The sequence below is a fragment of the Pelotomaculum sp. FP genome (genome assembly GCF_004369245.1).
In the GTDB taxonomy this organism is placed as follows: domain Bacteria; phylum Bacillota; class Desulfotomaculia; order Desulfotomaculales; family Pelotomaculaceae; genus Pelotomaculum_C; species Pelotomaculum_C schinkii.
The window spans coordinates 1-48,553 of sequence record NZ_QFGB01000032.1; the positions used below are offsets into that span (position 1 = coordinate 1).

Annotated in this window: 48 protein-coding genes and 2 riboswitches; of the genes, 15 read left to right on the forward strand and 33 right to left on the reverse strand. The window is 45.2% G+C overall.

Annotated elements, in window-relative coordinates; genetic code table 11:
- The first annotated feature begins 176 nt into the window (after positions 1 to 176).
- Entirely contained in the window at positions 177 to 311 is a 135-nt protein-coding gene (locus tag Psfp_RS12875) for a helix-turn-helix domain-containing protein (RefSeq protein WP_205079568.1), read from the forward strand.
- A 5-nt stretch (positions 312 to 316) separates the two neighbouring features.
- On the opposite strand, the gene Psfp_RS12880 is transcribed toward Psfp_RS12875, so the two are convergent.
- The 5 genes from Psfp_RS12880 to Psfp_RS12900 form a co-directional block, all read right to left on the reverse strand.
- Positions 317 to 595: a GNAT family N-acetyltransferase gene (locus tag Psfp_RS12880; protein WP_134218950.1), complete on the reverse strand. Its 279-nt coding sequence runs from the start codon at positions 593 to 595 to the stop codon at positions 317 to 319.
- Between the two features lie 185 nt (positions 596 to 780).
- Positions 781 to 978, reverse strand: a complete 198-nt coding sequence (locus tag Psfp_RS12885; RefSeq protein ID WP_243120633.1) for a hypothetical protein — start codon at positions 976 to 978, stop codon at positions 781 to 783.
- 37 nt (positions 979 to 1,015) lie between these two features.
- A complete protein-coding gene (locus Psfp_RS12890) occupies positions 1,016 to 1,471 on the reverse strand; it encodes a hypothetical protein (protein WP_134218951.1) in 456 nt (151 codons plus the stop codon).
- Positions 1,472 to 2,549: 1,078 nt separating this feature from the next.
- Entirely contained in the window at positions 2,550 to 2,912 is a 363-nt protein-coding gene (locus Psfp_RS12895; RefSeq protein ID WP_134218952.1) for a hypothetical protein, read from the reverse strand.
- Positions 2,913 to 2,975: 63 nt separating this feature from the next.
- A complete protein-coding gene (locus Psfp_RS12900; RefSeq protein ID WP_243120634.1) occupies positions 2,976 to 3,308 on the reverse strand; it encodes a hypothetical protein in 333 nt (110 codons plus the stop codon).
- A gap of 324 nt (positions 3,309 to 3,632) precedes the next feature.
- Between Psfp_RS12900 and Psfp_RS12905 the strand changes: the two genes are divergently transcribed.
- The 3 genes from Psfp_RS12905 to Psfp_RS12915 all read left to right on the forward strand — a co-directional run bounded on the left by Psfp_RS12905 (position 3,633) and on the right by Psfp_RS12915 (position 5,685).
- Positions 3,633 to 3,830, forward strand: a complete 198-nt coding sequence (locus Psfp_RS12905) for a hypothetical protein (protein ID WP_134218954.1) — start codon at positions 3,633 to 3,635, stop codon at positions 3,828 to 3,830.
- Between the two features lie 142 nt (positions 3,831 to 3,972).
- A complete protein-coding gene (locus Psfp_RS12910; protein WP_134218955.1) occupies positions 3,973 to 4,896 on the forward strand; it encodes a hypothetical protein in 924 nt (307 codons plus the stop codon).
- A gap of 435 nt (positions 4,897 to 5,331) precedes the next feature.
- Complete coding sequence (locus Psfp_RS12915) at positions 5,332 to 5,685, forward strand: hypothetical protein (protein ID WP_153189532.1); 354 nt, start codon at positions 5,332 to 5,334, stop codon at positions 5,683 to 5,685.
- Positions 5,686 to 6,349: 664 nt separating this feature from the next.
- On the opposite strand, the gene Psfp_RS12920 is transcribed toward Psfp_RS12915, so the two are convergent.
- Positions 6,350 to 7,514, reverse strand: a protein-coding gene (locus tag Psfp_RS12920) for an IS630 family transposase (protein ID WP_134218990.1) whose coding sequence is annotated in 2 segments (ribosomal slippage) — positions 6,350 to 7,085 and positions 7,084 to 7,514 — 1,167 coding nt in all. Because the reading frame shifts where the segments join, the coding sequence is not laid out codon by codon here.
- A 105-nt stretch (positions 7,515 to 7,619) separates the two neighbouring features.
- Positions 7,620 to 8,528, reverse strand: coding sequence for a DMT family transporter (locus Psfp_RS12925; RefSeq protein WP_134218957.1), 909 nt, complete (start codon positions 8,526 to 8,528; stop codon positions 7,620 to 7,622).
- A gap of 489 nt (positions 8,529 to 9,017) precedes the next feature.
- Here Psfp_RS12925 and Psfp_RS12930 point away from each other — a divergent pair, with 489 nt between their 5' ends.
- Positions 9,018 to 9,485, forward strand: coding sequence for a demethoxyubiquinone hydroxylase family protein (locus tag Psfp_RS12930; RefSeq protein WP_134218958.1), 468 nt, complete (start codon positions 9,018 to 9,020; stop codon positions 9,483 to 9,485).
- Positions 9,486 to 9,561: 76 nt separating this feature from the next.
- Here Psfp_RS12930 and Psfp_RS21730 read toward each other — a convergent pair whose 3' ends face one another.
- Positions 9,562 to 9,711 carry a hypothetical protein gene (locus Psfp_RS21730; protein ID WP_192895421.1) on the reverse strand — a complete coding sequence of 50 codons (150 nt, stop codon included), beginning with the start codon at positions 9,709 to 9,711 and terminating at the stop codon, positions 9,562 to 9,564.
- A gap of 262 nt (positions 9,712 to 9,973) precedes the next feature.
- A complete protein-coding gene (locus tag Psfp_RS12935) occupies positions 9,974 to 11,179 on the reverse strand; it encodes an agmatine deiminase family protein (protein WP_134218959.1) in 1,206 nt (401 codons plus the stop codon).
- Between the two features lie 526 nt (positions 11,180 to 11,705).
- Here Psfp_RS12935 and Psfp_RS12940 point away from each other — a divergent pair.
- Positions 11,706 to 13,277 carry a YifB family Mg chelatase-like AAA ATPase gene (locus tag Psfp_RS12940; RefSeq protein ID WP_134218960.1) on the forward strand — a complete coding sequence of 524 codons (1,572 nt, stop codon included), beginning with the start codon at positions 11,706 to 11,708 and terminating at the stop codon, positions 13,275 to 13,277.
- 77 nt (positions 13,278 to 13,354) lie between these two features.
- The gene (locus Psfp_RS12945) at positions 13,355 to 14,257 is read left to right on the forward strand and encodes a class I SAM-dependent methyltransferase (protein ID WP_134218961.1); all 903 of its coding nucleotides are present in this window, start codon (positions 13,355 to 13,357) and stop codon (positions 14,255 to 14,257) included.
- 28 nt (positions 14,258 to 14,285) lie between these two features.
- Here Psfp_RS12945 and Psfp_RS12950 read toward each other — a convergent pair whose 3' ends face one another.
- The 5 genes from Psfp_RS12950 to Psfp_RS12970 all read right to left on the reverse strand — a co-directional run bounded on the left by Psfp_RS12950 (position 14,286) and on the right by Psfp_RS12970 (position 17,452).
- Positions 14,286 to 14,552, reverse strand: coding sequence for a hypothetical protein (locus Psfp_RS12950; RefSeq protein ID WP_134218962.1), 267 nt, complete (start codon positions 14,550 to 14,552; stop codon positions 14,286 to 14,288).
- A 490-nt stretch (positions 14,553 to 15,042) separates the two neighbouring features.
- Positions 15,043 to 15,450: a LysM domain-containing protein gene (locus Psfp_RS12955; protein WP_134218963.1), complete on the reverse strand. Its 408-nt coding sequence runs from the start codon at positions 15,448 to 15,450 to the stop codon at positions 15,043 to 15,045.
- 224 nt (positions 15,451 to 15,674) lie between these two features.
- On the reverse strand, positions 15,675 to 16,526 hold the full coding sequence (locus tag Psfp_RS12960; RefSeq protein ID WP_134218964.1) for a GGDEF domain-containing protein: 852 nt from the start codon (positions 16,524 to 16,526) through the stop codon (positions 15,675 to 15,677).
- Positions 16,526 to 16,879: a hypothetical protein gene (locus Psfp_RS12965; protein WP_243120635.1), complete on the reverse strand. Its 354-nt coding sequence runs from the start codon at positions 16,877 to 16,879 to the stop codon at positions 16,526 to 16,528. The genes Psfp_RS12960 and Psfp_RS12965 overlap by 1 nt, the downstream gene beginning before the upstream one ends.
- A 21-nt stretch (positions 16,880 to 16,900) precedes the next feature.
- The gene (locus Psfp_RS12970; RefSeq protein ID WP_134218966.1) at positions 16,901 to 17,452 is read right to left on the reverse strand and encodes an HD domain-containing phosphohydrolase; all 552 of its coding nucleotides are present in this window, start codon (positions 17,450 to 17,452) and stop codon (positions 16,901 to 16,903) included.
- Between the two features lie 66 nt (positions 17,453 to 17,518).
- Positions 17,519 to 17,610: riboswitch (cyclic di-GMP riboswitch) on the reverse strand.
- A 148-nt stretch (positions 17,611 to 17,758) separates the two neighbouring features.
- Between Psfp_RS12970 and Psfp_RS12975 the strand changes: the two genes are divergently transcribed.
- From Psfp_RS12975 to Psfp_RS12985, 3 genes are all read left to right on the forward strand, one after another.
- Positions 17,759 to 18,103: a helix-turn-helix transcriptional regulator gene (locus Psfp_RS12975; protein WP_134218967.1), complete on the forward strand. Its 345-nt coding sequence runs from the start codon at positions 17,759 to 17,761 to the stop codon at positions 18,101 to 18,103.
- Between the two features lie 377 nt (positions 18,104 to 18,480).
- The gene (locus Psfp_RS12980) at positions 18,481 to 18,927 is read left to right on the forward strand and encodes a MarR family transcriptional regulator (protein WP_134218968.1); all 447 of its coding nucleotides are present in this window, start codon (positions 18,481 to 18,483) and stop codon (positions 18,925 to 18,927) included.
- Between the two features lie 18 nt (positions 18,928 to 18,945).
- A complete protein-coding gene (locus Psfp_RS12985) occupies positions 18,946 to 20,319 on the forward strand; it encodes an MATE family efflux transporter (RefSeq protein WP_134218969.1) in 1,374 nt (457 codons plus the stop codon).
- Between the two features lie 219 nt (positions 20,320 to 20,538).
- Here Psfp_RS12985 and Psfp_RS12990 read toward each other — a convergent pair whose 3' ends face one another.
- From Psfp_RS12990 to Psfp_RS13015, 6 genes are all read right to left on the reverse strand, one after another.
- The gene (locus Psfp_RS12990) at positions 20,539 to 22,065 is read right to left on the reverse strand and encodes an acyl-CoA dehydrogenase family protein (protein WP_134218970.1); all 1,527 of its coding nucleotides are present in this window, start codon (positions 22,063 to 22,065) and stop codon (positions 20,539 to 20,541) included.
- Positions 22,066 to 22,294: 229 nt separating this feature from the next.
- Positions 22,295 to 23,536: an OFA family MFS transporter gene (locus tag Psfp_RS12995; protein WP_134218971.1), complete on the reverse strand. Its 1,242-nt coding sequence runs from the start codon at positions 23,534 to 23,536 to the stop codon at positions 22,295 to 22,297.
- A 282-nt stretch (positions 23,537 to 23,818) separates the two neighbouring features.
- The gene (locus tag Psfp_RS13000; protein ID WP_134218972.1) at positions 23,819 to 25,435 is read right to left on the reverse strand and encodes a CoA-transferase; all 1,617 of its coding nucleotides are present in this window, start codon (positions 25,433 to 25,435) and stop codon (positions 23,819 to 23,821) included.
- A gap of 713 nt (positions 25,436 to 26,148) precedes the next feature.
- Complete coding sequence (locus tag Psfp_RS13005; RefSeq protein ID WP_134218973.1) at positions 26,149 to 28,287, reverse strand: helix-turn-helix transcriptional regulator; 2,139 nt, start codon at positions 28,285 to 28,287, stop codon at positions 26,149 to 26,151.
- Positions 28,288 to 28,615: 328 nt separating this feature from the next.
- A complete protein-coding gene (locus tag Psfp_RS13010) occupies positions 28,616 to 31,771 on the reverse strand; it encodes an efflux RND transporter permease subunit (RefSeq protein WP_134218974.1) in 3,156 nt (1,051 codons plus the stop codon).
- Positions 31,768 to 32,940, reverse strand: coding sequence for an efflux RND transporter periplasmic adaptor subunit (locus Psfp_RS13015; protein WP_190240522.1), 1,173 nt, complete (start codon positions 32,938 to 32,940; stop codon positions 31,768 to 31,770). Before Psfp_RS13015 ends, Psfp_RS13010 begins: the two co-directional genes overlap by 4 nt.
- A 299-nt stretch (positions 32,941 to 33,239) precedes the next feature.
- Between Psfp_RS13015 and Psfp_RS13020 the strand changes: the two genes are divergently transcribed.
- Positions 33,240 to 34,709, forward strand: coding sequence for a HAMP domain-containing sensor histidine kinase (locus Psfp_RS13020; RefSeq protein WP_134218976.1), 1,470 nt, complete (start codon positions 33,240 to 33,242; stop codon positions 34,707 to 34,709).
- 27 nt (positions 34,710 to 34,736) lie between these two features.
- The gene (locus Psfp_RS13025) at positions 34,737 to 35,432 is read left to right on the forward strand and encodes a response regulator transcription factor (RefSeq protein ID WP_134218977.1); all 696 of its coding nucleotides are present in this window, start codon (positions 34,737 to 34,739) and stop codon (positions 35,430 to 35,432) included.
- Positions 35,433 to 35,483: 51 nt separating this feature from the next.
- On the opposite strand, the gene Psfp_RS13030 is transcribed toward Psfp_RS13025, so the two are convergent.
- Entirely contained in the window at positions 35,484 to 36,575 is a 1,092-nt protein-coding gene (locus tag Psfp_RS13030) for a mechanosensitive ion channel family protein (protein WP_134218978.1), read from the reverse strand.
- A gap of 291 nt (positions 36,576 to 36,866) precedes the next feature.
- Positions 36,867 to 37,021: riboswitch (cyclic di-AMP (ydaO/yuaA leader) on the forward strand.
- A 139-nt stretch (positions 37,022 to 37,160) separates the two neighbouring features.
- Between Psfp_RS13030 and ablA the strand changes: the two genes are divergently transcribed.
- Both ablA and ablB read left to right on the forward strand, forming a co-directional pair.
- The gene (gene ablA / locus Psfp_RS13035; protein WP_134218979.1) at positions 37,161 to 38,459 is read left to right on the forward strand and encodes a lysine 2,3-aminomutase; all 1,299 of its coding nucleotides are present in this window, start codon (positions 37,161 to 37,163) and stop codon (positions 38,457 to 38,459) included.
- Positions 38,434 to 39,324: a putative beta-lysine N-acetyltransferase gene (ablB, locus tag Psfp_RS13040; protein ID WP_134218980.1), complete on the forward strand. Its 891-nt coding sequence runs from the start codon at positions 38,434 to 38,436 to the stop codon at positions 39,322 to 39,324. Before ablA ends, ablB begins: the two co-directional genes overlap by 26 nt.
- Before the next feature lie 58 nt (positions 39,325 to 39,382).
- Here the strand turns inward: ablB and Psfp_RS13045 are convergent, their stop codons facing one another.
- The 12 genes from Psfp_RS13045 to ylxM form a co-directional block, all read right to left on the reverse strand.
- Positions 39,383 to 39,745, reverse strand: coding sequence for a YraN family protein (locus tag Psfp_RS13045; RefSeq protein ID WP_134218981.1), 363 nt, complete (start codon positions 39,743 to 39,745; stop codon positions 39,383 to 39,385).
- 235 nt (positions 39,746 to 39,980) lie between these two features.
- The gene (locus Psfp_RS13050) at positions 39,981 to 40,820 is read right to left on the reverse strand and encodes a ribonuclease HII (RefSeq protein ID WP_243120636.1); all 840 of its coding nucleotides are present in this window, start codon (positions 40,818 to 40,820) and stop codon (positions 39,981 to 39,983) included.
- Positions 40,817 to 41,665, reverse strand: coding sequence for a ribosome biogenesis GTPase YlqF (gene ylqF / locus Psfp_RS13055; RefSeq protein ID WP_134218982.1), 849 nt, complete (start codon positions 41,663 to 41,665; stop codon positions 40,817 to 40,819). The genes Psfp_RS13050 and ylqF overlap by 4 nt, the downstream gene beginning before the upstream one ends.
- Before the next feature lie 20 nt (positions 41,666 to 41,685).
- Entirely contained in the window at positions 41,686 to 42,237 is a 552-nt protein-coding gene (gene lepB, locus Psfp_RS13060) for a signal peptidase I (RefSeq protein WP_243120637.1), read from the reverse strand.
- A gap of 101 nt (positions 42,238 to 42,338) precedes the next feature.
- A complete protein-coding gene (gene rplS, locus Psfp_RS13065) occupies positions 42,339 to 42,680 on the reverse strand; it encodes a 50S ribosomal protein L19 (RefSeq protein WP_134218984.1) in 342 nt (113 codons plus the stop codon).
- Positions 42,681 to 42,870: 190 nt separating this feature from the next.
- The gene (gene trmD, locus Psfp_RS13070; protein WP_134218985.1) at positions 42,871 to 43,626 is read right to left on the reverse strand and encodes a tRNA (guanosine(37)-N1)-methyltransferase TrmD; all 756 of its coding nucleotides are present in this window, start codon (positions 43,624 to 43,626) and stop codon (positions 42,871 to 42,873) included.
- Positions 43,627 to 44,175, reverse strand: a complete 549-nt coding sequence (gene rimM / locus Psfp_RS13075) for a ribosome maturation factor RimM (RefSeq protein ID WP_348981145.1) — start codon at positions 44,173 to 44,175, stop codon at positions 43,627 to 43,629.
- Positions 44,129 to 44,566, reverse strand: a complete 438-nt coding sequence (locus Psfp_RS13080) for a YlqD family protein (RefSeq protein WP_134218986.1) — start codon at positions 44,564 to 44,566, stop codon at positions 44,129 to 44,131. Before Psfp_RS13080 ends, rimM begins: the two co-directional genes overlap by 47 nt.
- A 266-nt stretch (positions 44,567 to 44,832) precedes the next feature.
- The gene (locus Psfp_RS13085) at positions 44,833 to 45,060 is read right to left on the reverse strand and encodes a KH domain-containing protein (RefSeq protein WP_134218987.1); all 228 of its coding nucleotides are present in this window, start codon (positions 45,058 to 45,060) and stop codon (positions 44,833 to 44,835) included.
- A gap of 16 nt (positions 45,061 to 45,076) precedes the next feature.
- Positions 45,077 to 45,343 (reverse strand): 30S ribosomal protein S16, encoded by a 267-nt coding sequence (gene rpsP / locus Psfp_RS13090; RefSeq protein ID WP_134218988.1) that lies wholly within the window; start codon positions 45,341 to 45,343, stop codon positions 45,077 to 45,079.
- Between the two features lie 26 nt (positions 45,344 to 45,369).
- Entirely contained in the window at positions 45,370 to 46,719 is a 1,350-nt protein-coding gene (ffh, locus tag Psfp_RS13095) for a signal recognition particle protein (RefSeq protein WP_134218989.1), read from the reverse strand.
- Positions 46,720 to 46,752: 33 nt separating this feature from the next.
- Positions 46,753 to 47,103 (reverse strand): YlxM family DNA-binding protein, encoded by a 351-nt coding sequence (ylxM, locus tag Psfp_RS13100; RefSeq protein ID WP_134218993.1) that lies wholly within the window; start codon positions 47,101 to 47,103, stop codon positions 46,753 to 46,755.
- Positions 47,104 to 47,310: 207 nt separating this feature from the next.
- Between ylxM and Psfp_RS13105 the strand changes: the two genes are divergently transcribed.
- On the forward strand, positions 47,311 to 48,553 hold a 1,243-nt coding region (locus Psfp_RS13105), incomplete at its 3' end, for an aspartate aminotransferase family protein (protein WP_243120638.1).

A 48,553-nucleotide genomic window follows, 5' to 3' on the forward strand; every position in this document is an offset into this window, starting at 1 on the left:
AAATAATAACCTCCCCAAAGAAACTGCAAATATTTTAGCAGATTGGGGAGGGTTCTGAATCATCTTTTAGATAATCAATGTGCAAAAAAATCCTGCCTGCCAGGACTACTTTACGAGCAAGATTACAACAACAAAACGACCCCTCCCAGAGAGGAAAGGGTCGTGGGACTGGCTGAATGTATAAGCAACAATATACTGTCGCGCTGAAAAAGACGAACGGGCGGATAAACGGCCCTAACGGCGCCGCCGAGTTGCTCGGGATCAACCCCAGCACATTACGGAACAAGATGAAAAAGCTCGGGATAAAGTAGATTTCTTATATATATACCACATCTTCATAATCCTTAGTTTTATCAAATACAGCTTTAACAAAGGAGCAGTGGGGAATTATTTTTTTGTTTTCTTCTCTTGCTAAATCAACCACTCTTTGTATTAATAGTTTGCCAACATTTTGTCCTCTTAGCTCATCTGATACAAAAGTGCTGTCAACGACAATGATGTCTGACACTTTATAAGAGAATTTTATTATTGCTAATGGGTCTTCTTCCTTATCTCCTACATAAAAATTATTACTACCTTTTTTTATATTTACCAAAATGAGACCCCCTTGCAGAGAATCGAAAGCTTTTTGTCTTCAATTTCTTGCTAAATATTTTGGCCAATTTTTTACTTGCTAGATACATTTCGCTTTGTTCTTACACTGCAAAATTGCGCTCTTATGGCATATTTGCATGGATTGCTATAGCAAGATAAACAGGGAGCTCCAGGCAATCAGGTTTTCTATTCCCCATTTAAAAACCGGTACATTTCCTCCACCGAAGTAAAACCCAATTCTTTTGTGGCAATCTTCTGCACCAAACTGCTACCCACATTCCCTTTATGCTTTGCATGGATTATACAAGTACGTTTTATTCCATCGGGACCGAGGCCTTTCCAAACAGCGGTCTTGCCCTCCTTTGCATCCCCAACTTCCGACATATCTTTTCAATGTCATCCCACTTGAACGTATATCCCATTATACTAACAGTACCTTATCCAAATCTAGGACACGGTAAATTCTCTCCCTGTCCCCTTCACACCGGAGAACACGCCTCAAGTACCAATAGTGCTCCCGGCGGCCACCGGATGAACTTAAATAAAACGGCAAGTCATCAAAATAAACTCCTGAGTAATCGATAATATTGTCAATGAAGTCTTCCACAGCTTCCGCTCTTGTAGGACCCACACCATATACTCCGGTTTCCCGGTTGTCTAGGGTATAGTTCTCGCTTTCTTTCCCAGGCTCGTCAAGCCATTCGTATGAAAAAGTCTTGGCCTCGCATAGCTCGTCAAGCAGCACAGTTGAAATAAGGGATACAGGCTGATCGTCCTTTCTTTTGGCATCTGCCAATAAGAATTCTTTTCCTATAGCTGCTTCCCGCCTTAATGCGGTTAATTTGTTTTTTGCCTCATGAACAGAAACGCTTGGCATAAGAGGGTCGCTCCTTCGCATAGTACTTTCCTCCATTATAAAAGAATATAGCCATAATAGCTATATTCTAAGAAGGAAAAATATTTAAATATTTAATAAATAAGAACTAATCTAATCAAGTACTGCTTGGAAAATTATCAATAAAACTACGCTCTCACCAATACCAAAACAGCCAAGAAAATTGCCTATAGAACGATACTCCAACACCCTGACACTATGCAATTTTATAGAAGCCCCCGAGTCGCAAAAGCATTATTTTTTTTGGATTTTAACCAAATTCAATGGTCCTCATGCACACATATTGGCTGGATAGCTACGGCCCCGGATTCAGTCGCGACCGGCCCCGTATCTCCGTTTACTCTCGCCTTATAACCTGAAGGAAGTCCTGTAACAGTTATATAGTGGCTAGCATAAACCGTATAATTATCACAGTAAACTAGCTTTTTAGCTGCCCTGGAGGAAGTGATCCCAGCCCCGTTATAAGTGTTATCGGTTACATCAATGTTCCAGGAGGTCGGCTCTGCTGCTGATTTTAGAAATATTTTTACTGCAATCCTGTTTCCTATAGAAAGGAACTTAAAAGTATACCATGTATCATTAGACAGAACAGAACCAGGCGTAAACGTACCTATTTGCGTAGAACCGGAAAGGTATTTATAGAGAATTATTTTGTTGTTGTAGTAGTCGTACTTGCAGTAATAATAGTAATTTGTTCCAGTATCAGTAAAACGGTTGTATAACCGGAATTCCGTACCGGATGTTTTATAGTTTGTGGCTAAATAAAAGTCTTGAACGTGTATATAATCTGCTGTGCCAGCCGGGAACTGGTAGTCGTCGCCCTAATCAGCAGTACTGCCGGAACTGTTTGTCCCCATCTGAATCCATTTGTCAGTTTTGTTATATGTAACAGTTCCAGAGGTGAAATATCCCGGCCCAGGATTTGTCGGCAGAGTGTTAGAATCCCATTTCTCCAGTCTAAGTTTACCTGTGCTTGTCCTGGTTATGGTCAATTACAGCCTCACCACCTTTCAAAACAGCGGTATAAAAAGAAAAGCCTGGGGTTTGCACCCCCGGCAGTCTATCCGACATAAAAATGGTCAATGTCAAAAACTGGATTATAAGCAGTTCCGATAAAAACAATTGCATCCCTAATCGTAAAATTTGTGTCGTACTCTCCGGGAGTCAGTCCTTGAGCCTTTAACCTGTTTGCAAGGGCATTCCATTGGGTACGGGTAAATGTTCGATCAAGGTCTTTGGGAATAACGAAAATCTTGTTATCAGCCTCAAGCTCTGAGGTCGGGTTTGATACGTAAACCAAAGCTCCCCGGCCAACCTGAGCAGCCATAACCCAGTTCACAGGGTAATTGTCAATATAAGGTCTGAACGGGTTTTCCTCCGAACCGTCGCCGATTATATGACAAGCATAAAAGCATCCTGCCATCTGTTAACCCCCCTCGTTGAAAATAAGAAGAAATTGGAGCCTGGAAAGCCCGTCTCCTAAGTACTAAACAGCTTCGATTGTGGAACTCACGGAAATATCGACGGAAGTGTCGTTCTGCGGAGTTTCGTCGGAGGTTGCTTTAGCTACAGCCCAGAAGATGTAATTGGTTGTCCCGACGACGGTCGAAATGGTCAGAGAGTTGTTATAGGTCACAGCGTCAATCTCAGCTTGGGTCGGAGCGGTATCGGAGTTTTTGAGGATTAGTTTCCACTTGGAAGCAGTCGTGCCAGTCAGGGAAACTGTAGTGTTACCTACTGTTTGGTAAGGAACCGGAGTATTGGCACAGCGGAGAGCCAGTTTGATAGGGGCAGAGACTTCGTTGTTCGTGGCATTCAACGTAATAGAGATTGCAGCAGTACCGTCGCCTTCGAAGACGCGAGTCCCGTCTGTACCTCCAAGAGTTAGGCTTCCTTTGTAGACACCGATGTAAGCGTTAGCCATTTTGTAAAATCCTCCCTTAACATTATGAGGATGTCAAGATTAACACCCCCTCATAACTTAGGAGAGGTATCCAACTCCTTTACAACCTTAAATTTTAATTTACTGCTGTTATCTTAAGTTAAGGATGGTCATTAGTCTTTTATCTTTAACCATTTTGCTGATTAAATTAATTCATTTTATGGTATAATTTTCAAAGAATAACTTGCATTGGAGGTTATAATGACTACGAATATCGGTATCAATGAGGAACGTTATAAAACCATCGTTTCCTGGAGCGTGTCATCTGATTATGAAGATGCAAGAAAAGAATGGACACTACTTAAGAGAGCATCAGAAGATAGTAATTGTGAACTATGTAATAAAGACCTTGAATATCCTGTTTATATTAAAAATATGATTTCTGGAGCAATTACTTGATTTTAATAGCTTTAGCTGTGATAACTGTAATTTAAACAGCAATACTTGCAACAATCAGGAGCTAATTAATTCTCTGATCCCCTCCAAAAAATATCTAATTAAATTAATCGGAGAAAAAATTTACAGCGATGTAGTCAAAGGGATGATGGTAGGGAGTAATCTGGATTTACAGAATTTATATTCTCTTACCATTACCACGCAAAATACAATAAAAATGTTTAAGTGTCATACAACAAATTTGTTCCCTGACAGTAGAAAATGTGATCATTCATGCTCAAATCAGAAGCAATTAGAATGCTCTCAAGCAGAAGCATATTTAGAAGCTTTTAAACAAACTGGTGGTGTTAATTGCAGGGAAATAATTGAAGAATTTTTATTCTGCGAGGCAAAAGAAGAATTATTATACAGGCTTAAAAAAATATTTTCTCCTTATTGCTCCTTGATAACAGATCCTTCAATGCCATTAGGTGAATGTCTTCATTATGATTGTGCAGCAACAATTAATTCTGAATCTTGTCCATTCGCAGAACAACATAAAATTATGATAGATTGGGAAGGTATTAAAGATGAAATTCCTAGTATAATACAATTATTAGCGGAATCTGGCTTGGAATACCATGTCAGAGAGGCTGAAGATTTAGGAGAAGTAATTAAATATTATGGAAACATTCAGACGTTAGTAGCTACATGGGTAAAATATTATAACATTCAGAACTATAAATGGCCTGTTGAACCTTGGCTTCACCCAGTATTAAACTCTCAAGAAGTGACTTCTGAAATGTTAGATTCAATTTCAAAGGTACCCCATAGTACGTTAAAAAGATGGTTTGAATTTATGCTTCCAAAAGCTGCAAATAATCTTATTATTATTGATCAATTATTAAAGCATCCCATTACTACAAAGGAACTGTGCGATATTATTTTAGATGATAGATTTTATAACAATAATGATATTTATAATCACTTAATAATTTATTCTGGAATTCCAATCAATCATTTATTAAAGTCTACAATCAAATTAAAGAAAAAAACCCCTGGGAAGATATTAAGGTTTCTACTGGTTTAAATCTTTTATGGTCTGGACCTGGACAAGTATCTGGAAATAAATATATTCTAGCATGCAGAAAAATGGGTTATGTAGAATTATCTAATCAAATATATACTATTTTCAAAAGTTATGCCCAGAAAAACAATGAAGAAACACTCAAACCATATTATAACATTTGCAAGCTATTACACTTTAGACCACTAATCCTGCATAGCCCAACTGTATATTTTAAGACTAGTCAGTCTAACAGTAATTTAATTGCAATTAAGAATGCTGCTAGGGCTAGATATTGAATTAATGCAATTACTAAAAGAACATGCACTTACTAGTGAAAATATATTGGATATTTGGGCATACCGGGTTGATATGGGTACTGATTACCCCAGACTATGCAATGTTGTAGGGCTTGAAGGTTGAACAGAATTGCGAACTAAATTACTTGAAATACCGTCCTTGGAATTGTTAAAGATTGCAACTAGAATAGATTCCTTGCAAGGAGAATTGGCATCAGTATTATTAAAATACACTAAAAAAGCAATTGACATTATTACTATTGATGATGTCCTTAGTAACAAGGAACAAAATAAATTGAGCAGAATTATCGTTTGCGAAGCAATATTCGCAGCCCTGGAAGGCAATAACGGCTATCTAAAACATGATGTACTTACAAAATTAATTCGTAGCAGAATAAATCAAATACCACACGGCATAAGCTATTTAGTTACATTCCTTGACAAAAACATAAAACTAACACAGTTAATAAGTTTGTTGAATGAGTATACCGGGGATAGACTTACTGGGACGTAGAAAATTAAATATATTATTAAAACTCTCTCGGTAAATTATACCTGAACTAGATTTTTTACAGAACTAGCGTAAAACCAATCCTTTCTTCATAACAGTTAAATTAAAACAAAAAAGCCTCCGGGAGTTTTCTCGGAGGCTCTTTGTTGTATTATTTTTTCCCCATCTTCGTTAAAGGGCTTACCTTTCGATGAGCATTAATAACGTCCGCATTGTCGAGGTTGGTATAATGTCTTACCATAGCTAACGTAAAAACAAGTAATTAATTGGTTAAAATTACCTTACTCTATTTTCGAAAATATTGATAGAACTAGAGGATTTTCCCTTATCATTAGCGAAATATAGGGTAATAACAAACACACAGGATTCTCTTTAAATCTTTAAATGTAGACCGTATAAGAGAATAAATCCTGTGTGTCTGACAAAGTGTCAATGGGAAAAACTCAGTAATGACGCGGTTTTGGCGGAACTGCAGACGCACAGGACTTAAAATCCTGCGGGGATCAAACCCCGTACCGTTCGATTCCGGTCTCGGGCACCAGCGCATTACACACAGCAAGACATAATAACTGTGTTTGATTTTTAAGGGCTAAAAAATCCAGATCACCTGCTGGTGATCTGGATTCTGCTTTTTGGCGCCAAGTGCATCAAGGACCATCCTTATTAATTAAAAGCTTTTGCAGCGTATTACTATTACGCTGTTAACTCTTAACTGTGGATAAAGCCGCTTTAATTTGGTTCTTGCATCATCGGTCGTGAATTGCCAGTCAACACCTTTTTGTTTTTTGTTTCTTGCAGTTTCCCATTCCGACAGTTCAAGGCGGAGGAAATTGATTGACGAAATTCGGCGTTCCAGACACTGTTTGGACATTACGCTCAGTTCGATTTCGGCTATGTTAAGCCAGCTTCCATGCTTTGGCGTGTAATGGATCTCAAGGCGTTTAGCAAGGCTTCTGGCTACATCCGGTGTAAATGCTTCATAAAGCGATGCCGTGGTATGAGTGTTCAAATTATCCATCACTAACCGGATCTTTTTTGCTTTTGGATAATAAACCTCAAGCAGTTCCCGGACCTGGTTTGCCCAGTCAACCCGAGTTCTTCTTTCACAGACCGTTACATGTCTCCAGCCTGCCAATGGTTCTGTGAAGACAAAGATGCTGCAGGTTCCGTTGCGGACATACTCACCGTCCTGACACTCAGGCCTTCCGGCCTTCATCGGGATCGGGGTTCTGTTCTCACCAAGGAGCTGGTACGGCTTTTCGTCCATGCAGACGACCGGATATAGTCTGCAATATTGCTGCTGGTACAGATCCAAAACATCTTCCATACAGGCGACGAAGGCGGCGTTCTGTTCAGGCGGAATACACCAACATTTACGGAGATGTGGTTTTAGTTCGTTTTTTTAAAAGCCGTCCAACGGCCACATAAGAGATGCTGTCAAAGTACTGTAATTCAACCGCTTTATCCGCCAGCAGCCTTAGCGTCCATCTGGATCGTCCCGACGGGGGTGAACTGCAGCTCAATGCGATGATCTTTGCTTCCACTTCACCGGTAATCTTCGGTTCAACGGGCGGCGTTTCGCGTTTCTTTCTGCCGAGCGCAGCCTGCAGCCCATGTTCCGAGTACTGATTTCGAATGGTATGAACGGTTTGCGGGTGAACATGAAACAACGCTGCTATTTCAACTTCGCTCTTTCGCCCGCCCGTGCCGTTCTCATCAGCTGCCAACAGAATATTGGCATGCATGATGGTTTTTGCCGGGGCGGAACCCCTGGAAACGATCTTGAGCAGGGTCTTCCGCTCCTCATCAGAAAGACGGACATGGTATCTTATTTTTGGCAAGGCATACCCCTCCCTCCTGAGAAGAGTATACCACGAAAATGAGTTTCATTATAGTTTAAGATTTAACAAACTACTAGTTTATAACTCACGACTGTTTCACGCGCCAACATCCCGCCTGATTTCTTCAACTTCCGGCTTGCTTAAAATGATCAGAGCCGCCAGCACCATCACCATGCCGGTAAGCGCGTATACCGACAGGGTCTCATGGTAGATTATGTATCCCATTATAGTAGCGCTTACCGGTTCTGAGGAAGATAAGATAGCGGCCCGTCCGGTATCAATATAGTTTAATGCCACGGTGAATAAAATATAGGGGGCTGCCGTACCGATCAGGGCATGTAAAAACAATAGTCCCCCCATAGAAAGCGGCGCCGCCCCGACTAACGTTCCAAGCTGCCCCCAGTCTGTAAAAAATGCCAGTCCCAGGCTTGCACAGATAAAACACCAGGTGTTAATGGTCAGGGAATGGTAGCCTTTGTTAATGGCAATCCTGGCAAAAATGCTTAAAAAAGCATAGCCGATGCCGGATAAAAGACCGATCAGAATACCATAGGCGGAAAAAGTAGCCCCACGATCGAAAATGCCGCAGACCAGTACGCAGCCGCAAAAAGCCAGCAGCAGGGTTTTTATTTTCCAGGGGGTGATTTTTTCCCGAAAGAATACGTAGGCTAAAATGACGACAAAAAACGGCGCTGTGCATAAAAGAATTGCCGCCAGTGATAATGTAAGCTCATTGATGGCGATATTGTAGCATGTGTTAAAGCAGGCCGTGCATAAAAAACCTGCTCCAAAAAAGATCCATATGTCTTTGGGATTGATTTTCAGCAGTCTTTTATCGTATATCAGCAAGCCGGCTGTCAGCATGAGCATAGCGCCAAACATTCGGCATTCGACAATGGTTGTATTATCCAGGCCCATTGCGCTCAAGATTCTGACAAAGGTACCGATTGCCCCCCACATACATCCCGCGATGATTACTAAAAACGGAGCTGTCTTTTTTAACATGTTGTGCCTACCATATGTGCTTTCCTGTATTTTAAGCAAATTTTAAGAATGATAATGAAGCTTATTTGGGGGACAAGCCGTTAAACTGTTTGTGGCGGCTTGTCGCGAAATGGCTCTTCCTACCATTGTATCCAAGTATAATTATACCAGAATAGCAGGTGCTTTTGGCTCGAAAGGTCGAAATATCTTGAAAACAGGCGTTTTTTAGAGAACGGTTGTGTCCAGTAAGCGCTTGATGCGCGTGCTGTTGTTATCTTGATTCAGGAGCGCCAAACACCCACTCCTTAGTCACCCTTTCGTTGTCCTTTAAGTCCTCATCCCGGCCGGATACAGTCGAGGCAATGATAAACACCGCTCATTCACAACCATAATGAACCTTCATGCACAATATTGAAATTTTTTCGCATATCCCTTCGTTTTGACACAATTACCGTTCATATGCATAAATCCCGGCATCCCGGAACATGATAAGCCTGGGAGGTGCATCATATGACAATACAATTGACCCAGAAGGAAAGAACCATGCTTGAGGATCAAAAGGTCCACGAAGAGGTCTGCATCCAGAAATATACCAATTACGCCCAACAGGCCAGTGACCCGCAGCTTATACAGCTTTTCAACCAGTACGCGTCTCAGGAACAGCAGCACTACAATACCATCAATCAACTTCTGCAAGGGCAACAACCCAACACTGCTGCCAATCAAGGCGTACAGCAGCAAGCCCAGCCGATGCAAAACCAAAAACTTGCCGGAATGATAAACCAGGAAGACGCCGCACTCTGCACAGACATGATGATGACCGAAAAATTTGTATCCGGCAGCTACGACACTGGCATTTTTCAAACGGCAAATCCGCAGGTTCGTCAGGCATTGCAGCACATCCAAAGAGAAGAACAGCACCACGGTGCAGGAATATTGAACTATATGCAACAAAACGGAATGAATAAGCCGCAATAAAAGCTATTTCTAAAAAAATACTGTAATCGCCCCGCCTCTGGATTTAACCGATATGGAGCGGGGCTATTCAGTTGTCTTAAAGCGCCGCCACGGTCCCATCCACCATAAACATCTTCACGCCGGGGATGCCGGGGTTTTCCATCTGCACGTCACTTGCAGTGGTAAAGACCAGCACATGGTCGTGTTCTCCGGACGGCTCCAGGAGGGTTGTCCTGAATGTTACCATCTACTGGTACCATGACCCGCTTAAAAAAAACTCCTTTTGACAAGGTAGAAATGTATGGTAATGCGGACGAGCCCGGTCTCAGGCAGTGATATCGCTGTATAGGACCAGTGGATAGCCGTTAATAACGTATTGCTTGCTGATGATGACACGCTTGACCTTGTCTCTGAAAATAACTTTATTTGGTACCATTGTCCATGGAATTTCAGTTGCGATAAAACAACAGTGTTCCATCTCTATCGAATCCACGGCAGGTGATGATAATCTAATTCGCAGGCATATGCTGGGTTATACAGTGGATTCCGCCTCCCCACAGGTTAACACTTTCAGCATTGATACCAATTATATTGCGTCCTGGGAATACACTCTGAAATATCCCCTTAACCTGTTCTTCGGCAGCTTTCAGTTTTTCTGAACGCCCGGGCTTCCAATAAGTCTGCATCAATACCGCTCCGTTTGTGACAGCATAATTCAGATAGCTGCGCACGGGAATTTTGCCGGTATCGTCCACCTCCCCGTAAAGTGTGGGAGGCATCGGAACCCTGATGATGTTAAACGGCTTTCCATCCTGATCAGTCGAGTTAAGCAATATATTGTAGTTTTCTTCCATGCGCAGGTATGAATTTTGGGAATCAGAATTTGTATATCTATCCCCCGGCAGGACCTGTGCCAAAAGTATCGTATCCGGACTTGCAAAACGTGCTATTTCATTAATGTGCCCTTTTGTAATTAGATCATCTTCGGCAAGTCCCTGTTTAAGCCAAATTACTTTCTTTACCCCAAGGACTCTTTTATATTCATTTTCAATCTGCTCTTTGGTCAGCCCCGGGTTTCGGTCCAACGCGACCGATTCAGTAAGCATGATCGTACCTCTGCCGTTAGACTCTATGCCGCCCCCTTCGGAAACCAGGTTGGTACTGATGACAGGCAGACCAAGCGCTTCAGCTGCCCGCTTGTCAATATTGCTTTCAATATCGGCAAAATACTGACTGGAACCTCTGCCGTAGTTATTGAAACCAAAATTAACAACATGCAGCCTGTTCTGACTGTCTTTGACGAAAACCGGCCCGACATCTCTGGTCCAGATGGACAGGTGCTCAATTATATAATAGTGGACATTTGAGCCGGAATAACCGTTTGCCTGGAGCAAATCTTTAATCTGCGCAATTTCTTCGTTGCTCTGTGATATCAGGTTTACGCCGACATATGGGTCCAAAGACTTAATAATATCGATAAATACCGGGTAAACCGGGTCGCTGGCAGTGCTGTACATCCCTTCGGGCCACTGCAGCCAGATGGCCTGCTGGTTTTCGAATTCTCCAGGGAATACATAAGAAACCGGATCGCTTCCGCCATTGCCATTAATGTTTGGCTTTTCGTAAACTCTGTTGTTTCTGAAAGATTTTACAGAAAACACTATAAGCAAGCAAACAAAAGCAGCTATAATGATGGCTGAATACTGTTTTTTCACTCTCAGGCCCACCTGTAATAATATGGTTTAATTTATTATCCAAATTATCATCCAAACCAATAACTTGATAAGTATCTATAATTGATAAATCCATATTACATGATTTAAATATCTTAAGTATTGTACCCATTTACAGTTTTAAAATACAAAAAGAAAAGGGACGACATATTGTCGTCCTCGATCCCGGATAAATATAAAATTCATTCAAAATGACATCCAACTATAAATAAAAAACAACTCCAACTATCTCTGGTTAAGACCTTTTATCTCACCCCTACTTCCCCCGGTTAACAAATTCCACAGGGACAACCTAACTCATACTCAAAGTATTAGGGTATAGAAAAACCCGGCTCACATCACCAGGTTTAATCGCTTCCAACCCTTTCATTTAACATAATCTCACGTCACTGTTAACAACTTCTGAAATACCACCGCAGAAGAAACCGCCCTCTCTTTTCAATTCCAGGCAGGATTTTACAGTAAAAAATAGAAAGATGTCTAAATTATTTCTTTTGCGGAGGCAAGCATGATTGCCATAGTGAAAAGCACTGCCTTGAGCGGCCTGGATGGTCAGATCGTGGAAGTTGAGGTGGATGTGTCTAGAGGTCTGCCCAGCTTCGACATAGTTGGTCTGCCAGACATTTCGGTGCGTGAAGCAAAGGACCGTGTCCGCACAGCCATCAAAAACTCCGGGCTTGAATTCCCGGTCAAGAGGATTACAGTCAACCTGGCTCCCGCCGATCTAAAAAAAGAGGGGCCGGTTTACGATCTCCCTATCGCAGTAGGGATCCTGGCTGCCACTGAGCAGCTGCCTCCTGAGCGCTTCCAGCAGTATGTTTATCTCGGGGAACTGTCCCTTAATGGCTCCCTGCGAGGCATAACGGGTGTGCTCCCCAACGTGCTGGCTGTAAGGGATGCAGCTTTACAGCAGGTGGTTGTCCCTATGGAAAATGCGAAGGAAGCGGCACTGGTGGAAGGAATTGATGTTTTTCCGGCTTCCTGCCTCGATGAACTGGTAGCTTTCCTGCGCGGCAAATATGAAATAACCCCTTACAAGTTGGACCTCAAAGAATTGCAGGACCAGCTGGAGGAAGGGGCTTTTTTTGATTTTGGAGACGTCAAGGGCCAGCAGACGGCCAAGAGGTGCCTGGAAGTAGCCGCGGCAGGCGGCCATAATGTAATTATGCTCGGCAGTCCCGGTTCCGGTAAGACCATGCTGGCCCGCAGCCTGCCCGGCATACTGCCTGACCTGACCTTTCAGGAGTCTATAGACGTGACCAAAATACACAGCCTGGCCGGACTGCTTCCTGCCAACCGTCCGTTGTTAACCAGGCGCCCTTTCCGCTCCCCGCACCACACCGCATCAACGATAAGCATAATTGGAGGCGGGAGGATTCCCAAGCCTGGTGAGGTTTCACTTGCCCATCACGGGGTTTTGTTTCTGGATGAGATGCCGGAATTTCACAAGGACACCCTGGAAGCGCTACGCCAGCCCCTGGAAGACGGCGTGGTGACTATCTCCAGGATTAACGCCTCCCTGACCTACCCGGCCAGGTTGATGCTGGTGGGGGCGCTCAACCCTTGCCCGTGCGGTTATTATGGTGACCCAAGCAGGGAGTGTTCCTGCTCGCCGCTGCAGGTGCAGCGCTATATTTCCCGGCTTTCCGGTCCTCTCCTGGACCGGGTTGACCTCCACATCCAGGTGCCCAGGCTGCCTTACGAAGATATATCACAACAGCCCAGGGGTGAAAGTTCCCGTGAAATCAAACAGAGGGTGGAACAGGCACGGGAAATTCAACGGCAAAGGTTTGCCGCAGAGAAACAAATTGGGGGACCAAGAAGAAGTAAGACTTCCTCTGTGACCTGCAATGCCGGCATGGGCCCAAGAGAGGTAAGACTGTACTGCAAACTCCATAAGAACGCCAAAGCTTTGATTAAGGATGCTTTTGGGAGGTTGAACTTGAGCGCGCGGTCTTACGACAGAATTCTAAAAGTCTCCAGAACCATAGCTGACCTGGCCGGCAGTGATCTTATTGAGGAAGGTCACGTGGCCGAAGCGCTGCAGTACCGTTCCATGGACAACAAGAACTTATCTTAAAGAGAGGGTATGAGGCCCACCAAGGATTATTCTTATATGATAAACATTAAGGCCTTTCGGATAATCCCGGAGGACGCATGTCTATATCCAAGGTAGGCCCACCGGCAATCGCCGGAGAAAACCAGAAGTCCATTTTAAATGAGAGGAAGAACAAAATGAAAATTAATTTGACGAACGTCCAAAAGACGCTGCTGCTGCCTTTATGGGGGAGGGCCAAGCTAACCAAAATTGGCAATCCGGTTTTAAGCGACCCCAAAGCAGTTGAAATTGTGGAACAAATAGTCGAATATGATTTTGCAGGCGTGGAAAAGATTTTTAGCGATTTTTTTAATGTTGGATGGATCACAAGAGCAAAAATGTTTGATGAAACGATTAAAACCTTCTTATCAAATCATTCTGAAGCCACTGTGGTAAACCTTGGCGCCGGCCTGGACACTACCTTTTTCCGTATCGACAACGGTAAATCGCGCTGGTATGACCTGGACCTCCCCGACGTCATAGAAATAAGGAAAAAAATAATCCCGGAAGGCGAACGTTCAAAATGCATAGCGGGATCCATGCTTGACCCGGCCTGGGTAAAGGAAGTCTCAGCCGGTTCGTCCGATGTTTTGTTCTTTTCAGGAGGGGTGCTGTTTTACTTCACCGAGACAGAAATAAAAGAATTGTTCAAGCTTTTAGCAGACAACTTCCCCGGCGCAGAAATAGTTTTTGATACAATATCTACGCAGGCTGTTCCAATTGTCAACAAAGGGCTTAAAGACTCAGGCCACGAATCCGCCCAAATAAAGTGGGGAATCAACGAGGCAAAAGAATTATCCGGATGGGACCGGAGGATAATCATATTAGAGGAATATCCGATGTTTTCACGTTTAAAAAACAAAGATTTTTTGGGAGAAAATATTGCTTTCTATATGATGCAAAACGATAAAATCAAGGGCTCGAATATTTTTCACCTTAAATTTGCGAAAGCAGATTCCTAACTTTTTTGATTCTTCTACCCAAGGCAAATTACCTTCCAAGCATGTCATGAGGGTCAACATCCTTTACCTTCCCATCAAAGTGTTTTATACCAGTTCCGGGATGAGTATCCTCTTTGGGAATTACGGTATTTGTTTGCTCCGAACAACCAAGGTCCCCTGGAGCTTCACATAATTCCTCCAACTCCTCGGCCGTTACATCCCGAATATCCCCAGCGTCGAAATTTCTTAACCGGTCGGCAGTTGTCCTTCGTAATTCTTCTGCCCTGGTTGATCGTAGTTCGTCAGCTTTTGGCATTGCTCCGTACCCCCACCAATATAATTTATTCCTTAGCTTGTCCCTCCGTTCGGACTTTATCCGTATTGTTATTAACGAAATGATAGCGGTACCAAGGTAGTCAATTAATTAATGGCAAATCCAAGGCTTCCCCCCAAACAGCCATGATATTAAACTCCCAAAAACAAAAAAGCCCGAAGGCTCATTAATCTTCATTACTTTGCTGTAATTAAGCTTGATTAAATATAATTACCTTATAATCAACAAGTTAGATTTTTTTAGCTCTATTTACCTCCGATTTTTCCTGTAACATGTTTCGTAGTATATTAAAATCAATCTTTTTAAGTGATTGAGGACTCTTATATTGGAGAACTTCTGCAATCGCGTATTCAACCTCGTCGGGGTGATATCCATATGAAACCAACCGTTTGCGTATTTCCTTTAATTTCATGAGTTTCACCCAAATAATGAATAAGTTATTATTTATAATATTCCGCGAAAGAAAATAGCCCTACAGATTATTCTTTAAATCAGGTTTATCTTTTGGGACTCTTATAACTTGTCCAATATGCAATGTCGAATTAATTGTCAATCCGTTTAATTTTGCTAATTCAGAAGTGTAATCAACTTCTTGGTAGTATCGCTCAGAAATAGTTGCAAAGCAATCGCCTGCTTGAACGACATGGAAAATAAATCCATCTACATCTTTATCGTCAGAAGTTTTTGTGGTTGGCAATATCTGTGTTGCTTGTGCATAAATTTGTTCCTTGAGTGATGCATTTTCACTATTAAGCTGGGATATTGTAGCTCCCAAATAAGAAACTTCACATTTAAGGCTCCATATGATTGTAAGCATAATCACAAATAAAAGTACTATACCGAGAGGTAAAAGCCGATCTTTCAATTGTGCCGCAAGCACTGATATTCCCTTAGATTTGTGGATTTGCTTTTCTAGTTCACCAATGCTCTTCCCGAAAACCTCGTTGGATTGCTGATTGATTTAATTCATCTCCCCTTAGTAACTACTATACTATTCGTCAAAATCCAAATAATCTTTAATTAATTAAAGACAAAACAAAATACCCGCCGATACTACGGGTAACTACTACTGCCAGCTGGAGTCCAAAGCAAGGGTAAAATAGTCTATTTCAGTTCTTCCTTAATACATGTGACTTGTATTCCTTCCTCTTTGGAAATAGTACTGGCCAAGCTGGCCTTATTTATCAAATTATCAACAGCAATAGCAAAATAAGAGCCTATACATGTACCGTCCCTGCCTCCTCTTGCTACACCAGCAACAATATTTATCGGTACTCCAAACTCTTTTGTTAGTACTGCTACTTCATTAACTATTTTAATGGCCCATTCCTTAGAGCGTTCAGTATCTTCTGTGGTAATCACCATAAATTCATCTCCGGCATAACGTCCCGGAAAGTAAACACCATTTTCCGTTCTCTCTGAAAGCAATCGTCCTATAATTTTTAGGCAGATGTCTCCTCTAACGTGACCGTACTTTTTATTTATTTTTCCGAAGCCGTTGATATCGAAGAAGATAACCGTAAGCTCCTTCCCCTGGCTGAGAATATTTTCTGCCATATACCTTAAATATGGGGCTTTTTTAAGGCCAGTCAGCGTATCTTCATGCTTACCGGCCTCAGCCAGAAGACTTTTTTTAGTAACAATTCCTACTAGTTTACCGCTCTCAAATACAGGCAACCTTTCTACTTGTTTTTCTTCCATTAAATTAATTGCATCCCAAAGGGACGTATTTGTATAAACAAATACTGGATTTTTGGACATGGCGTCTGCAATAATACGGTTCATATGAGAACGCCGGGCATCCCTTGAAGTGATCATTCCACAGAGTTTACCGTCCTCTAAAACTGGAAGTCCACCGATACAGTTTTCTTCCATTAATGAGACGGCTTGTTCGACACTGTCGAGAATATCAACCGTAATGACAGGACTGCTCATATAATTAGAAATGGAAGCCATTAAAGTTCCACCTCTAGACTAATCGCAAGCACAATATCAACCTGTGCTTTTAATAATGTTGTTTCAGATGCAACCTTATCTGCTTCATTCAAAACAATTTCCAGTAATTTTTCATTACTAACCATTTTTGATAGTGACTTACGAATTACTACCGCTTCGAGAGGTCCTTCCTCAATTAAATGTATTTCGTACTGACCGGGACACATTAAATCTATCATTCTCTTTACGGCTTCCGGACCTATGGGAGCTCTTCTTCCAATCAATAACACATCCTGAATTGGCGGAATCTCAAACTCACTTAACTTCATCGAAAATAGCGCCTTTCTTCCAGGTTCAACCTTTTGAGCATGCAAATTAGAACACCACCATTTCATTTAGAAAATCAAATATGCTAATCGAATTATTCTTTCTGTCAAATAGGGATCAAACTGCATTCCAGAATTTTTTTCAATTTCACTTAAACTTTCATCCCATGCCTTTCCTTTTTTATAAGGCCTGGAGGTTCTCATTGCATCAAAAGCATCAGCAACGGCAATTATTCTAGCCCCTAAAGGTATATCGTTTGCTTCGACACCGAAATATCCTTTTCCATCCCATCGTTCATGATGGTACAAAATTAATACAAGGAGTTCTTTAGCCCAGGAATAAGGCTTCAGCATAACAACTCCAGATTCAGGATGTCTCTTAATAATACTCCATTCCCTGCCAGTTAATTGTTCTTTTTTAGATAATATACTTTTGTCAATCTTAACCTTGCCAATATCATGTAATAAAGCGGCATTAGTGATTATCGAAATATCTTTATCTTGTAATCCCAGATGATATGCAATACGACATGCAATGTAACTAACGCTAATAGAATGACGATAAATTTCAAAATCATAATTATTTAATGCAATCATTAATTTGTTAATCTCGTTAAGCAAAAGCTCATACCCCTTCCTAAACTGTTAAAGAAAAGGGCATAAAAAAAGAAATTACCAAGCCATTTCTCTTGTAGCCAGACAATCACACCAGTAAACATAACTGATAAGAGTCTTAGCTTTGCGTCCCACCCTTTCGGAATGGTTTGCCCTTAAACAACAGGTGGTATGCTTTTTAGAAAATATTCAATAAATTATACAACTATGAGTATACATTTATCAATAGTTTGAATTTATTTTTTTGGGAAGGGCAAAAATATATTAAAATTTAATTGTTCATTCAAGGGATAAATAAAAATGAGGTAAAATATGGTTGATATTTTGAAAACATGTGGATTGAATCTGAGGCATTATAGAAAGGCTAAAGGTTTAACTTTAAATCAATTATCTCAGGATATTGGCATAACTAGTTCATATCTTGGATATCTCGAGAGGGGACAAAGAAACCCTTCCCTGGCAACAATAGCCAAAATAGCAGAGGCTTTGGAGGTAGAGCCTTATCATCTCCTGGTAAATTTTGAGAATAATTTTGACCGGTCGTTACATAATTTGATTATTATGTTAATTACAAGAAAACGAATTGATGAAGTAATTTTTTTACAGGAAGTACTAACATCCTATTTAAAATCCATAAAGAATAATGACAGGCAATAGTTAAGCGGCGTAACTTTATAGTATAAATTATCAACCTGCGAAAAAGATTGATATGAGCTGAGTATTTCTTTGTAAGACACAAAAGCCCCGCTCCGGAGAGCGAGGCCTTTTGTATGTCTGCATATATAGTTTACCGAAATTGAAGTGGTATTATCCCCCGATGGAGGTTCGTTGATACGTATACCAAAGCTGGAGCTACTGCAACTTCTTCAGGTAGAGCCGTAGCCGGTACTTTTCCAAAACCCGACGGCTTCGTTTAGAGTTAGAAGATTCTTGTTTGCTATGGGCTTATGCCCTTGACGCAGAAGCCTTTATATGATAAATTATGTCGGTATTCTTATTGTTAGTATTCTAACTATCCAATAGGGGTGGTGCTGATGAATTTCCAGGAAGCTAAAGAATTGCACAATTTATTGTTTTCCTTTATAGGTATGTTTCATGAAAAGTTTCTATGCCGGTTCCGCCAGCATTATGACGGCAATCCCAGGCTTAAAAAAAACCAGGTCAAGATTATCAGTATTTTATACCAGCATGATCACCTGATCCCAACTGAAATCGGTAAAATGCTGGATATAGAAAAAGGTAGTCTGACTACCCTTATAGATCAATTGGAAGATATGGGCCTGATTATACGACGCGCTGATCCCTGCGACAGACGAAAGTTATTAATATCACTCAGTGCTGCCGGCAGAGATGAAATGAATAAAATTATGGATGATCACACCCGAAGCCTGAGTGTTTTTTTCCGAGGCGTAGATCCCGGAGAAATAAAACAATTTGTAGCCAGCTTGCAATATGCAGTAGACTTCATGAAAAAATTTTAAAAGGTGAATGTTGACAAAATGGAAAAAAGCTTAGAAATGCGCGATCGAAATATAGGCAGTCTGTTATGGAAGTTTTCCTTGCCCGCTATCGTGGCTATGCTCATTAACGCACTCTACAACATTGTCGACAGGATATTTGTAGGGCGTGGGATCGGATTTGTCGCCATCGCCGCAACAACTGTGGCTTTCCCCATTATGATTATTCTAATGGCTGTATCCATGTTGATCGGAATCGGCGCTACGGCATTGATTTCCATCCGTTTAGGACAGCAGAAAATGGAAGAAGCCGAAAAGGTAGCCGGCAATGCCATGGTTATGATAATTTTATTGCCGGTCATTATAGCCGTAATATACCTGCTCTTCCCCGAGCCGATTTTAATATTCTTTGGGGCAAGTGAAGAAGTTTTACCTTACGCCCGGGATTTTGTGCACATTATTATGCTGGGAGCGGCTTTTGGTTCCATCAGCATGGGGATGAACAACTTTATCAGGGCGGAAGGCAATCCCAGGTTGGCTATGTTTACACAAATTACCGGCGCGTTGATAAACGGAGTTTTAAACTACATTTTCATTTTCAAGTTGGGACTGGGGATAAAAGGTTCGGCTTTAGCTACTTTGTCCGGCCAATTCCTTTCAGCAGTCTGGGTATTGAGTTATTTCCTTTCAGGCAGAAGCCTGGTCAAAATCAGATTAAAAAACCTTAAGTTGCAGCTGCCTATAATTATCAGCATTATATCTATTGGCTTTGCCCCTTTTGCCATGCAAGTCGCCAACAGTGTTCAGCAATCAATACTTAATAAAACCCTCTTGGTATATGGCGGGGATTTAGCTCTTTCGGCTGTGGGCATTATTATGAGTATAGCTGCCTTATTATTCATGCCGATAGTGGGCTTAAGCCAGGGAGCACAACCCCTTATAGGCTTTAATTACGGCGCCCGGCAATATGACAGGGTTAAAGAGACGGTGAAAATAGCGGTGATCGCCGGCACCTGCATTGCTGTAGCCGGCTATACGGTCATTCATATCTGGCCGGTCCAAATTGTAGGGCTATTCAGCAAAGGGGATACGGCGCTTACGGAAATGACCTCACAGGCCATGCGGGTGTTTTTTGCGCTATTTCCGGTTGTAGGATTTCAAATAATATGTTCAAACTATTTTCAAGCAGTGGGCAAACCGGTACAATCTACCATACTCAGCTTGTCCAGACAGGTACTGCTGTTTATCCCCTTGCTTCTGATCCTGCCAAATTTCTGGGGAATCAACGGAGTTTGGAGAACAGCGCCGATAGCCGACGGCCTGGCAGTGCTGTTGACGGCTACCCTTATTTACTTGGAAATGAAAAACCTCCCGCAAAATCATCTAGTGGTTGCACAGGTTAAGCAGTCTGTTTGAATTTTTATAATAGGAGCAGACCAAGATATCTCAGTAGTGCCCAGAAATCATAATTTCCAAAAAGAAAAACCACCTGCTTTTTAAAGCAGGTGGTCCACAACAAGTGAGATATGCGGTAAGCTCCTTAACTGGCATTATTCTCCAGCAGGAAAGCATTTATAGCTAATCAATACTTCATATGAATTTTCATTAACACAAAAGCATCTACGCTTACCTCTTTCAAAACATTCTATCCTCAGTTACAAATTCCGGCGCCCACCTATAGTATTCCTTGGGATACGCTTTCTTAAGCCCTTTGTAGTTGGCCTTGACGAGCTGTACGGCGCCTTTCCTGGTCCGGTAGGTCATAACAAGTCCCTGTTCCTGCAGGGCGTCGATGACCTTCCCCAATGCTTCATCATCTGCTTCGATATATTGCTCGATATCACCCAGTGTCATATGCAGACCCTGGTTGATCCGGTAGTCTTCGCCAAGTACAGCCAGCACATTTTCTTCGCTAAGCGCTAATTTCTTCTCAACAGGGTCTGCCGCCGGTACCGGCACACCCAGCTTTTCGCTTATGACCCGGCGCGGCATCTGCATATCCTCCGCCATCAGTTTGAGCCCGGACCTGAAAATAACTAACCTACAGGCTTCTAGAGTACCCCCCGCAATATAATCTGTCTTGGCAACTTCAAATACATTCTGAACCGGATAGAAACGGTTCACCCCGTCACCACCCATAACCTGAGTGGCGTCACAGCTTGATGCAAATGTGTTTTCAGCACCACATGCCTTTACCATGCTTGCTTCGATGGTAATGTCCTTGCCAAGATCCCAAAGGTATGCGGTGTAGTAAACGGACATACGCGTCGTTTTTAGCCGCATGATGATATCAGCGATTCTGGTCTGGTTACCGGCAATATCAATGGTGGGTCTGCCGAACTGGACCCTCCTTTGAGAATAAGGTACTGTATATTGCAATAATATTTGCTGCCAGGCAGCGGCCGAGGCGGAAATCAGGGTTCTCTCAAAATTGAGCCCGTGCATCAAAACCTTCCAGCCTTCACCCTCCTGGCCGATTCTGTTTTCCACCGGCGTGATAACATTATCGAAATCAAGGGAACCATTTTGTACGTTCTCGAACCCTAGAATTTCATTGATCCGTTCTGTGGTAAAGCCGGGTACCCCTTTTTCAACCCAGAAAGCGGTGAGATGACGGTGTTTTTTAACATCTTCCGGATTGTTGCTTGTCCTGGCGTAGACAATATAATGTTGCGCCACACCGGCTCCGACGATAAAGCGCTTCTTGCCGTTGAGGACATAATGATCCCCTTCCGGTTTCGCTTCAACTTCTATTCCAGCAGCATCGGTACCAGCGGTCACTTCGGTAATACCAACACACCCGATCTCACCTTGGGCAATACGCGGCAGATACTTTTTCTTTTGCTCTTCCGTACCGAAATCTAGAAGCTGCATTACGCCGCCCATCATATTTCCCACGATGATCCTGCCCAATCCCGGGCTAACTTTGTGAACTTCCTCGGCCACGATGCAGCCGCCTGTGCAGCCCAGGCCCATTCCACCATATTCCTTGGGGAAGGCGGCGCCTGTAAATCCTGTTTTACCAAATTCCTCATATAAATCAAAGGGGAATTCCCTCGTCCACCTGGTCTCCATTTCCCGTTTCGCTATCTTTTGCATAAACGCCCTTACATCTTTTGCTAACTGTTTCTGTTCTTCACTCCACCAGGGAAAACTCTCCATTTTTTTGCCTCCTTTTATATTGAATAGTTAATTTGATATTATCCGGGTAATACCGCTAAATCATTGCATCTTCCTATAGCTGGTATTCTACCCTCTTTTTTTGCCCTGCGTTACATTGTGGAATATTCCACAATGTAACGGACGCAACTTCACTGCTAGCTTTATCATACTGATTCCTATTACACACAATATAAGCAGCCTCAAGTTGAAACAGCCATGCGATTAAAACCTATGCCTTAGCCTCCATGGACCTGGCTGCCCGGTCTTTTTTATTCTTGTTCTGCACAATCAGAGTAAGCACGACACCGATAATACTCATTGAAGCGGCAATCATGAAGGCCATCGTATAATTCCCGTTGCTAGCTTTAATACTGGCAGCCAGGATAGGGCCAAGATATCCGGCTAAAGCAAAACCGCAGAACATGATGCCGTAATTAACCCCGTTGTTTTTAGGACCGAACATGTCAGCCGTAAGTGCCGGGAAGATGCCCATAGTGCCGCCGAAACAAAAGCCAACGAACATAATGGCCGCAACAAAAGTACCATAAGAGGCAATACTGGACAAAGATAATGTCGCTGCGCCGGCAATAATATACATGATAATCAGCGCAGGATAACGGCCAATTTTATCCGACACCGCACCCCAAAAGATCCGGCCGAACGTGTTGGCCATGGCCAGCAGGCTTACCCCTACAGCTGCTGCTGCCGGGGTTACTTTGGTTACTTCCTGAATAATAGGTGAAGCCTGACTGATAATCATCAAACCGGAAAATGCGCCGGCGGTAAGCATTACAAATAGCACGTAAAACATAGGATCCGAGAGCATTTGGTTCCAGTTTTTATCCACTCCGGATACTGTCGATGTAGCCGTAGGCGCCGGCGGATTCCAGCCTTCCGGCTTGTAATTGTCGGGAGCCTTTTGGATGAAAAATGAGAATACTGCAATTATGACAATGTAGGCAATACCCAACGTCTTAAAAGTGTTAAGGATGCCCATGCTGGCAATCATAGAGTTAGCAATAGGGGGCACGATGATAGATCCACACCCGTAACCGGCAGTTGCTAATCCAGCCACTAGACCCCGTTTATCAGGGAAAAACTTGACTGTATTGGCTACCGTGCAGGAATAAATTATCCCCATACCTAAACCCATGATAACCCCGTATGACATATACAGCCATGATACCGATGTCGAAAAGCCGGCCAGTAAAACGCCGCCGCCGAACATGAATGCTCCGAAAAATATTACCCACTTGGGTCCAATTTTGTCCTGAATTCTTCCGCCCGTGATCATCGTTATAGGACCAACACCGTTAGAAATCGTAAATGCCAGAGCCGCTGCGGCAGCAGTACATCCTAACGCAGCGATAACTGGTTTGGCAAAAACACTCCAGGCGTAACCGGAACCAATACAAAGGTTGATAACCACGCTGGCGATCAAAATAAGCCATCTTTTAGTTTTTAAGTCCATGAATAATGCCTCCTTTATAAAAATAGCTATCATTTGTTATGCCATGGGAAATATTACCTATATTATGGGGACATTTATTTACCCACACTATAGCAAGAAATTCAATTATTCATGGATACACTTGACATGGAAACTGGTACCATCGTTTTCAATGCCTGAGGATGAAGCAGCTTCGCTGCATTCCTTATCATCTGTGGACGATAGAATCATTCTCCATGTCAAGAGTCCGCTTTGCTTCGATAAGTACTCCGTTTGATTATAAAGAAAACATATCCGGTTAAACTATTTTACTTTTGCGTCCCAAATAGCCTTTAAGCCGCCGTTGCCCCAAACAGGCTGGAAGATTTCAGCAGGCATCAATCTAGGGCCGCCTGCCGGGATGATCGGAGCGAACTCCATCTGATCCAGAATATCTTTCTGAAGATCTACGCCCGGTGCGATCTCAATCAGAACCATACCTTCCAAAGTTCTTTCAAATACGCATCTTTCAGTGATATAGAGCAGCTTCTTACCATTCTTAGCGGCCAAGTTTGCGTCAAAGGTCAACTGTAAGCATTTCTTCACGAACTTCTTCAGTTTGCCTTCTTGTTTAATAACAAGCTTACCGTCTTCAATAGTTTCCTCTAAACCCTTGGCAGTGAAAGTACCGATGAACAGAGCAGTATTAGCACCTGCAGTTATGTTGGCAAATCCACCTACGCCGAGAGTTATGCCGTTTAGAAATGAAGTATTGATCGAACCGTCTTCCTGTGCTTCGGATAAACCGAATACACCAAAGTCGAGACCTGTTCCGTCAAACCAATCGAAATGCTCGCCCTGGTCTACAGAAGCTTCGACATTCCAGTGGCATCCAAAGTCAGGGCCGCCGCCCGGAACGCCGCCAACAGAACCAGATTCGGAAATCATGGTGATTTCATCCATAACGCCTTCTTCAGCCATTACGCTGCCGCAGAAGGTAGGCAGGCCGATACCAAAGTTACACATCCAACCCGCCTGGGCTTCCATGCAGGCTCTTCTTACCATTACTTTCTTGGGGTCAAGAGGCATCGGTTTTAAGCTATCGCCAATAGGAACTTTTATTCTTCCATTGAGGCCGTACCAATAATTAATGTTTTGCTTGCCGTGCGGCCATAAGCCGTGGACTATATTCTCGGGATGTTCGGCGACTACTATATAGTCAATTAAGTTACGCGCAACTTTAACCAGTTTGGGATCCAGAGACCCTGCCTTGGCAAGACGCTCAACCTGAACAATTACCTTTCCGCCATTAGCTTTCACAGCACGCGCAACAGTTGATAATTCGAGGTTATAAACTTCATTTTCAGCCGTAACATTACCGTTTTCGTCAGCTGTAGTAGCTCTAATTAGACCCTTGGTATAAGGTAGTCCTCTGTAGTAGAGATACTCTTCCCCGTCAAAATCGGGAATGTACTTAATAAATTGTTTATTCTGAGCTGTTAATTCCTCTGTAATCTTCTTTGCGCTGGGATTTAAGCACCCTGCGTCAACCCGTTCGTCCATGAAAGTTCCAAGACCAACCTTTGACATGGCACCTGGCATCCCTCTGCCTTGTTCTCTCCACATCTGCAGCATTGTTCCCAAAGGCATATACCATCCGGGTAATTTATCTTCCTCGATTAGCTTTGCCATTTTTGGGGTTGTGCTTTCGTGCGAAGAAATATCCCATTTTAACATGCCTTCATGGGCGAAACAATCTGCCGGTATGCAGCCTGCAGCATGAAGATGAACCATATCACGGGGATGACCTGTCTCCAGGAACCGTTTCTCGATGGCCTGACCGATTTCATCCGGCCATTCCATTCCGAAAGAGGCTGATAGAATTATGTCCCCATCAGCAAACAGTTCAGCTGCCTTTGCCATCGTAATTACCTTTGCCATAACATCGCTCTCCTTTTTTGTTTATTTTACTGAATAACCCCTAAAATATTTGGGGTGTTCTGCGCGAAATTGATAGAAACCCGGCGCTCTTAAATAAAATCATGCTATGGACAGACAACAAGCTCACAGTTTTTGACAGTTTTGTTTTATAACAATCAAATGCTGCCAAACGTCAACAAACCACAATGTTAACTTATGCGTATTACTATCGAACATATTGAAATATACAAAACTACTATAATCCATACTATTTTGCCAAAAAAAATAAATAATTTTATTCACAAACTAAAATCTAAGAAAATGATTACCCATTGCTAAATCTCGTCATGTTTTGGCAAATGATTGTTTTATTAATTTCATAGGCGTAGAAAGGGCTTTCGTTTAAAATACTAAGCAAATATGACTTCTATATTTAATAAGATTTGGAAGTATTACCTCCAAGTTGTCTTAATTATAATAACAGCCTGGCCGCGCTTTATGGCACGGCCAGGCTTGGTAAAAATTATTTATATAGTTAAAGCTGCATAAAACCCCGAAGCGCTTGCTTGACAAAGCATGAGAAAATTTATTGCCACATGCCAGGATAGACACTACCCCATGCCAGGCTAGACACCACCACACGCCAGGGTAGACATTACCCGTGCTGAGATAGTCTCTGCCACATGCTGGGGTAGACTCGATACGATGTGGTATTATGCAGACCGCTTAATTTGTCATCTTTCCTCCAGCCACTTCTTGAGTAAATGTCTGGTTCTTCCGTCGGTTGCTTTTCCTCTCTCCAATCGGGACATTGTACTTTGATCTACGCCTATCTCTTCAGCGGCCTGCATCTGTGAAAGACCGCTTTGAAGTCGTGCTTTTTTTACAATTGGACCCATAAATGTCGCAGTTCGATCCTGACAGCAAGTTGGATGAGCTTCCCGTTTTTTTATTTTAGGCTCCCTTATTTTACCGTAATGGTCCATGATTTCCTGGGGCGGCTCAATAATGACTTTCCAAATAAGCCATTCCTTCCACCAACCTTTTGTACCAACGATGTCCTCATTAACACTCTCATATTGCCATCCTGTAATAATGTGATCCTGTTGAAGGATATCCAACGCCTTTTCCAAGCGCTCTTTCGTTTGGATCGGGTTATGTTTACTGACTTCTTTATTTACGGCATTCAGAAGGGTTTCTACGTTAAACGGGGCAAGGTAAGCACCCCCACCCTGGCGGTTTCTCCACTGCCAGGTCAGGTAACGAGTCAACCTCTTTTCCCATTGTTGGTTAATGGGATGATATTCTACTGCTTTCTGTGAGATGAGCGCCGTTTGACGTCCGGCTCCAAAAAGAAACTTGGAGAACACATCCCCAGGCCTTACCCGCCAAACATAAGAATCTTTTCCCTCCATAGTTCCCTGCTCGGAGTTACTATCAACAACCCAGGCTTTACTTTCACCCTGCCATTTTACTCTCTTCCGCTGCCTGCCCTTTTTCCCTTCTACTTCTTCAGTTACATCCATCTCAGCCACAACTATCCAGGTATTTGCTAAAATTGCGATATGGCGGGCAATTTCTTGGCGCCACACATTCTTGTATCCACCTCTTCTGCCCGCGCCGTTTTTCTGTGGTTTTAAACCCCTAAAACCTAGAATGTCATCTGCAGTCACTGTGGCTATGTCCTCATAGTGAGATGCTTGTTTTAACCATATAGCTGAGACAATATCCACGACGTCAGCAGTAACGTCATCCATGGACATAACATTTTGTCTCATTCGCTTCTGCCAGGCAATTATTTCAGTATTTGAAAGGTAAGGCTCTACGTCTACAGGGTCCGGCCTGAGCTGAACAATTGCCCTGAGTTTTCTATTGCCGGTAGTCAAGTTAGCAGTGGGCCAACTTTCTCCTTCAGGAATGGTAAAACCGCTTATGGCCAGGACTTCGCGAAACCGGTAATACAGCAAGCAGTTTCCCACTCCCAGCAAGCTCCCACTAAAAGGCGATTCCATGCTTTTATCAATGTGCAATGATATTTTTACATCTTGATTTTTTCCCTCCAGTGCCCTCAAACCCAATATTATCTCCAATTCTTCCATTGAAGGATTTGTCAAATCTATGCTTTTTACTATTGCTCGTGCCAGATCTTGTACGTACATCCCTACAAGATAACGATACCTTCCTGAAAAAACCAGGGCATCATTATATAAATAATTATTAAGTATTTGTACTCTCTGTTCCTTATTCATAGAATCTAAGGCTTCCTTGCCAAAATTACTTTCCAGCCATTCTAACGCCATAACGATTAGGTTGGTTAAAAACCAATTCGCAAACTCTCTCCATATATATTTAACTTCCCGTAATGATTTTTGAAGAAAAGCTTCAACACTAATGAATACTGTATTAAAGTATTCTTCTTTGAGTCCGGTTATATAGTTCCTCTCTTCATCAGTGGTTATTTCAATATAAGGCCTTTCTGTAATTGCATTTTTTAATCCTTTTTCTTTTATAGAATTATTGAGATGAAGAAGATATACATTTAACAATTTGGGGGTTATAAGCCATGCGATCTGTTTTGAAAGAGGATCGTTGTTATAAAAAAGGATAACCCATTCATTTATGAGTTTTGAAGTTATAATCTTTTTTGCCTCTAAGACTCTTTGGTATGTTTTCAGGGCATCTTCTTGATTAGTTTTGCCCTTTTTGTGTATATAATCAAATTCGTAATTTATATTGAGTGGTAGTTTTGGTATATAGAGTAAGACTTTTTCTTTCCCAATATCTACTGTATTAGGGGTAAAGAAGTTCTTGCCAATTAATGACTCAACAGGTATATACTTACATACATCTTTGTGCTTAATATTGGTAATCATGTTCCACCTTGCCTTTCAAACAATCGATCTTACCAGGGTTCATTTGCTTCCAAAAAAGGAGTGTTTAAAACCTGTCCCTTTTTGTCATATGTTATCGGGATTAGAGCAATATGTTAATTATGGGTTAAGTTGTTGTTATACTATAACAATTATAATACTTCTAAAGAATTAGTAAACCGGGACATTTATTTACTATTATTACCAGCACAAAAAGAGACGGTTTATTCTCTTATTTTTATTAGAGAATAAACCATCATATCCAAGTCAGTTATGATACTAAATAAAGCTCTTCTTAATTTATAAAGACATTTCTAAATTGTGTGCAATCTTATACATCCGCAGAGGGATGGCTTGATTTAATAAAATTTTTCTTAATCCTCCCAAAGGTATTGGAAAAACGCTTACTTAATCTTTTCCCCAGGTCATCAAAAATGGTATACACCACTGGGACCAGAACCAATGTGATGAGAGTAGAGAAAGTCAATCCAAAGGCGATAACAATGGCCATCGGTTTCATCATTTCGTTTCCCGAACCACCACCAAGAGCCATAGGCGCCAGGGCCAACACCGTACACAGCGTGGTCATCAGAATAGGCCGCAAGCGGATCGGTCCGGCTTGCAGGATCGCCTCGTTGCGTTCGGTACCCCGCTTTCGCAGGGTATTGATATAGTCGACCAACACGATGGCATTATTGAGAACGATACCCACCAGCATGATCGCCCCGATCAGGCTCATAACACTCAAACGGGTCCCGGTGAGCCCCAGACCGATCACAGCCCCGATAAAGGTGGGCGGTAAGGAAAACATGATAATAAATGGCTGGAAAAGGGATTCAAACTGTGCCGCCATCACCATAAAGACCAGGACAATCGCCATTGCGAGCGCCGTAAAAAGAGCGCTGAAAGATTCATTCATATTTTGCCGCTCACCGCTATAGTCGATGGTATAGCCCTGGGGCAGCGTCATTTTTGCAAGTTGTTCCTGAATATCACTGTTAACACTGCCGGAATCCCTGCCGGAAACATCTGCGGTGATTTCCACCTCCCGGTTTTGATTGGAGCGGCTGATCTCTTTGGGAGAATCTTTAATGGTAATGCTGGCCAGGCTGCTCACCGGCACCCTCACGCCAGAAGAGGTTACAAGCATCAGGCTCTCAAGATTACTCTCTGTTTGGGCGAAATCATCGGACAACTTGAGAGTGATGTCTACCGTGCTATCCCCGGTATGCAAGGTGCCTACCGTCGACCCTCCGAAGGCGGTTTTGATCACCGAAAGCACCTGGCTTACGGAAAGCCCGTAACGCGCCGCTTTCTCACGGTCCACCACGACTTGCACCTGGGTATTACTGGACAGTGAATTTTCTACATTTCTGGTCCCTGAAACCCCTTTGACGATATCCACCGCCTCGTTCCCCAACTCAGTAAGGACATCCAGATCGGTACCCCGGATAATCACATCGACTGCGCTGCTGGACATCCCCATGGCGCCGCCTTCAACCGCTACTGTTATGGTCGCCCCAACAACATCGCTCAAGGCCAGACGCACTTTTTCTGCCGCTTCATTTGCCGTCAGTTTATACTCATCCGTGGATTTGAGCTTAAACTGGATATTGGCCTGATTGCTGTTGGAAATGCCCATAAAGGACCTGCTTCCACCGCCGACAGTTATATAATCTTTTTTAAAACCATCTTCTAATGCCTTTTGGGCCAGCGCATCAACTTCCATAGCCTTTTCACGGGTTGACTCCAACTTTGTCCCCGTGGGCATTTCGATGGTGATATTGACCCCTCTTTCATCCATCGAAGTCATAAACTCCATCCCAATCAGCGGGATACACCCCAGGCTGGCGAAGAACATGATTATGGTAGCAGCCACCACTTTTTTACGGTGAGCTAAAGCCCATTTGAGGGTCTTCTTATACAGGGTAGTAATCTTTTGAAGCCCGTAACCGAAAATAGTAACCGGGTTCTTGGTGCCTTTTTTATACACAAACTCTTCCGGCGCCGGAACGCTTTTCAACATTCTGGAGGCCATCATGGGGACCAGTGTCAAAGCGGCAAACAGAGCACAGGCATGAGAAAAGCTGACTGTAAGCGCCAATGGCTTGAAAATCATGCTGGCGATGCCGCTGACAAAGACAATAGGCAGAAAGACCACGATCTGTGACGCTGCCGAGGCCATCACGGCAGTCCCCACCTCAGCTGCTCCTGTTTTGGCGGCATTGACAATATCAAGACCCTCCTGCCTCTTTCTGTAGATACTTTCCAGTACAACGATGGAAAAGTCAACCAGAGAGCCAAGCCCCAGCATCAATCCACCTAAAGACAACATGTTAATCGTCACATCAGAAAAATACATGACAGAAAAAGTTCCGATTAAGGCGACCGGCAGAGTGACAGCCACTACCGCGGTGCTGCGGGCGCTGCGGAGGAATAAATAAAGAACGATCACGGCCAGGAGACCGCCCAGTAACCCATGTTCCTCAACACTTTTAATGGTATCGTTGATGGTGGTGGAAGTGTCGCTGACCAGATTCATCTGCACCCCGCCAGGAAGAGTTTGACTTAAACTGGCAACTTCCTCACGTACCTTCTCAGCCACCTGCACTGTGTTCCCGTCTGAAGTTTTCATTACCGCTAGACTTAGAGAAGCTTCCCCATCCACATAGGTGAGAGTGCTATCTTTGGCGAAAGAATCACTCACCTCCGCAATATCCGACAACGGGACATATTTATTCGATGAGCCGGGAACACTGATCTGCACGTTTTTGATGACGTCCAGGCTGTCGAATTCGTTCATGACCCTGATGCTGATTTCGTTGGAGCCTTTTACCAGTGAGCCCGCTGTGCCGGTAATATCATCACCGGAGATTGCCTGTGACACCTGCTGCACGGTCAGTCCATAGGCATCCATTTTAGTTTGATTTAGCCTGACCTGAATCTCCCTCTCCTTGCCGCCGCTGATCGATACGGAACTCACTCCCTCGATCCGTTCCAAAGCGGGCTGGATGGTGTCTTCGGCAACTTCCTTCATCTTGGTGAGGCTTGCTCCCGACAGGGAGTAAGTCATGATCGACTGGGAATTAGGATCTATTTTCGAGATGGTGGGACTGCCGGCATCATCCGGCAACGATTTCCGAACCGTATCCACCTTGCTCCGCAGATCGTTCATTTTTTCATCAATATCGGTCCCATAGTTGAATTGCACCATTACCATGGAATTTCCGGTTGAAGAGCTGGAACTGATTTCTTTCACGCCGCTAACCGAACTCACAGCGGATTCAATTGGTTTGGTGATGATCTTTTCCACCTCGGCCGGCGCCGCCCCCTGGTAACTGGTGCTGATTGTCACCACCGGGATACTCATGTTCGGCATCAGAGCAACCCCCAGGTTTGGCAGGGCATAGAGACCTATGAATACCACCGCGAGGATGAGCATCGAGATGGCAACCGGTCGTTCTACCGAGAAATCTGCTATTTTCACTTGGAATCACCTTCCTGTTTTGTGACCACCTTCACCTGCTGCCCATCGGAAAGCAAGCGGTTGCCTTCGACTACAATGCTCTGTCCGACCTCCAAGCCTTTTGTGATTTCAACCTGGGAGTCATTGGACACTCCTGTTTCGACATATACTTCCTTGGCTTTGCTGTCTTCTACAATATAGACAATATGCTGTCCATCCTTATCAATAACTGCATCCACCGGGACAGCAATAACATTTTGCAAAGTTCCTGTGACAAGGTTGATTTTCACAGTCATCCCCGGCTTAATTTCCCCGTCTGGATTGGCTACGGTGATTTCTACCGGATAACCCATGGTGGTCGAGTCAGCCTTTGGAGCTATCGCAGTCACCGTTCCTTCCACAGACTTGTTCAGGGAATCAACGGTTACTGGGACCTTATTTCCCAGATTAATGTTGTTAACCACACTTTCCGGTATCGAAGCCTCTACCTTGACGGTATCGATACTGACGATACTGGCTACATCCTTCGAACTACTTACCATTTCTCCAAGATCTACATCAATTTCACCTATGTAACCACTAATTGGCGCGGTAACCGTATATTCTTCCAAATTATCCTGTGCGGTACTAATGGTCACGTGCAACTTATCAATTTCCTGCTTTGTTTGTTCCAAACTGAGCCTTGCCTGTTCCAAACTGAGCCTGGCATTGACCAGTTTGGTATTCGCATCTTCTAAATCGGTCTTTGATACAGCACCGCTTTCATAAAGAGTACTGATGCGGTCGTAATTGACCTGGGCATCATTTAAAGCCTGAGCTGCAGTATCATAACTAACCTGTGCAGTATCATAACCAACCTGTTTGATACCCAGGTCAGCTTCCGACTCAGCCAGGTTATGAGATGCTTCCCTGGACTCAATTGTAAAAAGAACCTGCCCCTTTTCCACCCGGTCACCTAATTTCACGTTGACCCCGGCAACACGGCCCGAAACCTTGGAAGCAATAGTGGCTTCAGACGATGCCTCAATCTGTCCGGAGGTATTGTAAATCTTGTTCATGTCTGTCTTGCTCACCTGAACAACCTCAACTGCAGTAGAAGATTCTTCATTGCTTAAAGGCTGTTTTTTTCCACATCCGCTAAAAAGAGAACATAATAACAAAGCCAATACCAAAACCGTTAATCGTTTCAACTTTCTTCTCGCTCCCTTCATCTTCTTTTATTTACAAGCATTTATGCATTAGGCAAAACTCTGGAAACTGCATTATGTAAAATCAGCCAGTTCTTCAACCTTAAACATTATAAAAAAAGAAAATAAACTGCCTCTAAATCAAATAGAAAAATTTTCTTAACAAATTTGAAAATCGAAATAAAAATTTTGTACAATATTTTTAAAAAATTTAAGAAACCGTTTTAAAGTAATTAATATTTAGGATTTATAATGGATAAAGAAAAAAATTCCCCAAAAGGCAAGTTCAGAGGAGAAATAGCATGTCCTTAAAATCAAAAATTTGGGCTTCTTACATAATTATGATTATTATTCCTCTTCTCCTGGCAGTTTTGTCAGCCAGGCTGATTCTAAGCAATTATGAAAAGGACCACCAGCTTCAAATAATCGAAATTGCCCTAGAGGAAAAAATGCAGGAGAATATGGATTTTATGGATGAGCTGGATAACACCCTCGCCAATAAGCCGGATAATTTCAAAGATTCATTTTTCCTGTCGCGGATCAACGAAAGAATTTCTTCTTTAAATATGGGAGTTCTGATTCAATACAATGAAAAGTTTATGTATAATTCTGTTCCAGTTAACGCCGAAAAACTTAAACCTTACTTGGTAAAATTTCTCCAACAAGACGTTGCCAATAGATGGGTATCGGCAATCTCAAAAGATTATATTGTAAAGTGCCGGGCTCTCTCTTTCAGTGACGGGACAACCGGCCGCATCTACCTTTTTATGAGCAGAACAGCGCCCTGGGATACTCCGCCGGCCGGCCACACCGGCTATGTGAAATGGGTTTTTTTAATTTTCATTATTTGCATCTTTATGACCAACAGTTTCTTGACCTACCGGTTGTCCAAAAGCTTAATCAAGCCTTTGGATTCGGTTAAAAAAGCGGCTAAAGAAATCCAATATGGAAACCTGGATTATCCAATTAGTTATCCGGTAAAGAATGAAATAGGAGAATTGTATCAAGCCTTTGAAGAGATGCGGATAAAGCTAAAGCAATCACAGGCGCTCAACGCGCAATATGAAAATAGCAGAAAAGAGCTAATATCCAATATATCCCATGACCTTAAGACCCCCATCACAGCAATTAAAGGCTACGCCCAGGGTATTATTGAAGGTGTAGCTAACAACCCTTCGAAAATAGAAAAATATCTTCGAACTATCTTTACCAACGCTGTGGAAATGGAGCGCTTAACAAATGATCTAGTCCTTTTTTCCAAACTGGACATCAAACAAATCCCTTTTTCCTTTGAGTGTGTAGACATTAATAGATACCTTGAGGATGCCAGAGAAGAACTACATTTTGATTTGACTGAAAACAATATAGCGCTTAACTTTGAGTCCTATTATGAAAGCGATGATCTAATCATGGCCGACCGGCAGAGGTTAATTAGAGTCATTCATAACATCATGGAAAACGCCAAAAAACATTTAAATAAACAGGAAAAGGAAATAAAAATAATCTTAAAAGAAGAAAAAAACGAAGCCTTGATTGAAATAAGGGACAACGGTTGTGGAATTCCGGCGGATAGACTCCCTTTAATTTTTGACCGGTTTTACCGGGTAGATTGCGCCAGGAACCGGACAACCGGGGGTAGCGGGATCGGGCTGTCCATTGCCAAGGAGATTATTGAGGCCCATCAGGGGAGGATATGGGGAGAAAGCACTGAAGGTTTGGGGACAAGTATTTTTTTCACTTTAAAAAAAGCTGCCTATTTTAAAAAAGATTAAAATCCCATCAAAGAGGAGGTTAGAAGAATGAAAAAGGTATTGATTATTGAAGACGACCAATGTATTGCGGAACTGGAAAGAGACTATCTGGAAATAGACGGATTTGAAACGGATATTGAACTAAACGGAAGAACAGGACTGCAGCGTGCTTTGCAAGGAAACTACGCGATTATCATATTAGATGTCATGCTGCCTGAAATAGACGGTTTTGAAATCTGCAGGACAATACGCAATAGGAGTAATGTACCTATCATTATTGTCTCTGCCAAAAAAGAAGATATTGATAAAATCAGAGGATTGGGGCTAGGAGCTGATGATTACATGACTAAACCTTTCAGTCCTGCCGAACTGGTTGCAAGAATTAAATCCCATCTTGCCCGCTATAATCGCCTTGTTGATCAAAAAGTTGTCAATCGCCCCGAAGAAATAAAAATTAAAGGACTGGTAATCAATAAAAGCTCCCGGCGTGTTCACCTGAATGGCCAGGAAATTCCATTTACCGCCAAAGAATTTGATCTGTTGGTCTTCTTGGCTGAGAACCCTGATCGGGTGTTCAGTAAAGAACATATTTTTGAAAAGATCTGGGGTGTGGATAATGTGGGAGAGATTGCGACAGTAGCCGTTCACATCCGGAGAATCCGTGAAAAAATAGAAGAAGATACATCTAATCCGGATTATATTGAAACCATATGGGGTACAGGATATCGTTTTAATATTTCCTGATTTCGATTAAGCAATGACCTATCAATAAGTTAAAATTAGGTACCCGGTATCTTATTCTTTATTCTGGTAAATGACCTGCTTGGGATAGGGGATTTCGATACCGGCCCGGTCCAGCGCGTACTTAAAGCGCTTGCGCAGCTCTCTTTCTACAGCCCAGTGTTCACCCGGCAAAGTAGGCGCCACGGCGCGAATATCTACCGATGAAAGCCCCAGTTCAATAACGCCCTGCACCTGGGGCACATCAATAATGGCTTCGATTTCCCGGCAGGCTGCTTCACACTCATCTTTCAATACCTTGATGGCCTGGTCGATATCTTCTTCGTAGGCGATACCCACCGTTACCTGGGCCAGCATGGGTCCCCGGTTGTAGTTGGTCACCTGGGTAATCCCCCCGTTGGGGATGATGCTAAGCTCACCGGTCCACTGGCGGATCTTACAGGTGCGCAGCCCTATTTCCTCCACGGTGCCGGTTACCGCGTCTATTTGCACAAAGTCGCCCACACTAAACTGGTCTTCAAATAATATAAAGAACCCGCTGATGACATCCTTGACCAGGTTTTGCGCGCCGAAACCTACCGCCAGGCCAAGGATACCGGCGCTGGCCAGGATGGCGCTGGTGTTAACGTTGAAAATTTGCAGGATCATCAGGCAGGCCATGAAGAAAACGAGGTAAGTGATGGCGCTACGCAGCAGTATTTCCAGGGTTTGCGCCCGGCGGCCGGTCGTTTCGTGATTATCAAAAACCTGCTTCACAACCAACTGGCCGAAATTAATGGCCAGCTTCGCTCCAACCAGGATCCCGATGATTTTTAACACTTTGGCGCCCAGCGTTTTTAAATCGTCCGGTGAAATGAGCTTCACATTGAAAATTTCCAGGATCACTATAGCCGCTATAAAATAACCCCCATAGAGGATTATTGTCTGCAGTAAAATACGCGCCGAACGTATAGCTTCGTCAGAAATAACCCCCTTCTCTGCCTGCTCGCTATCGCCCTGCCCGCTTTCTCTCAATACCCGGTTCGAGAAGCGGTAAAGCACCTTGATAAGGATGTACGTAAAAACTAATACTAAAACGGATAATACCAGGTCGTATAAGAAAATTTGCATCTGATCGGGGATAAACAGATCCTTAATCCAGTCCATATATAACTCCAGCTGCTTATCGATAATTGTAGCCACCTCGCAATAAAACAAGACTATTGTCGGATATTATATCACAAAAATTTCCGATTTCCCATATGGCTCAGCATTTCCTTCAGCAGTAATTAAACAACCCTGCAAGGCTAAATTTTTAAAACTCAGGCATAAAAAGTGCATGTATCCGTTTACAATGCCATAACTCCGGTATACTGCCATATGCTACCATATATCTCATTTGACATAAGAAATATTTATAACTAAAATTACATCAAGACATATTGAATATCAAAGACCATTCTATCAGCGCCGAGTCTTCCCAAAAGGAAGAGCGGGGGAACCAATTTTTGGGGTTAATCTGTTTGAGACGTGTACATTTCACATCTCAAATGGTAGGGCTACCCTTAGTCCGCATCCGTCAGCTAACCTCGTAGGCGTACAAGGGAAGAATTGGGCTGTATATTTTTTTGGCCGGATCTTTCTTCCGGCCATTTTATTTTCAATATACTTCCTTTTTATTCTTCCTTAACCCCATTGTTACCCTAATGCTGTTTAGCCGGGGGAGAAAAATTGACAGGAGGTATTTAACCTATGAATGCAAAAATCTTATCCCTACAATCCAGAAACACTGTAGACTGGATGGATTGGCGATGGCAAATGAAGCACAGGCTCCAGTCGGTGGAAGAACTGGCCGAATATATCGACTTCAATAATGAGAAGATACGGGATATCCAGATGGCCTGCGATGTCTTCCCTATGTCCATCACCCCCTATTATGCATCGTTGATCAACAAGGATGACCCCAGGTGTCCCATTCGTATGCAGTGCATACCAAATCCCCAGGAACTTATAGAGGGACGCGGCGATATGGACGATCCTTTACATGAGGACGCAGATTCTCCCGTACCCGGCCTGACCCACCGCTACCCCGACCGGGTGCTCCTGCTTGTCACCAACGAGTGTTCCATGTACTGCCGGCACTGTACCCGCAAGCGCAAAGTGGGCGACAACAACAGGTGCACAACGGAAAAGGATATTGACCTTGGCGTTGAATACATTAAAGCCCACCCGGAAATACGTGATGTCCTGCTGTCGGGAGGAGATCCTTTTATACTTTCCACCAACCATTTGGAACGAATCATCCGCAAGGTGAAGGAAATTCCACATGTACAGGTAATTCGCATTGGGACCCGTACCCCGGTGGTCATGCCGCAAAGGATTACTGACGAGCTGGTCAGGATGCTCAAGAAATATCATCCTGTCTGGATCAATACTCATTTCAACCACCCGCGTGAATTCACGCCTGAAGCTGTCCAGGCCCTGGCCAGGCTGGCCGATGCCGGAATTCCCTTGGGCAACCAGACGGTCCTGTTGAGAGGCGTCAACGACTGCCCGGTGATTATCAAGAAACTGTCGCACCTCCTGGTGAAAAACCGTGTTCGTCCATATTATCTTTATCAGTGCGACTTATCCCGGGGCATCGAACATTTCCGTACTCCTGTAGCCAAAGGGATAGAAATCATGGAAGCGCTAATCGGCCATACTTCCGGTTTTGCCGTACCCACTTACGTTGTGGACGCGCCGGGAGGAGGCGGCAAAATCCCGGTCCTGCCTAATTACCAGCTGTCAATGACCAACACCAAAACTGTATTGCGCAACTACGAGGGCGTCATATGTGTCTACGAGGAACCCCAAAACCCTGGTTCCGGTTGCTCCCCCACCTGCTCCTTGTGTAAGGAACACATTATCAGGCATGAACCGGTCGGCCTGCAAAAGCTGTTTGACCCATCCAACCTGACTGTAAGCCTGGTGCCGGAAGGAAACCGGCGCAAAGCTCGCTATACCGCTCGTAAAGGAGAAGCTCATGTCTATCGAAATCAAAAAAAATGAAGATATTTACTTGGATCGCTGGGAAATCATAGAGGGCAATGCTTTTGACTGCCGTATTCTGGTTTCACCCTATAACCGGCGAATTACTGTCTATGAATTCAACCTTACACGGGACCATGCTGCAGGAGAAATGGTTGAACTCCTTGCGGGAAAGGCTTTAGAAAACGGCCTCGACAAGATCTGGCTTAAATCCAAAACCGGTTATATGAACGCTTTTGCAGGCGCCGGGATGAAGTTGGAGGCAGCTATTCCCGGTTATTATAAGGGCAAGGAGACAGCCCTCGTCTTTGCCCTGTACCTAAGCAACCAGCGACAAACACCTTCACACGCCAGAGGCAAGGAATTGGTCGATCAATTGGTATCCAAGTTCAAGGACGGAACAGTAAAACGTATAATTCCTGACGGGATAACGTTTAAGTGGGGTGAAAAGGAGCATTGCCCAGCCCTGGCCCGGTTATACAGAAAGGTTTTTACTACTTATCCATTTCCGGTTTTTGATCCCGATTACCTCAAATCGACCATCGCTCAAGACAGTACTTACTATATAACAGCCTGGCACAACAGAGAGCTGATAGCTGCCTCCTCGGCAGAGATAAACCGCCCCCAGCAAAACGCGGAGATGACTGACTTTGCCACGCTCCCCCAGTGGAGAGGGCACGGGCTGGCCAGTTTTCTCCTGGAACAAATGGAAACCCGGCTGAAGGGTGAACGGTTCCGGTGTCTGTACACCATCGCCCGTAGTAGTTCAATTGGTATGAATAGTGTGTTCGTCAACGCCGGATATGGTTATTATGGAGTATTAATCAAAAATTGTAATATTGGTGTGGGATTTGAAGACATGAACGTATGGGCTAAATTACTATGAAAGTCCTGACGCCCAAAAAAGACTCGCCGGCATCGGCGAGCCTTTTGTTTATGGCAAGCTAAAAAGCGTTCTCAATATGTTCCAGCTTTTTTACCCGGCCCTCTCCGTCAAACAGGACCGCTATGACATCAAACCTGCAGCTTGCGTTGGTCTTACCCACCGATTTGAGATAATGCCAGGCCAGCTGCCTGAGCTTCATCTTTTTCCGGCTGGTAACCGATTCCTGAGGCAAGCCGTAATCGTTGGAACTGCGTGATCGAACCTCAACAAAGACGATGACATCCCGCTCGCATGCCACGATGTCGATCTCTCCGAGCCTGCAGCTATAGTTTCTGCATAACACCTGGTAGTTATTATTTTCCAGGTACTGAGTTGCAGCGTCTTCACCCTGCCGCCCCAGCAGCTTTCGCCGGATAGTCATTCGCATCACCTGCAAACTCTAACATCGATAGCTGAAAAACAACATAATTTCCAGCATCCGGATGCGTGGTAATTCATTCGCACAAACGCTCACGCCCAGATGGGCATAGAATAGTTCCCAATGCCGCTGACCCGGAGACAGGGTTTGCACCTACATTTCCAGACCCACCCGAAGTGTTATTTCCATGTTCAAAGCAAAGTGGCATTTTGTTGTTTTCACAGTCGTATCTGCAAACTTATCCGAACAAGCCCCCATCCGCCTGTTCCGTCATATCCTTGACAGGCTGGAAGCCGGCCCGGTGGATCGGGCAGGGTCCGTAGAGTTTCAGAGCGCTCAGGTGTTCCGGTGTGGCGTAGCCTTTATGGCGATTGAACCCGTATTGGGGATAGAGCTGGTCGTAAGAGTCCATGATCCGGTCTCTTTCCACCTTGGCCAGGATTGAAGCCGCCGCAATAGAGGCGCTGAGGCCGTCCCCGCCAACGAGCGGCATCTGGGGCAGGTTGAGTCCGGAAATTTTAAAACCGTCAACCAGCACAAAGACGGGCTTATCTTTTAGTCCCAGCACGGCGCGCCGCATGGCGGTGAGTCCGGCCTGGTGGATATTCTCCTGATAAATTTCTTCAACCGTAGACAGGCCGATAGCCCAGGCCAGGGCAGCCTCTTTAATCTGCCGGGCCAGAGTTTCCCTCTTGGCGGCAGTAAGCTTTTTGGAATCGTTTAAATCCTTTAGATGGATTACACCCGGTAAAATAACGGCTGCCGCCACTACCGGCCCGGCCAGGGGCCCCCGCCCCGCCTCGTCCACACCTGCTATGGCCGCATGGCCTTTGGCCCACAAATCCTCCTCGTACAGAAACATCCCGGCCAGGCGCTTATGCTCGGCCTCCTTGATATTTTCAGCCCGTTTCCACCGCTGGTACAGATTACGCACCCCTGCCCTCGGGTCTTCTGCCATAGCGGCAAGGATCTCTTCCAGATCCTCACGGGGGCTCTTGAGAAGCTCTTTTATTTGCGCCAAAGACAAGCCCGTAAGAATCAATAAAACCCCCGGCCTTTCGAGATTAATGAGGTTCAAACGGGCGGTCTGTCCAGGGTGTATCGCCCCAGTTTGCCCTCCCGGAATTCTTTAAGAACGATACGGGCCGACTTTAACGAGTCGACGGCCCCGCCGGATATGTAAAAACCCCTGCGCGCCCCGACAGCCTCCAGCAATTGTTCCGGCTCAGCCGTCAAGTCCTCAATCTGGTACCGCTCCCGTATCGCTTCAGGGTAATTGTCAGCCAACCACTTTAAAAGCTTGCCCGCTGTCCCATAAAGGTCATAGACTTCGTCCTTGATCGCCCCGGTCACGGCCAGGCGGTAAGCCGCTTCCTGGTCCTCCAGCTTCGGCCACAGAATACCCGGGGTATCAAGCAGATCAATGTTGCCGGCCACCCTGACCCACTGCTGGCCGCGGGTAACCCCGGGCTTGTCACCGGTCCTGGCGGCGCGCTGACCTACCAGCTTGTTGATAAAAAAGGACTTCCCGACGTTGGGGATGCCCAGCACCATGCAACGCGGCGCCCTCGGCCGCCTGCCGTTCGATACCAGCGCTTGTATTTTGGGAGCCGCCAGCTTGTTGACCTGCCCGGAAACATCTCTAGCCCCACTCCCGCTGATGGAATCAACGGCAACGGAGGGGAAACCGGCTTTAGCCAAAACAGCCTTCCAAAGCCTGGTCTGTTCCGGGTCTGCCAGGTCTGATTTATTTAATATCACCAGGCGGGGTTTTTGCCCCGCCAGCTCATCTATATCGGGATTGCGGCTGCTGGAGGGTATCCTGGCGTCCAGCACCTCGATAACAACATCGACCAGCTTCAAGTATTCCTTGACCAGCCGCCTGGCCTTGGCCATATGGCCTGGGTACCACTGTATATCCATAGGTCACCGTTTCAAATAGACTAGTTTATAATGCGGATCCTGTCCAGCGGCCAGTAAATCAGGACCGCCTTGCCAATCATGAGGTCCCTGGGCAGGAACCCCCAGACCCTGCTGTCATCACTGTTATTGCGGTTGTCACCCAACATCAGGTAGCTGCCCTGAGGTACCTCTCTTGGCCCGTAGTCATTAAAGCGCAGACCCGCCGGCAGGTAATCTTCAGGTACCGTCTGCCCGTTTATATAAAGGCGGCTGCTTTTTAGAGCTACCGTCTCACCGCCTGTGGCGATCAGCCTTTTGACAAAATTACGTTTCTGATCAAGCGGGTATTTGAAGACGACAACATCCCCCCGCGCAGGGTCCTGGAAATGGTAATTCAATTTGCTCACGATAATCCGGTCGCCTTCCTTTAAAGTAGGCTCCATCGAACCGGATGGTATGTAGAAAGGTTCCAGGATAAACAGCCTGATCAATACGGCCAGAACCACCGCGATAACGATGGACTCAGTAATCTCCCTGAAGAAGGAGCTGTTTTTCGGTTTTTCCGGCAACTCTTCTATGCTTTTATCCTCCACCGCGCTTCCCCCCTGTTTCTTCCCGGCATTACCAACTCTTTTTTTGCCCTTCAGCGCTAAAAAACGAAAAAGGGACTGCGCCATGTCCAGTCCCTTTCCATCTACCGCTTATCTTGAATACGGGCAGCCTTGCCGCGCAGTCCGCGCAGGTAGTACAACCTGGCCCGGCGAACCCGGCCTCTCCTTACTACCTCAATGCGTTCAATTTTTGGTGTGTGCAGGGGAAATGTTCTTTCCACCCCTACCCCATAGGAAACCCTGCGAACTGTAAAAGTTTCGCCGATGCCGCCGCCCCTGCGCCTGATTACAACGCCTTCAAAGACCTGAATTCTCTCGCGGCCGCCTTCAACAACCTTAACATGTATCCGGACCGTGTCACCGGGATTGAACTTTACTATATCCTTTTTAAGCTGTTCCTGTTCAAGCGATTGGATGAGGTTCATCAAGAAGTCCCTCCTTCCCTCTAGATCTTAAGTACATAATGTCAAATTAAGCTTGAGATCTTTTGCAAAAAAATAGGATACCCGAGCACACTAACAGCCCGCGTTTGCTCAACAAACGTTATTATAGCATAAACAGTGTGGCGCGGCAAGAATTTTCCTGGAAAACATACCCCAGTAAACCCTGGCTGGTTTAATCCAGATCAAGACTTGCAAGGTCTTGCAGCACTTCTCTGAGAATGGCTTTATCCTCCCGGGTCAATTCCGCCTGCTCCAGCAGATCCGGCCGGCGGGCCAGGGTGCGCAGCAGTGAGTGCCGCCTTCGCCACTTCCTGATTTCCTCATGGTGACCGCTTAGGAGGACCTCCGGTACCATTTGCCCGCGGTATTCCCTGGGCCTGGTATAGTGGGGATACTCCAGCAGGCTGGTCTGAAAAGATTCCTCTTCAAATGAAGCCGCCTCTCCCAACACGCCCGGCAGCAGACGCGCCACCGCGTCCACCACCACTGCCGCCGGTAGTTCTCCGCCGGTCAGGACGTAGTCCCCGATGGAGATTTCGTCCGTTACCATTGTCTCCCGCACCCGCTCGTCTATCCCCTCGTAGTGGCCGCAAATCAACAGCAGGTTTTTCTCGCCTGCCAGGTCCATAGCCAGGGCCTGACTAAAAGGTCTGCCCTGGGGACACATCAGGAGCACGCGATGGGAAGACTGACCGTACCGGCCCACGACGTTTTCGATCGCATTGGTCAGCGCCTCCGGCCCCATGACCATCCCCGCGCCGCCCCCGTAAGGGGTGTCGTCCACAGTGTGGTGTTTGTTGGTTGAATAATCGCGAATATTAACCAGGTTGACCTCGATGACGCCGCGTTCCCGGGCCCTTTTTAAAATGCTGGAGGTCAAGGGTCCCGTGAACATCTCCGGGAAAAGGGTGAGGATATCAAATCTCATTTAATCAGCCAGCCCTTCCGGCAGTTCAACCAGCATCCTTCGCCCCGGCAGATCAATCTCCCGGACAACCTGCTTGAGCGCAGGAATCAGGAGGGGTTTACCTGCGGTTTCCACCACGTAAACATCGTTGGCTCCGGTCTGGAGCACATCCGTTACTTTTCCCAGAAGTGTTTGATCAAGATCAAATACACTCATACCGACAATATCAAATATGTAATAACTGCCTTCCTGAAGCGGTACCAGTTCCTGGCGGGTGACCTCAAGGTAACAGTCCCTGAGCTTATCGGCGGCATCCATGTCTGTGATTTCTTTAAACTTGATGGTCAGGAATTTGCCGTGCGGTTTTATTTCCTCAATGGTGTAGTCCGCGCCGCCGTCCCGGAGCTTAACCCTGACTCGCTTCATACCTTGAAAGCGTTCGGGAAAATCGGTCAGCGGCAATACCCTGACAGCTCCCCGGTGTCCCTGACTCTTAAGTATTTTTCCAATCCGGATGAATTCATCACGCATGGCCGTGGTCCTTTCCGATCCCCCCCTGCCTGATTTCAATGACGGTACCGTCCTGAACAATAACCTCCACACCCAGCACTTTACTCCAATCATCGCCAAGTTTTAGCTCAACCGGGCTTTCCATTTTGCTGAACAGTACCTCCGTGCCTTCGGCCAGTTGTCCTATCCCTTTGAGCTGGTCGAGCAGCTGCCGGCGTTTTTCTTGGCGCAGGCTGCGCTCCTGGTCCAGGCGCTGCCGGGCGACGGCAAACCCCTGGGGGTTTTTCTTTTCCAGTTCGGGAACCAGCCGCCTTTCCTGAAAATCAAGGCTCTGCAGCTCCAGTTCAACCCGCCGCAGCGCTTCCTGCACTTCAGCTGCCGCCGCCTTCTTATAGGCGTCTGTAACTTTTACCTTGACCAGCACCGGCCGGATCAGGTGAATAGCTTCCATAGAAAACCTCCGGATTGGGACGTGAGACGTGAGTCGTGGGACGTGGGTATATTTTAGTCGTAAGTCGTAGGGCGTAGGTATATCCTGCATTCCTATGGGTCAATGTGCGAATGAACCAATCATGATTTTTCAATCACAAACTACCAATGAAAATATGCACCCACATTATCATCTTTAAGCTGGTTTTGATGTAGGTGCAATTTCAATCGCACAAAAACGCAAAGTCCTGCAAGGCTTAAGGGAACGTCTAGGGGTGTATTTTACCCCTAGACGATTTCCACGATAACTTTTTTGTTCTGCCTGGCTGCCGCGGCCTTTACCACCATTCTGATGGCTTTGGCGATGCGGCCCTGCTTACCGATCACTTTGCCCATGTCTTCCTGGGCAACCCTGAGTTCAATGACAATAGACTTGTCTTTTTCCACCAAATCAACAACTACTTTGTCCGGCTGGTCAACGAGGGCTTTGGCCAAAATTTCAACAAGTTCTTTCATCTTTGAGCCTCCCTATCTACTGACCCTCTTCGACTGTTTTTTTCAAAACGCCTGCCTTGTTAAATAGGGCCTTGGCTGTCTCGGAAAGTTGCGCTCCTTTTTTCAGCCAGTCCAGGGCTTTCTCCTCATTGATATTAATCACCACCGGGTCCTTCAGGGGATCATAATATCCAATTTCTTCAATAAATCTGCCATCTCTGGGGGAACGGGAATCAGCTACAACTATACGGTAAAACGGAGCCTTCTTCGCTCCCATCCTTCTCAAGCGGATTCTAACTGCCACGAACTTCACCTCCTTTTATTATATCCCTAGCTAAAGAAAGGCAATTTGGACATTTTGCCGCCCTTCTTTAAATTTTTTTCCATGTCCATAAATTGTTTCATCATCTTTTTGGTCTGGTCAAATTGTTTCAAGAGCCTGTTTACCTCCTGCACAGAAGTGCCGCTGCCCCTGGCAATCCGTTTTTTGCGGCTGCCGTTTAATACTCTTTCCGGCTCACGCCGCTCATCCGCAGTCATGGAGTGGATGATGGCTTCCACATAGACCAGTTCTTTTTCATCGACCTGCAGGTCCTTTAACTTCTTTGCACCGCCCAGGCCGGGAATCATCCCCAGGATCTGCTCCAGCGGCCCCAGTTTTTTCACCTGAGAAAGCTGATCCAGAAAGTCATCCAGGGTGAACTCCAGTGAGCGAATTTTTTTCTGCATCTGGACCATCTGTTCGGCATCGAAGTTCTCCTGGGCCTTTTCAATCAGGGTGAGCATATCCCCCATACCCAGGATCCGCTCCGCCATCCGGTCGGGATAAAAAGGTTCCAGGGCGTCAAGCTTCTCTCCCACACCGGCAAACTTTATCGGCTTCCCGGTAACCGCGCGTACTGAAAGCGCGGCGCCGCCCCTGGTGTCGCCGTCCAGCTTGGTCAGGACTACTCCGTCCAGGTCAAGGCGGCTGTTGAAGGCCTCTGCCACATTGACCGCCGCCTGGCCGGTCATGGCGTCGATCACCAGGAGGATTTCGTGGGGGGCAATAGCCTCGTTCATGTTGACAAGTTCAGCCATGAGCTCCTCATTTACTTCCTGGCGGCCGGCGGTGTCGATAATGACCAGGTCCTGGCCGTTTTGCACAGCGCTGTCCGCGGCAGCCCGCCCGATGGCGACGGGAGCTTTACTGTCGTTCAAGGTAAATACAGGTATATTCAACTGCCCGCCAAGGACCTGCAGCTGCTTAACGGCAGCCGGACGGTACACGTCGGCTGCGACCAGAAGCGGCCTTCTCCCCTGTTTGCGCAGGAGGTTGGCCAGCTTGGCGGAGGTGGTGGTTTTGCCGGCGCCGTTCAAGCCGACCATCATCACCACGGTAGGGGGTTTGGGGGCAAGGTTAATTTTACTATTGGAACCACCCATCAGCAAGCTGAGTTCATCGTGTACAATTTTTATAACATGTTGAGCGGGATTGAGGCTGGACAGAAGCTCCTGGCCCACCACCCGCTCTTTAATTTTGGCAATGAAATCTTTGACCACCTTGAAGTTGACGTCCGCTTCCAATAGCGCCAAACGCACCTCACGCAAGGCCTCGGTCACGTCCGACTCGGTGAGCCGTCCTTTGCCCCGGAGCTTTTTAAAAGTATCCTGCAGCCTTTCAGCCAGATTGGCAAACATAAGCGTTGGAATCCTCCCTTCCACCGATAATGTTTATTTATTGACCATATCCAGGATTTCCGTTAGAATTTGCCTGGCCCGCAGCACCCTGTCGTCCTTGCAGGCCGAACTGTACTCGTCCAGAAGGAGCGCGGCGGCAGCCAACTTATTTCTTTCGTTGTTGAACTTCTCCACCAGACCGAGTTTGCTCTCGTACTCGTTTAGAAGCTGCTCGGCCCTTTTCAGGGTATCGTGCACGGCCTGGCGCGTGACCTTGAACTCGCCGGCGATCTCTCCCAGGGACAGGTTCTGGCCGTAATACAGCTCCATAAAGTCCTGCTGGCGCCGGGTCAGCAGTTGGCCGTAAAAATCGTTGAGCAGGTTAATCCAGGCTACTTTTTCCAGCAGTTTACTCACCCCGCCAGCCTATAAAGGATTTCACCTTTACACAGATAGATTCTACAGAAATAGCTGTCAAATGTCAAGTTGTATTCCATTTTTTTACCTATAAGGAGGGTATTTTGCCCTGACATAGAAAATAATATAGTGCACAGTTACGTGCACATCAGGCGCGTATAACTTTAATCATAATTATATAAAGGGGTGACAGCATTGCAGGCTAAACAATTGCAGCGCAGCGCTTCCAGGCCGGCCGGGTTCCTGTCCCTGCCCGAAGCTATAAAACAAAGCCGGGAGCAGGTTGTGGAGAACCACAAAAATTACCTAAACAGCAGCCTGGTCATGATGATGGGTCTTATAGGTTTTGATAAGCATTTCACCAGGGCCGAGGGTATTTACGTCTGGGACAACAAAGGCAACCGCTACCTTGATTTTCTAGGCGCCTACGGGGCGCTCAACCTGGGCCACAACCACCCGAAAATTATCGACGCCGTCAACCAGGTCAAGGAAGTGCCCAACCTGCTCCAAGCCTCCCTCGGCGCCTTGCCGGCAGCCCTGGCCAAAAACCTGGCTTTGGCCGCCCCCGGTGACCTGCGCCGCTCTTTCTTCGGCAACAGCGGCGCCGAGGCGGTCGAAGGAGCCCTTAAACTGGCGCGCGCCGCCACCGGCCGGACAGCTTTTGTTTACTGTGAAGGCTCTTTCCACGGTAAATCTTTGGGCGCGCTGTCGGTTACCGGCCGTGAAAAATACCAGAAGACCTTTCAGCCTCTCGTGCCTGACTGCCACAGTGTCCCTTTCGGTGACCTCGATGCGCTGGAGACACAGCTGCGCGACCAAAGCTGCGCTGCCTTTATTGTAGAGCCGATCCAGGGAGAGGGCGGGATCATCATACCGCAGGCAGGCTACCTCTCCGGTGTCAGGCAGATCTGCTCCAGATACGGGACGCTGTTGATTTTTGATGAGATCCAGACCGGCTTTGGCCGTACCGGCGAGATGTTTGCCTGCCAACACGAAGGTGTCGCCCCTGATATTATGTGCATGGCTAAATCACTTGGAGGCGGCATCATGCCTATAGGCGCCTACATCACTACCGATGAAATCTGGAAGAAGGCTTACGGCAGCATGGAAAAAGCCCTGCTGCACACCTCCACTTTCGGGGGCAACACCTGGGCGGCCGCCGCCGGTATCGCAGCCCTGGAAGTAATATTCGAGGAAAACCTGCCGGAAAAAGCACGTGTAAACGGCGCCTACCTGCTGCAGGAACTTCGCAAGCTGCAGGAAAAATACCCGCTTTTAAAAGATGTCAGAGGACGCGGCCTGATGGCGGGCATTGAATTCAACCAGCCGGGGAGCCTGGCCGGCAAAGCCACCTTCGGACTGGCCAGCAAGCTTTCCGAGGAATACCTGGGCACCCTGGTGGCGGGCGAACTGATGAACAAGTACCACATCATCACCG

What these genes read in the sequence shown, in the direction of transcription:
- Psfp_RS12945 (WP_134218961.1), top strand. Translation starts at nt 13,355, where the DNA reads ATGTCTATATCCAAGGTAGGCCCACCGGCAATCGCCGGAGAAAACCAG.
- Psfp_RS13030 (WP_134218978.1), bottom strand. Translation starts at nt 36,575, where the DNA reads ATGGACTGGATTAAGGATCTGTTTATCCCCGATCAGATGCAAATTTTC.
- ablA (WP_134218979.1), top strand. Translation starts at nt 37,161, where the DNA reads ATGAATGCAAAAATCTTATCCCTACAATCCAGAAACACTGTAGACTGG.
- Psfp_RS12925 (WP_134218957.1), bottom strand. Translation starts at nt 8,528, where the DNA reads ATGTTAAAAAAGACAGCTCCGTTTTTAGTAATCATCGCGGGATGTATG.
- Psfp_RS21730 (WP_192895421.1), bottom strand. Translation starts at nt 9,711, where the DNA reads ATGGTAACATTCAGGACAACCCTCCTGGAGCCGTCCGGAGAACACGAC.
- Psfp_RS12985 (WP_134218969.1), top strand. Translation starts at nt 18,946, where the DNA reads ATGGAAAAAAGCTTAGAAATGCGCGATCGAAATATAGGCAGTCTGTTA.
- Psfp_RS13020 (WP_134218976.1), top strand. Translation starts at nt 33,240, where the DNA reads ATGTCCTTAAAATCAAAAATTTGGGCTTCTTACATAATTATGATTATT.
- Psfp_RS12960 (WP_134218964.1), bottom strand. Translation starts at nt 16,526, where the DNA reads ATGGCTTCCATTTCTAATTATATGAGCAGTCCTGTCATTACGGTTGAT.
- ffh (WP_134218989.1), bottom strand. Translation starts at nt 46,719, where the DNA reads ATGTTTGCCAATCTGGCTGAAAGGCTGCAGGATACTTTTAAAAAGCTC.
- Psfp_RS12905 (WP_134218954.1), top strand. Translation starts at nt 3,633, where the DNA reads ATGACTACGAATATCGGTATCAATGAGGAACGTTATAAAACCATCGTT.
- Psfp_RS12980 (WP_134218968.1), top strand. Translation starts at nt 18,481, where the DNA reads ATGAATTTCCAGGAAGCTAAAGAATTGCACAATTTATTGTTTTCCTTT.
- Psfp_RS12940 (WP_134218960.1), top strand. Translation starts at nt 11,706, where the DNA reads ATGATTGCCATAGTGAAAAGCACTGCCTTGAGCGGCCTGGATGGTCAG.
- Psfp_RS13005 (WP_134218973.1), bottom strand. Translation starts at nt 28,287, where the DNA reads ATGATTACCAATATTAAGCACAAAGATGTATGTAAGTATATACCTGTT.
- Psfp_RS12975 (WP_134218967.1), top strand. Translation starts at nt 17,759, where the DNA reads ATGGTTGATATTTTGAAAACATGTGGATTGAATCTGAGGCATTATAGA.
- Psfp_RS13085 (WP_134218987.1), bottom strand. Translation starts at nt 45,060, where the DNA reads ATGAAAGAACTTGTTGAAATTTTGGCCAAAGCCCTCGTTGACCAGCCG.
- Psfp_RS12910 (WP_134218955.1), top strand. Translation starts at nt 3,973, where the DNA reads ATGATGGTAGGGAGTAATCTGGATTTACAGAATTTATATTCTCTTACC.
- Psfp_RS12950 (WP_134218962.1), bottom strand. Translation starts at nt 14,552, where the DNA reads ATGCCAAAAGCTGACGAACTACGATCAACCAGGGCAGAAGAATTACGA.
- Psfp_RS12990 (WP_134218970.1), bottom strand. Translation starts at nt 22,065, where the DNA reads ATGGAGAGTTTTCCCTGGTGGAGTGAAGAACAGAAACAGTTAGCAAAA.
- trmD (WP_134218985.1), bottom strand. Translation starts at nt 43,626, where the DNA reads ATGAGATTTGATATCCTCACCCTTTTCCCGGAGATGTTCACGGGACCC.
- Psfp_RS12930 (WP_134218958.1), top strand. Translation starts at nt 9,018, where the DNA reads ATGACAATACAATTGACCCAGAAGGAAAGAACCATGCTTGAGGATCAA.
- Psfp_RS12890 (WP_134218951.1), bottom strand. Translation starts at nt 1,471, where the DNA reads ATGCCAAGCGTTTCTGTTCATGAGGCAAAAAACAAATTAACCGCATTA.
- Psfp_RS13045 (WP_134218981.1), bottom strand. Translation starts at nt 39,745, where the DNA reads ATGACTATCCGGCGAAAGCTGCTGGGGCGGCAGGGTGAAGACGCTGCA.
- Psfp_RS12875 (WP_205079568.1), top strand. Translation starts at nt 177, where the DNA reads ATGTATAAGCAACAATATACTGTCGCGCTGAAAAAGACGAACGGGCGG.
- Psfp_RS13000 (WP_134218972.1), bottom strand. Translation starts at nt 25,435, where the DNA reads ATGGCAAAGGTAATTACGATGGCAAAGGCAGCTGAACTGTTTGCTGAT.
- ylqF (WP_134218982.1), bottom strand. Translation starts at nt 41,665, where the DNA reads ATGGATATACAGTGGTACCCAGGCCATATGGCCAAGGCCAGGCGGCTG.
- rplS (WP_134218984.1), bottom strand. Translation starts at nt 42,680, where the DNA reads ATGAACCTCATCCAATCGCTTGAACAGGAACAGCTTAAAAAGGATATA.
- ablB (WP_134218980.1), top strand. Translation starts at nt 38,434, where the DNA reads ATGTCTATCGAAATCAAAAAAAATGAAGATATTTACTTGGATCGCTGG.
- Psfp_RS12895 (WP_134218952.1), bottom strand. Translation starts at nt 2,912, where the DNA reads ATGGCAGGATGCTTTTATGCTTGTCATATAATCGGCGACGGTTCGGAG.
- Psfp_RS13080 (WP_134218986.1), bottom strand. Translation starts at nt 44,566, where the DNA reads ATGGAAGCTATTCACCTGATCCGGCCGGTGCTGGTCAAGGTAAAAGTT.
- Psfp_RS13025 (WP_134218977.1), top strand. Translation starts at nt 34,737, where the DNA reads ATGAAAAAGGTATTGATTATTGAAGACGACCAATGTATTGCGGAACTG.
- Psfp_RS12885 (WP_243120633.1), bottom strand. Translation starts at nt 978, where the DNA reads ATGTCGGAAGTTGGGGATGCAAAGGAGGGCAAGACCGCTGTTTGGAAA.
- Psfp_RS12995 (WP_134218971.1), bottom strand. Translation starts at nt 23,536, where the DNA reads ATGGACTTAAAAACTAAAAGATGGCTTATTTTGATCGCCAGCGTGGTT.